At 34.9% G+C, this 57,671-nt stretch carries 47 protein-coding genes, 8 tRNA genes, 5 rRNA genes and 1 pseudogene (2 of these 61 running past the window's edge); 38 read left to right on the forward strand and 23 right to left on the reverse strand.

What is annotated here, in order from left to right; translation table 11 throughout:
* Positions 1-1,553, forward strand: partial view of a S8 family peptidase gene (locus K5I29_RS00615; RefSeq protein WP_264433958.1) — the 3' portion only. Its footprint begins 658 nt before the window's first position; 1,553 of the gene's 2,211 nt are visible here — the last part of the coding sequence; its start codon lies off the left edge, out of view; the stop codon is at positions 1,551-1,553.
* Positions 1,554-1,579: 26 nt separating this feature from the next.
* Here K5I29_RS00615 and K5I29_RS00620 read toward each other — a convergent pair whose 3' ends face one another.
* Positions 1,580-2,305 carry a YqjF family protein gene (locus tag K5I29_RS00620; protein ID WP_264433959.1) on the reverse strand — a complete coding sequence of 242 codons (726 nt, stop codon included), beginning with the start codon at positions 2,303-2,305 and terminating at the stop codon, positions 1,580-1,582.
* Positions 2,306-2,471: 166 nt separating this feature from the next.
* Between K5I29_RS00620 and K5I29_RS00625 the strand changes: the two genes are divergently transcribed.
* The 7 genes from K5I29_RS00625 to K5I29_RS00655 all read left to right on the forward strand — a co-directional run bounded on the left by K5I29_RS00625 (position 2,472) and on the right by K5I29_RS00655 (position 14,144).
* Positions 2,472-2,858, forward strand: coding sequence for a hypothetical protein (locus tag K5I29_RS00625; protein WP_264433960.1), 387 nt, complete (start codon positions 2,472-2,474; stop codon positions 2,856-2,858).
* Between the two features lie 161 nt (positions 2,859-3,019).
* Entirely contained in the window at positions 3,020-3,832 is an 813-nt protein-coding gene (locus tag K5I29_RS00630) for a hypothetical protein (protein ID WP_264433961.1), read from the forward strand.
* Positions 3,833-3,895: 63 nt separating this feature from the next.
* A complete protein-coding gene (locus tag K5I29_RS00635) occupies positions 3,896-4,843 on the forward strand; it encodes a TonB-dependent receptor plug domain-containing protein (protein WP_264433962.1) in 948 nt (315 codons plus the stop codon).
* Between the two features lie 52 nt (positions 4,844-4,895).
* Positions 4,896-5,888 carry a TonB-dependent receptor domain-containing protein gene (locus K5I29_RS00640; RefSeq protein ID WP_264433963.1) on the forward strand — a complete coding sequence of 331 codons (993 nt, stop codon included), beginning with the start codon at positions 4,896-4,898 and terminating at the stop codon, positions 5,886-5,888.
* A gap of 80 nt (positions 5,889-5,968) precedes the next feature.
* The gene (locus tag K5I29_RS00645; protein ID WP_264433964.1) at positions 5,969-10,990 is read left to right on the forward strand and encodes a translocation/assembly module TamB domain-containing protein; all 5,022 of its coding nucleotides are present in this window, start codon (positions 5,969-5,971) and stop codon (positions 10,988-10,990) included.
* Positions 10,991-11,016: 26 nt separating this feature from the next.
* Entirely contained in the window at positions 11,017-13,308 is a 2,292-nt protein-coding gene (gene tamL, locus K5I29_RS00650) for a translocation and assembly module lipoprotein TamL (protein WP_264433965.1), read from the forward strand.
* 11 nt (positions 13,309-13,319) lie between these two features.
* Positions 13,320-14,144, forward strand: a complete 825-nt coding sequence (locus tag K5I29_RS00655; RefSeq protein WP_264433966.1) for a hypothetical protein — start codon at positions 13,320-13,322, stop codon at positions 14,142-14,144.
* A gap of 36 nt (positions 14,145-14,180) precedes the next feature.
* Here the strand turns inward: K5I29_RS00655 and miaE are convergent.
* Positions 14,181-14,760: pseudogene (gene miaE / locus K5I29_RS00660) on the reverse strand (tRNA isopentenyl-2-thiomethyl-A-37 hydroxylase MiaE).
* Between the two features lie 71 nt (positions 14,761-14,831).
* Here miaE and K5I29_RS00665 point away from each other — a divergent pair.
* Positions 14,832-16,085 carry a glycosyltransferase family 4 protein gene (locus tag K5I29_RS00665; protein ID WP_264433967.1) on the forward strand — a complete coding sequence of 418 codons (1,254 nt, stop codon included), beginning with the start codon at positions 14,832-14,834 and terminating at the stop codon, positions 16,083-16,085.
* Positions 16,066-16,515, forward strand: coding sequence for a GNAT family N-acetyltransferase (locus K5I29_RS00670; protein ID WP_264433968.1), 450 nt, complete (start codon positions 16,066-16,068; stop codon positions 16,513-16,515). Before K5I29_RS00665 ends, K5I29_RS00670 begins: the two co-directional genes overlap by 20 nt.
* Positions 16,516-16,548: 33 nt before the next feature.
* On the opposite strand, the gene K5I29_RS00675 is transcribed toward K5I29_RS00670, so the two are convergent.
* The gene (locus K5I29_RS00675; protein ID WP_264433969.1) at positions 16,549-16,992 is read right to left on the reverse strand and encodes a DUF4268 domain-containing protein; all 444 of its coding nucleotides are present in this window, start codon (positions 16,990-16,992) and stop codon (positions 16,549-16,551) included.
* Positions 16,993-17,028: 36 nt separating this feature from the next.
* Between K5I29_RS00675 and K5I29_RS00680 the strand changes: the two genes are divergently transcribed.
* Positions 17,029-17,673, forward strand: coding sequence for an NUDIX hydrolase (locus K5I29_RS00680; RefSeq protein ID WP_264433970.1), 645 nt, complete (start codon positions 17,029-17,031; stop codon positions 17,671-17,673).
* A gap of 37 nt (positions 17,674-17,710) precedes the next feature.
* On the forward strand, positions 17,711-18,523 hold the full coding sequence (locus K5I29_RS00685) for a lysophospholipid acyltransferase family protein (RefSeq protein WP_264433971.1): 813 nt from the start codon (positions 17,711-17,713) through the stop codon (positions 18,521-18,523).
* A 33-nt stretch (positions 18,524-18,556) separates the two neighbouring features.
* On the opposite strand, the gene K5I29_RS00690 is transcribed toward K5I29_RS00685, so the two are convergent.
* A complete protein-coding gene (locus K5I29_RS00690) occupies positions 18,557-19,222 on the reverse strand; it encodes a GNAT family N-acetyltransferase (RefSeq protein ID WP_264433972.1) in 666 nt (221 codons plus the stop codon).
* Between the two features lie 319 nt (positions 19,223-19,541).
* Here K5I29_RS00690 and K5I29_RS00695 point away from each other — a divergent pair, with 319 nt between their 5' ends.
* Entirely contained in the window at positions 19,542-21,074 is a 1,533-nt protein-coding gene (locus tag K5I29_RS00695; RefSeq protein ID WP_264433973.1) for a SulP family inorganic anion transporter, read from the forward strand.
* Between the two features lie 30 nt (positions 21,075-21,104).
* Here K5I29_RS00695 and K5I29_RS00700 read toward each other — a convergent pair whose 3' ends face one another.
* Entirely contained in the window at positions 21,105-21,539 is a 435-nt protein-coding gene (locus K5I29_RS00700) for an acyl-CoA thioesterase (protein WP_264433974.1), read from the reverse strand.
* A 218-nt stretch (positions 21,540-21,757) separates the two neighbouring features.
* Here K5I29_RS00700 and K5I29_RS00705 point away from each other — a divergent pair, with 218 nt between their 5' ends.
* A complete protein-coding gene (locus tag K5I29_RS00705; RefSeq protein WP_264433975.1) occupies positions 21,758-23,947 on the forward strand; it encodes a glutamine synthetase III family protein in 2,190 nt (729 codons plus the stop codon).
* Between the two features lie 51 nt (positions 23,948-23,998).
* A complete protein-coding gene (locus K5I29_RS00710) occupies positions 23,999-24,805 on the forward strand; it encodes an OmpA family protein (protein ID WP_264433976.1) in 807 nt (268 codons plus the stop codon).
* Positions 24,806-24,899: 94 nt separating this feature from the next.
* On the opposite strand, the gene K5I29_RS00715 is transcribed toward K5I29_RS00710, so the two are convergent.
* Positions 24,900-25,874, reverse strand: a complete 975-nt coding sequence (locus tag K5I29_RS00715; protein WP_264433977.1) for an SDR family oxidoreductase — start codon at positions 25,872-25,874, stop codon at positions 24,900-24,902.
* A gap of 155 nt (positions 25,875-26,029) precedes the next feature.
* Positions 26,030-26,593: a Crp/Fnr family transcriptional regulator gene (locus K5I29_RS00720; protein WP_264433978.1), complete on the reverse strand. Its 564-nt coding sequence runs from the start codon at positions 26,591-26,593 to the stop codon at positions 26,030-26,032.
* Positions 26,594-27,147: 554 nt separating this feature from the next.
* Between K5I29_RS00720 and K5I29_RS00725 the strand changes: the two genes are divergently transcribed.
* The 6 genes from K5I29_RS00725 to K5I29_RS00750 all read left to right on the forward strand — a co-directional run bounded on the left by K5I29_RS00725 (position 27,148) and on the right by K5I29_RS00750 (position 32,827).
* Positions 27,148-28,663, forward strand: a 16S ribosomal RNA gene (locus K5I29_RS00725).
* A 79-nt stretch (positions 28,664-28,742) separates the two neighbouring features.
* Positions 28,743-28,816: transfer RNA gene (locus K5I29_RS00730), tRNA-Ile, on the forward strand.
* Positions 28,817-28,903: 87 nt separating this feature from the next.
* Positions 28,904-28,977: transfer RNA gene (locus tag K5I29_RS00735), tRNA-Ala, on the forward strand.
* A 126-nt stretch (positions 28,978-29,103) separates the two neighbouring features.
* Positions 29,104-31,985: ribosomal RNA gene (locus tag K5I29_RS00740) — 23S ribosomal RNA — on the forward strand.
* A 120-nt stretch (positions 31,986-32,105) separates the two neighbouring features.
* Positions 32,106-32,215 (forward strand): 5S ribosomal RNA (gene rrf / locus K5I29_RS00745).
* Together the 16S, 23S and 5S rRNA genes with 2 tRNA genes alongside form the textbook arrangement of a ribosomal RNA operon.
* A 138-nt stretch (positions 32,216-32,353) precedes the next feature.
* Positions 32,354-32,827: a hypothetical protein gene (locus K5I29_RS00750; RefSeq protein ID WP_264433979.1), complete on the forward strand. Its 474-nt coding sequence runs from the start codon at positions 32,354-32,356 to the stop codon at positions 32,825-32,827.
* A 139-nt stretch (positions 32,828-32,966) separates the two neighbouring features.
* On the opposite strand, the gene K5I29_RS00755 is transcribed toward K5I29_RS00750, so the two are convergent.
* Genes K5I29_RS00755 through K5I29_RS00765 form a run of 3 tightly spaced genes read right to left on the reverse strand, consistent with a single transcriptional unit; the run spans position 32,967 to position 36,479 of the window.
* The gene (locus tag K5I29_RS00755) at positions 32,967-34,901 is read right to left on the reverse strand and encodes an outer membrane protein assembly factor BamB family protein (protein ID WP_264433980.1); all 1,935 of its coding nucleotides are present in this window, start codon (positions 34,899-34,901) and stop codon (positions 32,967-32,969) included.
* A 60-nt stretch (positions 34,902-34,961) separates the two neighbouring features.
* Positions 34,962-36,116 (reverse strand): calcium:proton antiporter, encoded by a 1,155-nt coding sequence (locus tag K5I29_RS00760; protein ID WP_264433981.1) that lies wholly within the window; start codon positions 36,114-36,116, stop codon positions 34,962-34,964.
* A gap of 18 nt (positions 36,117-36,134) precedes the next feature.
* Positions 36,135-36,479, reverse strand: coding sequence for a hypothetical protein (locus K5I29_RS00765; protein WP_264433982.1), 345 nt, complete (start codon positions 36,477-36,479; stop codon positions 36,135-36,137).
* 358 nt (positions 36,480-36,837) lie between these two features.
* Between K5I29_RS00765 and K5I29_RS00770 the strand changes: the two genes are divergently transcribed.
* The 8 genes from K5I29_RS00770 (at position 36,838) to K5I29_RS00805 (ending at position 41,029) form a co-directional block, all read left to right on the forward strand.
* The gene (locus tag K5I29_RS00770; protein ID WP_264433983.1) at positions 36,838-37,188 is read left to right on the forward strand and encodes a KTSC domain-containing protein; all 351 of its coding nucleotides are present in this window, start codon (positions 36,838-36,840) and stop codon (positions 37,186-37,188) included.
* Between the two features lie 115 nt (positions 37,189-37,303).
* A complete protein-coding gene (locus tag K5I29_RS00775) occupies positions 37,304-38,077 on the forward strand; it encodes a 3'-5' exonuclease (protein ID WP_264433984.1) in 774 nt (257 codons plus the stop codon).
* A gap of 7 nt (positions 38,078-38,084) precedes the next feature.
* Positions 38,085-38,696 (forward strand): fumarylacetoacetate hydrolase family protein, encoded by a 612-nt coding sequence (locus K5I29_RS00780; protein WP_264433985.1) that lies wholly within the window; start codon positions 38,085-38,087, stop codon positions 38,694-38,696.
* Positions 38,697-39,041 carry an Hpt domain-containing protein gene (locus K5I29_RS00785; protein ID WP_264433986.1) on the forward strand — a complete coding sequence of 115 codons (345 nt, stop codon included), beginning with the start codon at positions 38,697-38,699 and terminating at the stop codon, positions 39,039-39,041. It abuts the gene before it with no gap.
* 43 nt (positions 39,042-39,084) lie between these two features.
* A complete protein-coding gene (locus K5I29_RS00790; RefSeq protein WP_264433987.1) occupies positions 39,085-40,338 on the forward strand; it encodes a CinA family nicotinamide mononucleotide deamidase-related protein in 1,254 nt (417 codons plus the stop codon).
* A 73-nt stretch (positions 40,339-40,411) separates the two neighbouring features.
* A complete protein-coding gene (gene rpmB / locus K5I29_RS00795; RefSeq protein WP_264433988.1) occupies positions 40,412-40,648 on the forward strand; it encodes a 50S ribosomal protein L28 in 237 nt (78 codons plus the stop codon).
* Between the two features lie 30 nt (positions 40,649-40,678).
* The gene (rpmG, locus tag K5I29_RS00800; protein ID WP_264433989.1) at positions 40,679-40,867 is read left to right on the forward strand and encodes a 50S ribosomal protein L33; all 189 of its coding nucleotides are present in this window, start codon (positions 40,679-40,681) and stop codon (positions 40,865-40,867) included.
* Between the two features lie 9 nt (positions 40,868-40,876).
* A complete protein-coding gene (locus K5I29_RS00805) occupies positions 40,877-41,029 on the forward strand; it encodes a DUF4295 domain-containing protein (protein ID WP_264433990.1) in 153 nt (50 codons plus the stop codon).
* A gap of 89 nt (positions 41,030-41,118) precedes the next feature.
* Here K5I29_RS00805 and uvrB read toward each other — a convergent pair whose 3' ends face one another.
* The 6 genes from uvrB to aroQ form a co-directional block, all read right to left on the reverse strand.
* The gene (uvrB, locus tag K5I29_RS00810) at positions 41,119-43,137 is read right to left on the reverse strand and encodes an excinuclease ABC subunit UvrB (RefSeq protein ID WP_264433991.1); all 2,019 of its coding nucleotides are present in this window, start codon (positions 43,135-43,137) and stop codon (positions 41,119-41,121) included.
* A 52-nt stretch (positions 43,138-43,189) separates the two neighbouring features.
* The gene (locus tag K5I29_RS00815; RefSeq protein ID WP_264433992.1) at positions 43,190-43,849 is read right to left on the reverse strand and encodes a thiamine diphosphokinase; all 660 of its coding nucleotides are present in this window, start codon (positions 43,847-43,849) and stop codon (positions 43,190-43,192) included.
* Between the two features lie 21 nt (positions 43,850-43,870).
* The gene (locus tag K5I29_RS00820) at positions 43,871-44,707 is read right to left on the reverse strand and encodes a DUF4249 domain-containing protein (RefSeq protein ID WP_264433993.1); all 837 of its coding nucleotides are present in this window, start codon (positions 44,705-44,707) and stop codon (positions 43,871-43,873) included.
* 3 nt (positions 44,708-44,710) lie between these two features.
* Positions 44,711-46,759 carry a TonB-dependent receptor plug domain-containing protein gene (locus K5I29_RS00825; RefSeq protein ID WP_394358574.1) on the reverse strand — a complete coding sequence of 683 codons (2,049 nt, stop codon included), beginning with the start codon at positions 46,757-46,759 and terminating at the stop codon, positions 44,711-44,713.
* A 29-nt stretch (positions 46,760-46,788) separates the two neighbouring features.
* The gene (locus K5I29_RS00830) at positions 46,789-47,082 is read right to left on the reverse strand and encodes a carboxypeptidase regulatory-like domain-containing protein (RefSeq protein WP_264433994.1); all 294 of its coding nucleotides are present in this window, start codon (positions 47,080-47,082) and stop codon (positions 46,789-46,791) included.
* Between the two features lie 148 nt (positions 47,083-47,230).
* A complete protein-coding gene (gene aroQ / locus K5I29_RS00835) occupies positions 47,231-47,647 on the reverse strand; it encodes a type II 3-dehydroquinate dehydratase (RefSeq protein ID WP_264433995.1) in 417 nt (138 codons plus the stop codon).
* Positions 47,648-47,832: 185 nt separating this feature from the next.
* Here aroQ and K5I29_RS00840 point away from each other — a divergent pair, with 185 nt between their 5' ends.
* Positions 47,833-48,465 carry a porin family protein gene (locus K5I29_RS00840; RefSeq protein ID WP_264433996.1) on the forward strand — a complete coding sequence of 211 codons (633 nt, stop codon included), beginning with the start codon at positions 47,833-47,835 and terminating at the stop codon, positions 48,463-48,465.
* A 70-nt stretch (positions 48,466-48,535) separates the two neighbouring features.
* Here K5I29_RS00840 and K5I29_RS00845 read toward each other — a convergent pair.
* The 7 genes from K5I29_RS00845 to K5I29_RS00875 all read right to left on the reverse strand — a co-directional run bounded on the left by K5I29_RS00845 (position 48,536) and on the right by K5I29_RS00875 (position 51,781).
* A tRNA-Tyr gene (locus K5I29_RS00845) sits at positions 48,536-48,617 on the reverse strand.
* A gap of 45 nt (positions 48,618-48,662) precedes the next feature.
* Positions 48,663-48,744, reverse strand: a tRNA-Tyr gene (locus K5I29_RS00850).
* A 43-nt stretch (positions 48,745-48,787) separates the two neighbouring features.
* A tRNA-Tyr gene (locus K5I29_RS00855) sits at positions 48,788-48,869 on the reverse strand.
* Between the two features lie 44 nt (positions 48,870-48,913).
* Positions 48,914-48,996: transfer RNA gene (locus tag K5I29_RS00860), tRNA-Tyr, on the reverse strand.
* 208 nt (positions 48,997-49,204) lie between these two features.
* On the reverse strand, positions 49,205-50,596 hold the full coding sequence (locus K5I29_RS00865; RefSeq protein ID WP_264433997.1) for an MBL fold metallo-hydrolase: 1,392 nt from the start codon (positions 50,594-50,596) through the stop codon (positions 49,205-49,207).
* 3 nt (positions 50,597-50,599) lie between these two features.
* On the reverse strand, positions 50,600-51,400 hold the full coding sequence (locus K5I29_RS00870) for a sulfite exporter TauE/SafE family protein (protein ID WP_264433998.1): 801 nt from the start codon (positions 51,398-51,400) through the stop codon (positions 50,600-50,602).
* A 3-nt stretch (positions 51,401-51,403) separates the two neighbouring features.
* On the reverse strand, positions 51,404-51,781 hold the full coding sequence (locus K5I29_RS00875) for a DUF423 domain-containing protein (protein ID WP_264433999.1): 378 nt from the start codon (positions 51,779-51,781) through the stop codon (positions 51,404-51,406).
* Between the two features lie 81 nt (positions 51,782-51,862).
* Between K5I29_RS00875 and K5I29_RS00880 the strand changes: the two genes are divergently transcribed.
* The 8 genes from K5I29_RS00880 to K5I29_RS00915 all read left to right on the forward strand — a co-directional run.
* A complete protein-coding gene (locus K5I29_RS00880) occupies positions 51,863-52,405 on the forward strand; it encodes a hypothetical protein (protein ID WP_264434000.1) in 543 nt (180 codons plus the stop codon).
* On the forward strand, positions 52,405-52,548 hold the full coding sequence (locus K5I29_RS00885; protein WP_264434001.1) for a hypothetical protein: 144 nt from the start codon (positions 52,405-52,407) through the stop codon (positions 52,546-52,548). Before K5I29_RS00880 ends, K5I29_RS00885 begins: the two co-directional genes overlap by 1 nt.
* A complete protein-coding gene (locus K5I29_RS00890; protein ID WP_264434002.1) occupies positions 52,541-52,768 on the forward strand; it encodes a hypothetical protein in 228 nt (75 codons plus the stop codon). Before K5I29_RS00885 ends, K5I29_RS00890 begins: the two co-directional genes overlap by 8 nt.
* 350 nt (positions 52,769-53,118) lie before the next feature.
* Positions 53,119-54,735, forward strand: a complete 1,617-nt coding sequence (locus K5I29_RS00895) for an AMP-binding protein (RefSeq protein WP_264434003.1) — start codon at positions 53,119-53,121, stop codon at positions 54,733-54,735.
* 634 nt (positions 54,736-55,369) lie between these two features.
* Positions 55,370-56,885, forward strand: a 16S ribosomal RNA gene (locus K5I29_RS00900).
* 79 nt (positions 56,886-56,964) lie between these two features.
* A tRNA-Ile gene (locus K5I29_RS00905) sits at positions 56,965-57,038 on the forward strand.
* An 87-nt stretch (positions 57,039-57,125) separates the two neighbouring features.
* A tRNA-Ala gene (locus K5I29_RS00910) sits at positions 57,126-57,199 on the forward strand.
* A gap of 125 nt (positions 57,200-57,324) precedes the next feature.
* Positions 57,325-57,671: ribosomal RNA gene (locus K5I29_RS00915) — 23S ribosomal RNA — on the forward strand; it runs 2,536 nt beyond the window's last position.

Consider the following 57,671-nt stretch of genomic DNA (forward strand, 5'->3'; position numbering starts at 1 on the left):
ATTTTGGTTGGGCCATTTCTAGTATAAATAATACCAATAAAACGGTAACCTTGGTTTATCCGGTTAACACCAGCATCTTTTTAAATGATGAAGAAACCTTTGCAGGTATTTATTTAGACGATGATGCCAATTATGATATGCTGGTTTACAACAACCCCAAAACTATTTTGGTTAAATCGGCAGGAAATTACGATGGCATTGGGCCGGCCAATTACGATGCATCTTGGAAAGTAACTTTATTGCATTACGACGGGTCAAAATATGTGCCTTTAACCAACGCCGATATTATTCCTAAAAATAATTCTTTTAACGGCGCTTACAGCATTACTACCGGTTCGTTAGGTAAAAATATTTTAACGGTAGGATCAATTGATTTGCCTTCGGCAGAATCCGATTATCGTTTGCAAGTTAATAACATTATAAAATCAAGTTTTAGTAGCGTTGGTCCCAGAAAAGACGGAGCTATTAAACCCGATTTAGTTGCGGTTGGTGCTGGCGTAGCATATCCTGGAACAGAAAAATCAAGTTATATGGCCGGTAGCGGAACCTCGTTTGCAGCGCCTAAAGTTACCGGTGTAATTGGTGCATTAACCCAATTGCAACGTTTGCTTACCGAAAATGCAAATTTTTTGTTTGATGCCGATCAGGCAAAAACATTATTGTTGCATACCACGCAAGAAGCAGGGTTGTTTCCTGGGCCAGATAACAAATACGGTTGGGGTGCTTTAGATGCAAAAAATGCTGTGCAAACGCTTTTAGCAGTGCATAACAAGGAAGCTTTTTTTATTAAAGAAGAAAAAATAAACGGAACCGATTTTGAAAAAATAGTTTCGGCTCGTGCTAACGATACGCTAAAAGTTACCTTATCTTGGATTGATTTGCCTTTTACCGACTTTCCAACTTCTAACCGTGCCACGTTAAACGATCGTTCTACGCGTTTGATTCACGATTTAGATGTTCGATTAATTGATACCGAAACCGAAACGGTTTACTACCCATGGAAATTGGATATGAATAACGTAACCGGTCCAGCTATAAAAGGCGATAATGCAGTTGATAACATTGAACAAATTGTTTTATATGCACCAGAAGCCAATCGTAATTACAAAGTTGTGGTAACCAACAAAGGCAGTTTAATTAGCCCACAAAGTTTTTCGCTTTTAATTACCGGTGCTAATGAAGAATTGGTTATTGAACCTGAAGAGCCCGAAGAGCCAACAGAACCTACGGATCCGGAGGAACCTGAAGAGCCAACAACGCCAGAAGAACCAACAGAACCAGAAACTCCTACTGATCCTGAAGTTCCGGAAGAACCAGCAGAAGAAAAACCAAAGCATTTCAGAATTTTTCCAACAGTAACTTCTGATGTAATTTATTTGAAAGGCCCAGATGAGGTACATGAGGTACATATTTTTGACCTTCACGGAAAGCGCGTAACAACCGCATCAAAAAAAGATGCTATAAATGTTTCGCATCTTACCAACGGCTTGTATGTTGTAAAAATTAAAACTGCCAATGGGCAAGTAATCAATAAAAAAATAATTAAAAAATAAAAAAAGCAGGTTAAAACCTGCTTTTTTTATTCTACTGCTACCGGGCTCCAACTTACCATTTGTATACCAGGAACATAATGACAAGCAATTAACGTATACGATTCAATTTTTAAATTTCTAATTTGGTAATGAATGTTTAGTTTTTCAACATGTACATGGTGCAATGCTAAAGGTTCGTGATGAATTTCAAAAACCCGTAACGCATTGTTTTTGTATAAAAACAATGCATATCGTTCGGTTAGCCACGTATCAAAATCCTTTTTTATGTCAATTTGATTCTCGGTTGAAAAGGTAACGTCTAAAAAATAACCTTTATGGTTGTTAATGTTGTTGTATGCAGTTGCACTACGCGTAATATCTGACTTTTCATAAGGCAATCCAGAAAGTACTTTGGCTACAAAGGCCGAAATTTTTTTAGCTACTTCTAAGTTTATAAAATAAACCCCGCGTTTTCCGTTTTTAATAACATACGTTCGGGTTTGAATTTCATAAAAATCTGAAATAAAACCAACCGAAGGCAATCCGGCGGGCCTTAAATTCTTCATTTTAAAAGCTACCAACGATATGTAATATTTACCACTGTAGCTATCTAAAGATAAATGATCGGGAACTAAAAAGCGTAAATCGGCATGATCTACTTCAAAATGTAAAAACAGCACATCTTCCCATTCTTGGTAATATTGCCAATTTGTAGTTGGTTTTTCCCAGGGGCGGTGAGAAACTTCGGTTAAAAATTCATCTCCTTTTTTCATAATTACTGTTTATATATAAATTTAAACGTAAAAAAACACGGATTTTATATATTAAACATGATTTTTTTAGTTTTTGGTAATAAGATGATGAAATACGTCGGTCTGTTTTAGTAAAACACTGAATAATTCTTTACCTTTGTAAGCAAAGTAAAAAACTTATTTGCTCTTGAAATTTGTAAACAAAATAGCAATTCCTTTTTTTGTGTTTTTAATGATGGGTGTTATCGTTAAAAACTCGGCTTTGTGTTTGTTGTACGAATATCAGAAGGATTTGTTTGTTGAGATTTTTTGTGAAAACATTACAAAACCCGATATGCATTGTGACGGAAAATGTATGTTAGCAAAAATGCAAGCAGAACAAAACGAGCAAGAAGCAACTCATGTTTTAAAACAATTGCAAACCGAAATGGTGTTTAATATTAACGAACCTTTTTTTGTTGTAATACCGCATAAAAATACTTGGGTGCAAGTAATCCCAGCACCACAATATTATACTTCATTATATTCGTATTTATTTACACCAACTTTTATTAATCCGCCCGAGGCAGTTTAGTATTTAATTTTAGGCTATTCATGTAAATAATGAATAACCTTTTTACACATTTACTAAACCTTGCAAACCGAAACTTTTTAGTTTGGGGTGCTTTTATATACCTTAATAAGATTAATATCATGAAATTATTTTCTTTCATAAAAAACACGTGCCTACTTGTTATGGCAGCTTTTACTTTATTTGCTTGTTCAAGCGATGATAATGCAAATTCAAATTCAACCGATGATTTTTTAAACCAAATGAAGTTGGTTCAAACCATTACCAACGAGGCGCACAGCATTAAAATTTACACAAAATCAGGCGTAATTTTAACGGGGTACAATAATATTTATCTTCAAATTCAAAATGCTGACGGTACGTTTGTGGAAGATGCACAAATTAATTGGATGCCAATGATGTACATGACCGCACATGCGCATTCAAGCCCAAAATCTGCTGTTGTAAAAGCAGAAGGGTCTAAAAATACATACGGCGGATTTATTGTTTTTCAAATGGCTTCTCACGCATCTGAATATTGGGAACTTACCCTAAATTATACCATTAATGGACAAGCTTTCTCGGCAACCGATGTAATTCAGGTAAACCAAGCACCAAACAGAAATGTGCAAAGTTTTAAAGGTACCGACGGTGTAAATTATGTTGTTGCCATGGTTGAACCAACCGAACCTAAAGTTGCTGTAAACAACATGAGTGCGGTTTTATACAAAATGGATATGCACGATTATAGCCTGGTAACTAATTATACCATTGCTATTGATCCACGTATGCCAGGCATGGGTAACCACTCTTCACCAAACAATCAAAACTTAACGCCTGGTTTTGGCTCTTTTTATTACGGAAAGTTAAGTTTAACTATGACCGGATATTGGACCATTAACCTACAAGTACTAAACGAATTACAAGAAGTTATTAAAGGAGAAGCAATTACGCCAACCAACACTGCTAGTAGTATTTATTTTGATTTAGAATTTTAACAACTAAAAGCTTGTTTTACTGCAAGTAAAACAAGCTTATTGTTTCATGTAAAAAAGATAAAAATGAAAATAAATTATATAATACTTAGCACTTTTGTTTCGTTTTCGGCTTGGGCACAACAAAATCCGATTGTTTCCGATTCAATCACCAATCAGGAATTAAAGGAAGTGGTTATTTCAACCACCAATAAATTTAATAGTGCCATAAGTAAACCTTTAGGTTCTGTAGATGAATATTTACAGCAAGCTAATACCGTAACCATGGTGCGCCGTGGCGGATATGCATCTGAGCCATTTATAAACGGGATGGCAACAGACAGATCGGTAATTACTATTGACGGCATGCGTATTTATGCAGCCTGTACTGATAAAATGGATCCGGTAACCTCGTATGTAGAAACTTCTAATTTACAAAAAGCAACATTTGCTTCAGGGCAAGCAGCATCTTCAACGGGTGCAACCGTTGCTGGCGGAATTAATTTGGTTCGAGCAAAAGGAACTTTTGGTCCTAAAGCTTTAAACGGCTCTGCTTTTGCTGGTTTTGAAACCAACAACAAGCAACGCATTTTTGGAGGTAGTTTGCATTATAGTGCCCCTAAATTTTATATTGATGTAGATGCAACTTACAGAAAAGCGGCTAATTATAAAGCAGGAGAAAATGAAGAAGTTTTATATTCTCAATTTCAAAAAGTAAATACAGCAACAACTTTTGGGTATAAACTAACCGATCACAAACAGTTAGAAGCTTCGTTTATTTATGACCATGCATCAAACGTGGGTTATCCTGCGTTACCAATGGATGTATTGTACGCAAAAGCTTATATCGGCTCATTAGCATATAAACAGCATCATATTAGTGATGTTTTTCAGCATTGGGAAACTAAAATTTATTACAACAATGTTACCCATGTTATGGACGATTCTAAACGTCCGGATGTGCCTATTAGAATGGATATGCCGGGATGGAGCCGAACAACCGGAGGTTATTCAACCTTAACCGGTAGCGGGTAATCATGATTTTAAGCTAAATGTTAACGCGCATCACAATTATTCGTTGGCCGAAATGACAATGTTTTCAAACATTCCTTCTCAAAAAGATATGTTTATGTTAACATGGCCGGGCGTAACAACCAATTATGTGGATGTGAATGTAGAAGATAAATATTACTTATCAGACAATTGGTCGGTTAAAGCTTTAGCTGGTTTAGGTTTTCATAACAATCAATTAAAAAACGAATTGGGTTTTGAAAGTTTGCAAATTTTTTATCCGGACCTTACAAAAAATAAAAACCGATTGCTAAAACGTTTTTCAGGTACGGTTCAGTATCAACCCGAAAATTGGATGGCTAGCGTAACTTTAGGTTATGGCGAAAGGGCCCCAAGTATTTCAGAAGGTTACGGGTTTTATTTATTTAATAGCTTTGATCGTTTTGATTATATCGGAAATCCGAACTTAAAAAACGAAAAATCAACCTCAATTGCTGTAAATGTTGGTTACACTGCTGGCAAATGGGCTGCAAAGCTAACTGCTTCAGCTTTTTATTTAAACGATTACATTATCGGAAAACCAGATCCCAACCTGAGTACCATGACAATAAATGCTGCTGGAGTAAAAATATACGATCAGTTAACTTATGCAACAATTTATAACTTGGCTTTAGATTTTAATTATAATTTTTTCCGATATTTAGCTTTTAAAAATAAATTTGTTTACGCACGAGGTACGGGGCAAGGCAATATTAATTTACCAACCATGCAACCGTTTACTTATCAATCGGCCTTTGTGTTTTCAAACAACGGTTATGGTGCTATGGTTGAGGTAAAAGGTGCAACTAAACAAACTAAAATAAATACTGATTTTGGAGAAATGCCTTTACCAAGTTATGCTATTTTAAACGCAAGCGTAAGTAAAGATTTTTACTTTGCTAATAAGCAATTGGTAGTAAAGGTTGGTGCAGAAAATATACTAGATAAAAAATACACCACGTTCTCCGATTGGAATCGCATACCGCAAATGGGGCGAAATGTATTTATTAACACAATTATAAATTTTTAGAAAACTCGTTTTTTTACGAGTTTTCTTGTAATAAATTCTTACATTCTTAGTTATAAGAACAGGCTCATAAATTAAATAAAATGCGAATTAAAAAGGTACTTAAGTGGTTGTTTTGGACTATTTTTTCAATAGTTTGTTTATTGCTGCTCTCAACTTTTTTAATTCAAATTCCTTCGGTACAAAACAAGCTTAAAAACATCGGGGTTAATTACCTGCAAAACAAAATACAAACCGAAGTTGCTTTAGATCGATTTTATATTAACTTCCCGAATGAAATTGAGGTTGATGGCTTGTTTTTACGCGATCAGCAGCAAGATACGCTGGTTTATGCCAATTCTTTACGCGTATCTATAAACCTATTCGATTTACTGAACAGCAAAGCTAATATTACCTTAATAAAAGCGGATGATTTGATAAGCAACATAGCCAAAGATAGCCTTGGCGTTTTTAATTTTAATTATATAGTTGATGCATTTGCCAGCCCAAAACCTGCTGAGGTAGATAAAGAGCCGTCTAACTTTGTAATTGAATTAGGTAAAATTGAGCTGAATCGCATTCAATTTTCTTATCAAGATGCAGTTGAAGGTATGGATATCGCTGTATCCTTAAACGAATTAGATACCCGATTTAAAGATTTTGATTTAGATAAATTAATTTTTGAAACGCCAAAAATTAAAATAGATGGCTTGCAAGTAAACGCTGCGTTTCAAGAAAAAAAGCAAGCAATTGTATCGGATACAACCACAACAGAACCTGCTGTTTTACCTCAGTTAAAGCTAAAACATTTGGCTTTATCTAATTTTGATATTACATATTTAGACAACAATGCCAACATTGATGCTGCAGTTGTTTTTAAAACTTTAGATGCTAAAATTAGTACAATTGATTTACAAAACTTAGCTTTTGAGGTAGATCAGATTGATTTTGAACAAGCTAATGTTGACGTAACTTTATTAAAAGCTCCAAAACAAGTTGTGGCTGAATCGGCAACATCTAAATCCGAAACGGCAGCTTCCCCAAAATTTGTATTAAACAAAATTAATATTGAACAATTGGCGCTTAATTTTAGCAACCTAAACGAAGCTAAAGCCAAACATGGCGTCGATTTTAATTATCTTTCTTTTTCTCAAATTGATTTGCAAGCTTCGGCTATTAATTACCAAACAGATGCAATTACTGCAAATATAGAATCCGGATATTTAAACGAAAGCGCTGGCTTGTTAATTCAGCAGCTACATGCAAATTTAGCATATGGCGAAAGCGGAATTCAGGTAGAAAATTTTAAACTTAAAACACCAAAATCTAATCTTGTTAATCAAACGCAACTACGTTATAATAATCTTACAGAACTAACTAATAATTTAGGAAACGTACAAGTTGATGCTGAGTTTACCAAATCTAAACTTGCGGTTAGCGATTTATTATTGTTAGCGCCCATGTTAGCAGAGCAAGATGTTTTTAAAAACAATAAAAACGCAACGCTGTATTTAGACACCAAAGTTAGCGGCTCGGTAAATAACTTAAACATTGCTCGATTTAATTTTTCAGGAATAGGAGCAACGTCTGCAACAGCCAGCGGACAAATTAAAAATGCTTTAGATCCAGATAAGCTTTATGTAAACTTAAAAGTGAAAGAGGTAAAAACTACTCGAAAAGATATTTTAAGTTTTGTGCCTAAAAATACCATTCCAGAAAATATTAGTTTACCCGAACAAATTGCTTTAAAAGGAAATGTTGTAGGCAGCTTGCAAAATATTGCTGCACAATTGGCGCTGCAATCTAGTTACGGATTAGCTGATTTTGATGTGAAACTAAATCAGGCAGTTAAAGGCAAAGAAGTTTATGAAGTTCATGGTAAAATAGAAAGCTTTGAAGTAGGAAAATTAATTAAAAACGATTCTATCGGTAAATTGTCGTTAACTATAAACGCGCAAGGTTCAAGTTTTGAGCCTAAAACGGCAACAGCAACTTTTAATACTACAATTTTAGATTTTGAGTTTAATGATTACAAATACGAAAACGTTTTACTAAACGGTCAAATAAACCAAGGCAATTATACAGCCGATTTGTGTTTTATAGATCCGTTTGCTGAGGTTCAGTTATGGGCATCGGGGCAATTAACAGATTCCTACCCAACATTAAATTTAGAAGGCGATATTGCGAAATTAAATTTACAGCAACTTAAGCTAACACAAGATGCGGTTGGAATAGAAACTAAGTTTCATGGTAATTTTACCGATTTAAATCCGGCCAATTTAAACGGTAAATTACGTGTTACCGAATTTAATATTATTACGCCAACGGTTACTACGCCAATTGATACCATTAAGGTAGATATTATTTCTAGTCCAACAACCAATAATTTTTATTTACAATCTCAAGTTGTAGATGCATCTGTAATCGGAAAATACAACATAAGTACTTTGCCGGGCATGTTTATGCAAACGGTTTCTAATTACTTTAATATTTCGGCACCCGAAACCGAATATATTCCTACAGATAACACCTTTTTTAACGCAAAAGCTCAAATAAAAAACAACAAAATTTTATTTAGCTTGTTGCCTGATTTAGAAAGTTTTGAAACCGCAACTTTAACCGCTTGGTACAAAGCCAATGCCAGCGCTTTTACTATAAACTTTAAGTTACCTAGTTTAATTTACGGGAAAAATACCGTAAATAATATTGCTTTAGATGCTTACACGCAGGGCGAGCAATTGCAATATAATTTTTCTATAGAAAATTTACGTACCCAGGCGTATCGCATACGTAATATTTCGTTATCTGGCGAAGCCGAAAACGACAAGCTTTCTTATTTGTTTTTAATTAAAGACAAAACGTTAGCTGAGCAATATAAAATAGAAGGAAATATTACAACGGTTGACGAACTTTTTGCATTTAAACTTAATCCGGCTGGTTTGTTATTAAATTACGAACCTTGGAACATTGCAAAAGATAATGTTATTGAATGGTCGCCAAATGGAATTTTAGCACAAAACTTTGAACTTTCTAACCGCAGCAGCAGTTTAACCATTCAATCCACAGAAAATGAAGTAAACGCCCCGTTAAAACTTACTTTTAATGATTTTAAGATTGAAGATATTACGCACATCATTAAACAAGATTCTTTAGCTGCTAAAGGAACAATTAACGGATACGTAACGTTTGATAATTTACAAGAAGATATTGATTTTACTAGTGATTTATCTGTAACCGATTTTCAGTTTAACACAGCAAAAATTGGCGATATTTCGGCATCAGTTTCTCGTGCAGAAAATAAAGAAGATTATATAACCAGCATAAAACTTACAGGTAATGGTAACAACGTTGTGGTTACTGGTGGTTACAATACGGTAAAAAAATCATATGCTTTACAAGCTATTATTCACGCCATGCAAATGGAAACGGTGCAAGGTTTTGCGGCCGATCAAATATCTAAAACAGCCGGATTTGTTTCTGGCGCTATGTTTATTAAAGGCGCCGATGACGATTTATCTGTTTTAGGACAAATGAAGTTTAACGATGTTGGATTAACCATAAACATGTTAAATGCGCCATTTAAAAACATCAATAAATCAATTGTATTTAATCGTCAAGGAATTGTTTTAGATAATTTTCAGATTACCGATATTGATAATAATACGCTGAATTTAGATGGTAAAATTTTAACCACCAATTATCAGGATTTTAAATTTGATTTGAATTTAGAATCTAAAAACTTTGTGGTAATGAATTCTACCGAAAAAGATAACGATTTGTTTTACGGTAAAATGGGCATCGATTTAGATATGTCAATAAAAGGCACTTCTTTATTGCCACAAATTAACGGTAGCATCAACATCAATAAAGATACCGATTTTACCTTTGTTTTACCAGCAAGCGATCCGTCGTTAGCAGAACGTGAAGGTATTGTAGAATTTGTTGACAACAATGCGTTTGTATTTAATCAAACCCTAGAAACTGATGAGCAATTGGGGCAAACCGATATAAAAGGTATTAATTTAAATGCAGCTATTTCGGTAAATAAAGAAGCAACTTTAAATGTAATTGTAGATAAGCAGCACGGCGATAAATTGGTTTTAAACGGCTCAGCGCAATTAGCTGGCGGAATAGATCCGTCTGGAGGAATTTCGTTAACCGGTACGTATGAAATTGAAAGCGGATCGTACGATATGACATTTAACTTTATTAAACGTAAATTTGATATTAAAAAAGGTTCGTATATTATTTGGACCGGGCAACCAACATCTGCCATTGCAAATATTACTGCTATTTACCGCACCAATGTTGCACCGATTGATTTGTTAACTTCGCAATTACAAGGCATGTCAGAATCAGAACAAAATTTGTACAAGCAACGTATTCCGGTAGAAACTTTGTTAGAATTAAGCGGCGAATTGTTAAAACCAAAATTAGCTTTCAACATTCAGCTGCCCGAAAATAATTACAACGTATCAACCGAAGTTTACAATGCGGTTGATGATAAGCTAAAGCAATTACGTACAGACGAATCAGAATTAAACAAACAGGTTATTGCCTTGCTAATTTTTAACCGTTTTATTGGTACCAGCTCGTTAAGTTCGGCAGCCGGATCATCAGTTTCTAGCATTGCACGTCAAAGCGTTAGTAATTTAGTTTCTGAAGAATTAAATTCGATCGCTTCGCATTTAATTACCGGGGTAGATTTAAATTTTGATTTAGATACTACCGAAGATTATTCAAGCGGTAAAAAAGCCAATCGTACCGATTTAAACGTACAAGTTTCTAAACGTTTGTTTGACGATCGTTTAAAAATTACCGTAGGTAGTAACTTTGGTTTAGAAGGCGAGGAGCGTGCAAACGAACAAACAACCAACATTGCCGGCGATATTTCTGCCGAATATATGCTAACCGCAGACGGCCGTTATATGATTCGCGTGTATCGTAAAAATACGTATCAAGTTGCTTTTCAAGGTCAGGTAGTAGAAACTGGGGTAACCTTTATTATTACCATGAATTACAATACATATAAAGAATATGTGCGTAAAAATCGCGAAGCGCGAGAACAACGTAAATTACAAAAAGAACAACAACGCAAGTTGAAAGAAGATACCAAAACCATTTAAAATCAATCCGTTTTAGTCCCAATTAAATGAAAAGCACTGTTTTTTCCATAAAATATTTTTTACTCCTTGTATTAATCGCAATTTATACAACAAGTTGTTCTGGGATTAAAGCAGTTCCTGAAGGTGAATATTTGTACGTGGGGCCTAAAATTGCTGTTTTACCCGATTCTATTTATTCTAAATCCGAACGAAAAGCTTTTGATGCAGAAATTAATGCGTTGCTTTTTCCTAAACCTAATAAATCATTTTGGGGCATGCGTCCCGGGTTGTTTTTTCACAATTTAAAAAATCCAGAAAAAAAATCGGGCTTAGGCCATTGGCTAAGCAAAAAATTTGGCGAAGAACCTATTTTACTTTCTAATGTAGATGTTAATTACAACCGCGATTTAATTGTTAACCGATTAGAAAACAAAGGTTATTTTAACGTGCGTGCCGAGGCAGAAGCTAATACAAAAGTTAAAACTGCAACTGTTGATTACGAGGTAACACCAAATGCTCAGTTTTTAATTCGCGATGTAAGTTATGCTAGCGATTCGTCGCGCATTTGGCAAGATATTTTAAAAACTGAAAAACACAGTTTATTAAAACCCAATCAGCCGTATAATTTAGATGTTATTAAGCAAGAACGTGTTCGTATTGATACATATTTGCGCAACCACGGTTATTTTTATTTTATAGATGATTATTTACTTATTCAGGCAGATAGCTCGGTAGGAAAACATCAGGTAGATTTAAGATTAGTTTTAAAACCTACTACGCCAAAAATTGCAAAATATCCGTATAGCATTAACGATATTTTTGTTTACGTAGGAAATAACGATGCCAACTATTTTTTAAATTATAAAAAAGATACGGTTCCGAATTATAAAAACATTGTAATTACAGATCTCGATTCGTTATTTAAGCCTAAAATTTTTGACAATACCATACATTTTAAAACCGGAGGATTATACAACCGCCGCGATCAATCTATTTCCTTAAATAGATTGGTTAACTTAGGTATTTTTAAGTTTGTTAAAAACCAATTTGTCATTGCCGATTCGCTAAATCATAAGCTGAATGTAATGTACATGTTGTCGCCTTCAGAAATGAAATCGTTACGTTTTGAAACTACCGGAAAAACCAACTCGGCTAGTTATACCGGGTTTGAGGTTTCTACCAATTGGCAACATAAAAACTTATTTAAAGGCGGTGAACGTTTTAAGTTTTCTGTTTTTGGCGGAATGGATTTTCAGTTAGGAGGTAATAATCAAGGATATGATATTTACCGTTTAGGTTCTGAGCTCAGCATCAATTGGCCGCGCTTAATTGCGCCTTTCGGAATAAATTATACCGGTGATTACGTGCCAAGAACCCAAGCAACCATTGGATACGAATTTCAGAAAAGGATGCAGTTGTATGCTTTAAATACATTTAAAACGTCGTTTGGTTACAATTGGAAATACCGAACATTCTCAGAACATAATTTGGATGTAATTGAAATTTTTTACGTTTCTCCAACATCGGTAACCGAGCTTTTTCAAAACCAAGCCCAAACCAATTCTTACGATGCTCGTATTTTAAATAAACAGCTCACATTTGGACCAACGTACAGCTATACATTTACCAATACCATGTTAAACAAAAAAAACACATGGTATTATAAAGGTTCGGCAGATTTATCGGCTAACATTGTAGGTTTACTTACTGGCGCCAATGTAAAAAAAGGGAAAGAAAAAGAAATTTTAGGCGTACCTTTTAGCCAATATGCCAAAGTAGAAAACGATATTCGTTTTTACCATAAAGTTTCGCCAAGAGCCACATTGGCTACGCGCTTTTTAGCCGGCGTTGCTTATCCGTACGGAAATTCTAAAGAAGTACCGTATTTGAAACAATTTTTTATTGGAGGTTCTAACTCCATTCGTGCTTTCAGACCGCGTTCTATTGGTCCCGGAAGTTACGATCCTAAAACTGCACCAAGTTCTTTTTTAATGGATCAATCGGGTGATATTAAGTTAGAAGCTAATATTGAATACCGTCCAAAACTTTTTAGCGTTTTTGAAGGAGCAATTTTTGTTGATGCCGGAAATGTATGGTTAATTAATAAAAATGAAGCGCGCCCCGGCGGAGAATTTACTAAAGATTTTTATAAAGATATTGCTATTGGAGCCGGTGTTGGCTTACGTGTAGATATTGAATTACTTATTTTTAGATTAGATTTGGCTTTCCCGGTTCGTTATCCGTACGGTGAAGATCGTTGGGCAAAAATAGATTTATTAAATAGCAGATGGCGAAAAGATAATTTACTTTTAAACTTTGCTATTGGTTATCCGTTTTAAATTATTGATGTATGATAAAACACATTTTATTTTTTGCGCTATGTTTAGGAGGTGTAATAAGCTATTCGCAAACAGCTAACGACGAATTAATTCAACAATTATATAAAAGCGATCAAGCGGTAAGAAAGGAGCTTCATGAAATAATAAATTCTGAAGATCAAACAAATTTGTATAAAAAACTTGACGAAATGAATAAGATTGATGCTGTTAATCAAAAAATTGCATTTCCGTTACTTGATAAATATTTAGAAAATGAAATTGAATTATCTAACGAATCTATAAAAGGGCTTTATTATATTTTACAACATTCCGAATTTCATGAAAAATACAAACCTTTTGTTGAAATAGCTTTTCAAAAAAAAGCTATTATGCCAAACGAATACGCGCAATTTATAGACAGATTATTGGTTCGCAAAAAACAAACTCAGTTATACGGGCTTCAGTCAAAATATTGGCCTGAAAATCAAGATATGTTTCTTTTTCCATTAGATAAAAATTATGCAGCCAACAGAAAGAAGATTGGATTAGAAATGGCAGATTATTCTAATTATAAAGATGAATATGTACCAGTTTTATTGAAAAAAAACGAATTCGCAGTTTTTGGCCATGTAAAAAATAAAAATGCAAATCCAATAGAAAATGTTGAGGTTTTTTATAACAATAAAAAAATAGCAATTTCTAACAAAAAAGGATTTGTTGCAGCTAAAATTAAGCCTGAAACTAATAAGCAAATACAGCTGATTTATAAAAAAGACGGAAAGTTATTGTTTGAAGAAACGTTTGATATAAAAGATAATAATTGGCAACTTTTAACGCCAGGTTATATAATAAAATAATAAAAAAATCCACTTCATATAGAAGTGGATTTTTTGTTAACCATGTACGGTTTCTTTTTTACCATATTTTGCAATAATGGTAGCTTCGTAAGTTAACCATTCTTGCCAACGTGCATCTACATCAACACGTTCCGAATATTTTTTTGCCAACTTTAAAAAAGTGGTATAATGGTTGGCTTCGCTTACCATTAATTCGTGGTAAAAAGCGGCCAATTCTTTATCTTCAATATTTTGAGAAAGTACTCTAAAACGTTCGCAACTTCTCGCTTCAATCATCGCTGCAAAAAGCAAACGTTCAATTAAAGCATCGTTTCGGCTTCCGTCTTTTTTAGCAAACTTCATCAATTCACCAACATAATCATCTTTACGCTCACGTCCTAAAGTTAACGCGTTCCTGAATAATTTTAAAAACCATTCCAAAATGCTCCATTTCTTCCTGAGCAATAGCAACCATTTCGGCAACCAAATCGGGTTTTTCAGAATTGTTTACAATAATGTACATGGCATTAGATGCTGCTTTATGTTCACACCAAGCGTGGTCTGTTAAAATCTCTTCAATGTTAGATTCTACAATGTTTACCCATCTTGGGTCGGTTGGTAATTTTAATCCTAGCATAATAAACATAAATTAGTGCAACAAAATTACGTTGTTTTTTGATTAAAAAAAAATTAAGCTAATTTTGGGGCATGAATCCAACGCTATTAATTCTTTCATCGGTTTGGGTAGAACCAAATTCGTCTGCAGCTGGCATGCGCATGTTGCAACTTATTAATTTGTTTCAAAACCAAAAATACACCATTCATTATGCATCAACCGCTGCAAATAGCTTGTTTGGTTTCAATTTGCAAACTTTAAATGTAATTACACATACCGTAGAATTAAACCATGCTAATTTTGATGCTTTTGTAAAACAACTAAATCCTGATGTGGTTATTTTTGACCGATTTATGGTTGAAGAGCAATTTGGTTGGCGCGTGTTACAGCAATGCCCCAATGCGCTACGAATTTTAGATACTGAAGATTTGCATTGTTTGCGCCAAGCAAGGCAATTGGCATACAAGCAAAATCGTGATTTTACTGAGACTGATTTGTTTTCAGAACATGCAAAACGAGAAATTGCTAGCATTTTACGTTGTGATTTGGCGTTAATTATTTCAACCTTCGAAATGCAGTTGCTACAAAATCAATTTCAAATTCCCGAAAACCATTTGTTTTACTTACCTTTTTTAACCGATTTAAATGATTGGAATTCTGCTGTTAATAAAACATTTAATCAGCGTGCCGATTTAGTTTGCATCGGTAATTTTTTACACGAGCCCAATTGGGCAACCGTTCAGATAATAAAAGAAAACATTTGGCCTATTTTACGTAAACAATTGCCAGAAGTAAATATGCGCATTTATGGTGCTTATCCGTCGCAAAAAGTTATGCAATTGCACAAACCTGCCGAACGTTTTTTTATTGAAGGCCGTGCCGATAATGCTTCTGAGGTAATAGGTTCTGCTAAAGTTATGGTTGCACCTATTCCGTTTGGCGCCGGCATAAAAGGGAAATTGTACGAAGCTATGTTATACGGAACGCCATCGGTTACAACACCAATTGGAGCCGAAGCCATGTACGATAATTTGCCTTGGAACGGGCAGATTGCAGATAATGAAATCGATTTTTGCAACGCAGTTGTACATTTGTACCAAAATGAAAACCAGTGGAAACAAGCCCAACAAAACGGCTATGATTTAATTAAAAGTAAATACGATAAAGATTTATTTGCCGATTTGTTTTCGGTAAAAATAGAATCATTAAAAAATAACCTAACTTTGCATCGCAATACGAATTTTATGGGGCAAATTTTAAATTACCATTTGTACAGAAGTACAGAATTTATGTCCCGTTGGATCGAAGAAAAAAATAAAAAACAAAATGAAAATAGCTCAAGTTAATAGCGAAACGGTAGATTGGGATTTGTTAATTTTGGCTGATCCGTCGGAAGAAGTTATTGCATCGTACATTGATAATTGTATTATTTTTCAGTTGTACGAAGAAACTTTTCCGGTTGCTGTTGTTGCTCTTTTAAAGTTAAACGATACTGAAATAGAAATTAAAAATATTGCCGTTGACGAAGAATATCAGAATCAAGGATTAGGAACCGATTTAATTCATTTCTGTGCCAAGCAAGCCAAACAAAATGGCTACAAAAAATTATGGATAGGAACCGGAAATTCATCATTATCTCAATTGCTTTTGTATCAAAAATTAGGTTTTAGAATGAGCTATATTAAAGAAAACTTTTTTGTAGAACATTATGACGAAAAAATTGTAGAAAACAAAATACCGTGTTTAGATATGGTTATGTTATACAAAAACTTATAAATAAAAAAGCTTACCTAAATGGTAAGCTTTTTTTTATGTGTTAATTTCTAGGTCAGAAATATAATCTTGGTATTCGTAAAAAAAGTATTCAAACGCAGCCATTTTTTCATTAAAAAAGTCATAAATAGCTGGCCATGTTGCTCGGTTGTTAATGCAAACTCCTGTTTTTTCAACCCAAATTTTACTAATTAGTTTGCCGTTGTCTAAATAAAAATTACGTTCAAAAATAGCATCCGGCACATGTTCTTCTAACAAAATGGTTTTTAACGATTCTATTTTTTCATAATAAATTTTTCGCTTTTCATCATCTTTACATTCGATATCTAAAGTTACTTGCGCTTTTTTGTTGTCGGCGTAAAATTTAAATGTAAAATCTTTAATCTTCGTGTCGTACAACAACCATTTTCTTGGATATTCTTCCGCAAAGGTTGTCCAAAATTCTTTTTTTATTTTTAGTGCTTCTTCTTTACTAAACATTTCAGTATCTTTATTACTATAGATTTATTTCGAAAAATGAAATTTGATACATTTTTACAATCGCTTACAAAATTACAAAATATTGAGTTACCATTTTTAGTATCGCACGAAAAGATGGCTCCTTTTGAACGCATCAACCAATTACGCAGCTTAGACTTTTCGAGTTTAGATTATCGCGAAGCTGCTGTTTTAATATTGTTTTACCAAAAAAATAACGAAACGTATTTTGTGCTAACCGAGCGAAATGAATATGCGGGCGTGCATTCTAAACAAATTAGCTTGCCTGGCGGTAAAAAAGAAAAATTTGATTTAGATTTAAAACATACCGCAGTGCGAGAAACTGAGGAGGAGATTGGAATAAATATTTCGGTACAGCAAGTTGCCAGTGCTTTATCACCGGTTTATGTGCCACCAAGTAATTTTATGATTTATCCGTTTATTGGATTTGCCAACCAATCGTTTACCTTTAATCCAGATCCTCGAGAAGTAAAAAATATAATTGAAGTTAAGGTGGCCGATTTGTTTCATCCCGATGTAGTTCAGTTTCAAAACATGACAACATCGTATTCTAATTCAACTTCGGTTCCTTATTTTAAAATTAATGATTATGTAGTTTGGGGAGCAACTGCTATGATTTTAAGCGAATTAATAGATGTGCTAGATGTTTTATTAAAACAATAGAAATATGTACCTTTGTTGTCTGACAAAAAAATAAAAAATGGGATTATTTAAGCGAAACATATTTGGGCACATCTTATTTTTAAAACGCTGGTTAATTTATGCTTTTGGTTTGCTAACGCATAAACGCTATAAAGGATTTAATCAATTAAATATTGAAGGCTCAGATATTTTAAGAAATTTGCCCCAAAACAATGTACTTTTTATATCCAACCATCAAACGTATTTTGCTGATGTTGTTGCCATGTTTCATGTATTTAACGCCAGCTTAAAAGGACGCGAAAATAATATTAACAATGTTGCAGGTTATTTATTTAACCCCAAGTTAAATTTGTATTACGTTGCAGCTAAAGAAACCATGCAAAAAGGCCTTTTACCTCGTATAATGGCTTATGCAGGAGCAATTTCTGTTGAAAGAACTTGGCGTGCCAATGGTGCCGATATTAGCGGTGCCGATAAAAAAGCTGTAAATTTAGATGATACAGCCAATATTGGCGAAGCTTTAAAAGACGGATGGGTAATAACGTTTCCGCAAGGAACAACCAAATCGTTTAAGCCCGTACGTAAAGGTACTGCGCACATTATAAAAAATTATAAACCAATTGTTGTACCGGTTGTGATTGACGGATTTAGACGTTCTTTTGATAAAAAAGGTTTACGTTTAAAGAAAAAAGGCATTTTACAATCTATGGTAATCAAGGCACCATTACGTATTGATTACGATAACGAATCGATTGATGAAATTGTTAGAAAAATTGAATTTGCTATTGAACAGCATCCTTCGTTTTTAAAAGTTATTTCTGAAGATCAGCTTAAAGAAATGGAAAAGCTAAATAAAGAAAGAAAATATTAATTAAAAAGCTCAACTTTTAAAGTTGAGCTTTTTTTATATTGCTAAAGCTGGCGTGCTGTAAAGTTTGTTTTGTAACATGGTTTTTACATTAAAATGCCATTCGTGTTTTAAAATACTTAATACCATGCTATCACGGCGTAAACCATTTGGTGCAATGGCGTTGCTGCGTATAACGCCCTCAATGGTACAACCAATGCTTTTTAAGGCATTAATGCTGCGCTCATTTTCAGTATAGCAACGAAATTCTAAGCGCTCCATATGCATGGTTTCAAAACAAAAATCAAGCAACAAATATTTACAATGCTTGTTAATGCCAGTACCTTGGTGGTGCTTACCATACCAGGTATAACCCATTTGCATTTTTTGTAACCCTAAATTAATGTCACAAAAGCGGGTAGCGCCTGCAAATTTATTTTGCATTTTATCATAAACAATAAACGCATATTCTTGTTGTTTAATTCGAGCTTCAATAGCAGCGCTAATATATTTTTTTAAATTATCTGGCGTATTGGCTTTCACCATGGTATATTCCCAAATTTCTGGTTCATTTTCAGTAAAATATAATAAGTCATGAAAATGGTTTTCCTGAAGCGGAATTAACTTTACGAAGTCATTTTCTAAAATATAGTCAACATTAATATCAAAGTTTGTCATCAACTTAAATAGCTGTAAATCAGTTAGTAATAAATTATAAGGCATGCAAAAATAGTAAAATAATTGATTGATTTACATTTCTTAAAAAAAATAATATTTTAAATTTTTTAATTGATTGATTATCAATGTTGTTTTTGTTTTAAATAATGAAATTTTAACTTTTATGGGTTTAAAATATAATATTTTATTTTGATTCACGTTTTAATAGTGTTGAGTTAGAATTTATATGTTAGTAAGCCAGTTTACTGGTAATTTTTTGTTTGTTTAGTAAGAGAAAAATGCAGGCCAAGGCCTGCATTTTATTTTTCAACTTAATTGATATGGCCCTTTACGGGCTATTTTTATTTACATTTGCAAAAAAAACATGTTACAAAAGTTAAAGCACGGTTGGGGCAATATAAATTATAAAGTAGAAATTTTAGCCGGTTTAACCGTAGCAATGACCATGATACCGGAATCGTTATCGTTTGCTATTTTAGCTAATTTAAATCCGTTAAATGGTTTATATGCTGCTTTTATTATGGGATTAGTTACCGCATTGTTTGGCGGACGTCCAGCTATGATTTCTGGCGGAGCAGGAGCAACGGTAATTGTTTTAATTGCTTTGGTGCAAACACATGGTGTTGAATATTTGTTTGTAACTGTAATTTTAGCCGGAATTTTTCAGTTACTGGTTGGAGTTTTTAAATTGGGAAAATTTATTCGTTTAGTTCCAGAATCGGTAATGTATGGTTTTGTAAACGGTTTAGCGGTTGTAATTTTTTTATCGCAACTAAAACAATTTAAAACAATACAGGCTGGACAAGAGGTCTGGATGCAAGGCCCTGAATTATATAAAATGCTTGCTTTAACAGGTTTAACTGTTGTAATTGTTTTTCTATTTCCAAAAATAACAAAAAAAATTCCTGCATCATTGGTTGGTATTGTTGTGGTTTTTGCCTTAGTTGCCGCATTAGGAATAGAAACCCGTACGGTGAAAGATATTGCAACCATAGCTGGTACATTACCTCCGTTTCATATTCCAATGGTTCCTTTTTCGTTAGAAACCTTGCAGGTTATTTTTCCATACGCCTTAGTAATGGCTGGCGTTGGTTTGATAGAAACCTTATTAACCTTAACAGTGGTTGATGAAATGACTGAAACCCGTGGAGATAGTAATCAAGAATGTTTAGCACAAGGTTCAGCAAATATTTTAAATGGATTTTTTACCGGAATGGGTGGTTGTGCCATGATTGCGCAAACTTTTGTTAATATTGATGCGGGCTCACGTACGCGTTTGGCTGGCGTAATAGGTGCTTTTGCCATTTTACTTATTATTTTAGTAGGCGCTCCGTTTATAGAAATGGTTCCTATGGCAGCTTTAACCGGAGTAATGATGGTGGTTGCTTTTTTAACCTTTAAATGGAGTAGTTTTAAGTTTATTCATAAAATGCCAAAATCAGATACAATTGTTATGTTGGTTGTTATGGCAATTACCATTTTTATGCACAATTTGGCTTTGGCCGTTTTAGCTGGAGTTATTATTTCGGCCTTAGTTTTTGCTTGGGAAAGTGCGGTACGTATTCGTGCACGTAAATATGTAGCTAATGACGGAATAAAATATTACGAAATTTATGGACCTTTATTTTTTGCGTCGGTTTCTCATTTTATAGAAAAGTTTGATGTGGATGCCGATCCTGAAAATGTAGTTGTAAGTTTTAAAGAAAGTAGAATAGCAGATGTTTCGGGTATTGAAGCTTTAAATAAGTTAGCCGAAAAATATAGAGCAAAAGATAAAAAAATTGTTTTAACACATTTATCTGCCGATTGTATTCAATTACTTAAAAATGCCGACGTTTTAGTTAAGGTTGATATCAATACAGATCCTACGTATAAAATACCATATAACGTACAGTAAAAAAAAGAGAAAGCTTTAGCTTTCTCTTTTTTATATTTCTACATAAGTTGTAGCTTTCGGTATTTGTAAAACCTTTGCTTGTATATCCTGAGGTAAAACAGTTAGAGCGCGTTCTTTTAAATTCATAAAAGCACCATCTACATTTACAATAGCGCTTAAAGTACCGTCTACTTTAAATAATTTATGTTCGATACTAAATCTTGACTTTTGTGTATCATATTTTGTTAAGGCAACTTCAATATAAACAAACTCATCCATTCTTACTTCGCGTTTAAAAAGCGTTTCTTCTCGAAATAATACCGGACCAATTCCAAGTTTTAGGCATTCTTTCATAGAAAGACCAATGTGAATCATTAAGTTGCTACGTGCTTGGGTGCACATATCAGAATAAGCTGAATGCCTAACATGTCTGTTAGCATCAATCATAGACCAAAGTACTTGTCCTTTATAAAAAATAGTTTCCATTATAAGTATTAGTTTTATGCAATATATAAACTATCTGTAAAATTTGCTAATTGTTGTTTTTGTAAATCAACCCTTGTTTTATTGGGGGTTGTGCTTTTGTTGATTGTAGATAATGATAATTTAACATATAAAAAATAGGGGTGTTTTGTAAATAGTTTGTGTTTTTTTATAAATTTGTAGCGAAAAACAAACCAATATTAATTATAATAATAGGTAGTATGGCATCATTTCGATTTGAAGCATTAAAAATTGCAGGAACCAGACCAATGGTAAACGTTTCTGAATTAGACCGTAAGTCGGCAATTTTCGGTAGCAATGTTTTTAATGATAAATCTATGCGACAATTTTTAACTCCAGATGCTTACAAAGCGGTTAAAAACGCAATGGATTTGGGGGTGAAAATAGATCGTAAATTAGCAGACAGCGTTGCAATGGGTATGAAAGAGTGGGCGCTTTCTAAAGGCGTTACGCATTATACGCATTGGTTTCAACCGCTAACAGGTACAACGGCAGAAAAGCATGATGCTTTTTTTGAAACTTCTCCAGACGGGGCAGATCCGATTGAGCGTTTAGCAGGTACGCAATTGGTTCAGCAAGAATCAGATGCATCATCTTTTCCTAATGGTGGTATTCGTAATACGTTCGAAGCGCGTGGTTACACAGCTTGGGATCCAACTTCGCCAGCATTTATTTACGGTACAACTTTATGTATTCCTACCGTTTTTGTTTCGTACACCGGCGAAGCTTTAGATAATAAAACACCTTTGTTACGTGCGCTTTCTGCAATAGATGCTGCCGCTACTGAAGTTTGTAAATATTTTGATAAAAACGTAAAAAAAGTTGTTGCAACCTTAGGTTGGGAACAAGAATATTTTTTAATAGATTCGGCTTTAGCAGCTTCTCGTCCTGATATTTTACAAACCGGACGTACCTTGTTAGGGCACACAGCAGCTAAAGGACAGCAATTAGAAGATCATTATTTTGGATCGATTCCTTCTCGTGTTTTAAACTACATGCGCGATTTAGAAAACGAATGTATGTTGTTAGGAATTCCTGTTAAAACGCGTCATAATGAAGTTGCTCCAAATCAATTTGAATTGGCGCCAATTTTTGAAGAAGCAAATTTAGCGGTTGACCACAACTCCTTATTAATGGATGTAATGCAAAAAGTTGCAGAACGTCATTATTTTAAAGTGCTATTTCACGAAAAACCTTTTAAAGGCGTTAACGGGTCGGGTAAGCACAACAATTGGTCACTTTCTACCGATACTGGCGTAAATTTACTTTCACCAAGTAAAACACCAATGAGCAATTTGCAGTTTTTAACTTTCTTCATTAATACCATTAAAGCGGTTTCAATTTATGAAGAATTGTTGCGTGCATCTATCGCATCAGCATCAAACGATCATCGTTTAGGAGCTAACGAAGCGCCACCGGCAATTGTTTCTATTTTTATCGGCCAACAACTAACCAAGGTTTTAGAAGAACTTGAAGGAGTTTCTACCGGAAAATTATCTCCAGAAGAAAAAACAGAATTAAAACTAAACGTTGTAGGTAAAATTCCAGACGTGTTGTTAGATAATACCGATCGTAACCGCACATCATCATTTGCTTTTACAGGCAATAAGTTCGAATTCCGTGCTGTAGGTTCTACCGCAAACTGCGCTAATGCCATGACGGTAATTAATACCATTGTTGCTAAGCAATTGGTTGATTTTAAAAAGGAAGTGGACGATTTAATTGAAAACGGCGGATTAAAGAAAGACGAAGCTATTTTTAACGTGTTACGCGAATATATAAAAGACACCAAAAATATTTTATTTGAAGGTGATGGATATAGCAAAGAATGGGAAGAAGAAGCGGTTCGTCGCGGACTTTCTAACCACAAATCTACTCCAGCAGCTTTAAAAGCAAGAATTTCTGAAAAAGCTTTCTCTGTGTTCCAAGAAATGAACGTTATGGATCATACCGAGGTTGAAGCGCGTTACGAAATTGAATTGGAAGAATACATTAAAAAAATTCAAATCGAAGGCCGTGTGTTGGGCGATATTGTTCGTAATCACGTAGTACCAACAGCTATTCGTTATCAAAATGTTATTGTAGAAAACGTAAAAGGGTTAAAAGAAATTTTTGGAGCCGATTACGAACAATATGCCGAAGAACAGCTTTTAATTCTTAAAAAAATATCCAAACATATAAACGGTATTCATGCCAAGGTTTATGAAATGATGGATGCGCGTAAACAGGCCAATTCGTTAACTAATGTGCAAGAAATTGCCGATGCGTATTGCGACAACGTAAAACCATATTTCGATCAAATTCGTTATCATTCAGATAAATTAGAATTAATTGTTGATAATGAAATGTGGACCTTAACAAAATATCGTGAATTATTATTTTCTCGCTAATTACCAATGAAAAAGGACTGAATATCAGTCCTTTTTTTTTATTTTTATAACATGAAAAAGCTATTTGTTTTATGTTGTGTAGTTTGTCTGCAAATAGTAACTGCGCAAAATAAGTTTACGGTTTATTTTGATACAGATAAGTACGAATTAAGCGAACCGCAGGTCGATTCGCTAGCTAATTGGATCAAGCAAAACCGCAGTTCCAAAATTATTTCCATGCACGGGTTTACCGATCAAGTCGGAACTGTTATATATAATGATACGTTATCGCAAAAGCGCGTGCAAAATATGTATCATTTACTCAAACCTTATCTTCAAATACGCGATGATTTTGAGTTGCAAAGCTTTGGTAAAAATCACGATTTAGAAAAAGACCAAGCAAAAAATCGCCGTGTTGATATTTTTTATTTAAAAGAAGATGAGCTTGCGCTCGAAAATCAAATTCTTGGCATTCAACGGCAACCTATTTCTCCCCATGCAACCTTGGCCGAAAAAGTTAATAATGCTTGGGTAGGAGATAAAATAGAACTGCCAAACATTTATTTCCGAATAGATACGTTTGCTATGTTGCCACAATCTAAACCTATAATGGATGAGTTGGCTAATATTTTGCTGCAAAATCCTAATTTAGTAATCGAGGTTCAAGGACATATATGTTGCCAGCCCAGAGATACGCGTGATTTGTCAACCCAACGCGCCAAACAAATTAAGCGCGTTTTAATGCGTTATGGTGTTAAGGAACATCAAGTGCGATTTAAAGGTTTGGGTAGTACGCAACCTCGATTTACAATTCCTGAACAATCCGAAGCCGAACGTGCAGCTAATCGCCGTGTGGAAATTGAAATTATTAAAAATTAATTGTATATTTTTTATAATGTATCAATATCAAAAACGTCAATAAACTTTTAGCTTTATTTACGTTTTTGATATTTGACATAGGTAAGTTGAAAAATTAAGGAATGACCTTGTCTAATTTTAATTTTTCAAACAAACTTATAAACGATTTTTTTGTGTTGTAAAATTCTTTAAAACCAAGAGAACGGCTATTTGTAATATCTGTAATTACTTCAATCGGGCGGCCTAAATCTAAATCCGTATGCCATGCAGAGCTAACTTTATTTAAATCTGCTCCTACTAAATTAAACTTTTGTGCCATTTCTGTCCATAATGCCTCTTTTCCTTCTAAAGTTTTTTCTAGTGGTCTTATCTGGTTTTGGAATCCTTCATATTCTATTCTAAACCATTCTGCAATTTGTTTCCATAACCAGCTCCATCTAAAAACATCACCATTTAGAATGTTAAAGGCTTTGTTGTTAGTTAAAGGTGTTTGTGTAGCCCAAATAATTTGTTTAGCTAAAATTTTTGCATCTGTAACATCTGATGAACCTTCCCATTGTGCCTTAGATCCTGGGAAAATGAAAGGTAAGTTATGTTCTTTGCAGATTGAAGCGTAAACCGCTGAGGTTGTTCCCATGTTCATTAAATTGCCAACGGCATTACCAATTACGGTGTGTGGTCGGTGAACGTTCCAGGTAAAACCATCTTTTTCAGCAGCAGCAAATAATTCATCTTCTTGCGCGTAATAAAAGTTAGGGAAACTTAATCGCGGCTGATCTTCGCGTAATGGTGTTTCTGGTAACTTACCTTCAGAAACATAACTTTCAAACGGGCCTAAGTAATGTTTTAACCCCGTAACCAATGTCACGTGTTTAACTGATCTTTTCTTTCTAACAGTATCTAATAAGTTAGCAACTAGCGAACTGTTTAATAAAATATTTTCCTCTTCAGAGCTGCCTTTCATCCATGTGGTAAAAAAAACATGCGTCGGATGAATGTGTTCCAAAGCTTTTTCTAAAGTAGCTTTATCTAATAAATTAGCTTTTACTGGTTTTACTCCAAAAATGTCTTTCTTAGCGCTTCTAGACAATCCAAAAACTTCCCATCTTTGGTTTATTTATTCTGTACATAAGTTGTTTCCGGTCATACCACTCGATCCAACAACTAAAGCTATATTTTCCATAAATAATTATTTGTTGCAAATTTATTGTGCTAATTGTGGTGTAAAAATGATCCAGATCAATTTTAATCATTTATTTTTTTCTTTATTCTACTAATGGTCTCAGGGGTTATGCCTAGGTATGATGCTATTAAGTTCTGAGGTAAACGTTTAATTAAATTAGGGTAAGATTCTAAAAAATGAATGTATTTTTCTTCAGCAGTATGTGTATTAGCGCTAATTAGCCTTGTATCTTTAGTAGTTAAGCTATTTTGATAGAGAATACGAAAGTACTTTTCCATTGCTGGAATTGCTTCAAGCATCTTCTCATAATTCTCCCTAGTAAGCTGTAATAAAGTAGAATCCTCGATAGCATCAATGTTTAACTTAGCTTCACCTCCACAAATAAAGCTATTAAAGTTCGAAATCCACCAACCTTCCCAGGCAAACAAGCTAATATGTTCATTGCCTTTTTCATTCATTGTGTACGATCTTAATAAACCGGTTGCAACAAATGAAATTGAATCAGATATACCGCCTTCTTGTAATACGAGTTGCTTTTTTTTCAAACTTTTTAAATTGAAAAAAGTAACAAGTGTTTTTTCTTCATTTTCTGTTAAAACAATTTTTTTATGTATATGCGAAAGCAAAACATCATATGCTTGTTCTATTTTTTTTGATCATATAAAGATAAATATTACTTTCTATGATACTTTTATTTGTACGTTTTTCTCGTCTTTTTTTCATTTTGCTGATTATGTAACAATTGCTCTTATTTATTTCCTCCCGAATAACAAAAAAATCATTCGCTAACCCTTCACAAAATGAACGTTTTAAAAAATAGTTTTTAAAAAGATGCATTTTTATTTGTTTGCGATAAAAAAAAGGTACTATCTTTGCCATCGCAAACAAGGATATATGCCTTGTTTTTTTATCTCAAGTTCATAAACCTATTGTAATCTTCAAAACGCTTTTAAAATCGGCTAAAACCGGTTAAAAAAGAAAAAAAATATTTTTCTAAAAAAGTTTTGTAAGATTAAAAATAAGTTTTACTTTTGCACTCGCAACTGTGAAAAACACGGGATGCGTTAAAAAAGAAGTAACGATTACGTTCATTGATATATTGAATTGACAGCAAAAAAGTAAGAGAGTAATCTCGTATTAAAGAAAAAAAGACCTAGCAATCGTACAATAATAAAAATATACGATGAAGAGTTTGATCCTGGCTCAGGATGAACGCTAGCGGCAGGCCTAACACATGCAAGTCGAGGGGTAGAAGCAGCTTGCTGCTTTGAGACCGGCGCACGGGTGCGTAACGCGTATGCAACCTACCTTATACTAAGGAATAGCCCAGAGAAATTTGGATTAACGCCTTATGGTGTTTTAGATTGGCATCAATTTACGACTAAAGATTACGGTATAAGATGGGCATGCGTCCCATTAGTTAGTTGGTAAGGTAACGGCTTACCAAGACGATGATGGGTAGGGGTCCTGAGAGGGAGATCCCCCACACTGGTACTGAGACACGGACCAGACTCCTACGGGAGGCAGCAGTGAGGAATATTGGTCAATGGAGGCAACTCTGAACCAGCCATGCCGCGTGCAGGAATAAGGTCCTATGGATTGTAAACTGCTTTTGTATAGGAAGAAACCATCCCTTGCGAGGGGTCTTGACGGTACTATACGAATAAGGATCGGCTAACTCCGTGCCAGCAGCCGCGGTAATACGGAGGATTCGAGCGTTATCCGGAATCATTGGGTTTAAAGGGTCCGTAGGCGGCCTAGTAAGTCAGTGGTGAAAGTTTGCAGCTTAACTGTAAAATTGCCATTGAAACTGCTGGGCTTGAATTTTTGTGAAGTAACTAGAATATGTAGTGTAGCGGTGAAATGCATAGATATTACATGGAATACCAATTGCGAAGGCAGGTTACTAACAAAGTATTGACGCTGATGGACGAAAGCGTGGGTAGCGAACAGGATTAGATACCCTGGTAGTCCACGCCGTAAACGATGGATACTAGTTGTTCGGTTTTCGGACTGAGTGACTAAGCGAAAGTGATAAGTATCCCACCTGGGGAGTACGAACGCAAGTTTGAAACTCAAAGGAATTGACGGGGGCCCGCACAAGCGGTGGAGCATGTGGTTTAATTCGATGATACGCGAGGAACCTTACCAGGGCTTAAATGTAGATTGACGTATTTGGAAACAGATATTTCTTCGGACAATTTACAAGGTGCTGCATGGTTGTCGTCAGCTCGTGCCGTGAGGTGTCAGGTTAAGTCCTATAACGAGCGCAACCCCTGTCGTTAGTTGCCATCGAGTGATGTCGGGAACTCTAACGAGACTGCCAGTGTAAACTGCGAGGAAGGTGGGGATGACGTCAAATCATCACGGCCCTTACGTCCTGGGCCACACACGTGCTACAATGGCCGGTACAGTGAGCAGCCACTACGCGAGTAGGAGCGAATCTACAAAACCGGTCACAGTTCGGATCGGAGTCTGCAACTCGACTCCGTGAAGCTGGAATCGCTAGTAATCGGATATCAGCCATGATCCGGTGAATACGTTCCCGGGCCTTGTACACACCGCCCGTCAAGCCATGGAAGCTGGGGGTACCTGAAGTCGGTGACCGCAAGGAGCTGCCTAGGGTAAAACTAGTGACTGGGGCTAAGTCGTAACAAGGTAGCCGTACCGGAAGGTGCGGCTGGAACACCTCCTTTCTAGAGAAGTATTGATAGGTTCAACTTTATATTGAAATTACTCTCGCTGTTAGTTCAAAAATTTATAAGTAAAATACAGAGTCTCGTAGCTCAGCTGGTTAGAGTACTACACTGATAATGTAGGGGTCCCCAGTTCGAGTCTGGGCGGGACTACTATTTTGTTTATAGATAAAAAAAGGAAATTCTAGGGTTGGGTGTTGAGATACTATCAACAAGGATTCAACATTCACATAGAAGAATGGGGGATTAGCTCAGCTGGCTAGAGCGCCTGCCTTGCACGCAGGAGGCCATCGGTTCGACTCCGATATTCTCCACGATTTTAGATAAATATCTAAATAACCGTTCATTGACATATTGCAATAGAAAATACAAACAAAAAGTAGAAAGAAAAAAAAATAATTTTTTTACAGTAGAACGCAAGTTCTGTGTAGAAAACTCATACATAAGCAAATTAAGGGCGTATGGGGGATGCCTAGGCTCTCAGAGGCGATGAAGGACGTGATAAGCTGCGAAAAGCTACGGGGATTGGCACACACGAATAGATCCGTAGATATCCGAATGGGGCAACCTGTCTAGTTGAAGACTAGTCACATCGAAAGATGAGCAAACCCGCTGAACTGAAACATCTAAGTAGGCGGAGGAGAAGAAAACAAGAGTGATTCCGTAAGTAGTGGCGAGCGAACGCGGAACAGCCCAAACCAATATTGTTACGGCAATATTGGGGTTGTAGGACCACGATATTTTATGCAAAGCGAATTAGAATAACCTGGAAAGGTTAACCGAAGAGGGTGATAGTCTCGTATAAGTAAGCGATGTAATAGATAGTGGTATCCTGAGTAGGTCGGGGCACGTGAAACCCTGATTGAATTTGCCGGGACCATCCGGTAAGGCTAAATACTCCTGAGAGACCGATAGTGAACCAGTACCGTGAGGGAAAGGTGAAAAGAACCGTGAATAACGGAGTGAAATAGATCCTGAAACCATACGCTTACAAGCGGTCGGAGCCCTTTTATGGGGTGACGGCGTGCCTTTTGCATAATGAGCCTACGAGTTACCGTTGCTGGCAAGGATAAGCACTTTAGGTGTGGATCCGTAGCGAAAGCGAGTCTTAATAGGGCGCTTTAGTCAGTAGTGGTAGACGCGAAACCGTGTGATCTACCCATGGACAGGTTGAAGTTTAGGTAACACTAAATGGAGGACCGAACCCGTTGACGTTGAAAAGTCTTGGGATGATCTGTGGGTAGGGGTGAAAGGCCAATCAAACTCGGAAATAGCTCGTACTCCCCGAAATGCATTTAGGTGCAGCGCTGTTTTAGTTTATTAGAGGTAGAGCTACTGATTGGATGCGGGGGCTTCACCGCCTACCAATTCCTGACAAACTCCGAATGCTAATAAATGTTTTACAGCAGTGAGGGCATGGGTGCTAAGGTCCATGTCCGAGAGGGAAAGAACCCAGACCATCAGCTAAGGTCCCCAAATGTATACTAAGTTGAAAAAACGCGGTTTGTTTGCTTAGACAGCTAGGATGTTGGCTTGGAAGCAGCCATTCATTTAAAGAGTGCGTAACAGCTCACTAGTCGAGCGAACGAGCATGGATAATAATCGGGCATAAGTATACTACCGAAGCTATGGATTTGCGCTAAGCGCAAGTGGTAGGGGAGCATTCTAAACTGGGTTGAAGGTGTACTGTGAGGTATGCTGGACTGTTTAGAAAAGCAAATGTAGGCATAAGTAACGATAAGGAGGGCGAGAAACCCTCCCGCCGTAAGACTAAGGTTTCCTGAGCTATGCTAATCAGCTTAGGGTTAGTCGGGACCTAAGGCACACCCGAAGGGGGACGTCGATGGCCAACGGGTTAATATTCCCGTACTTCTAATAATTGTGATGGGGTGACGGAGTGATGAAAGCACCGCGGACTGACGGAATAGTTCGTTAAAGTACGTAACTATAGGACTTGTAGTAAAATGCGCAGGTCTTGGTGAAATACGATAGTACACAAAATCTTCGGATGGCGTGATAGTGTGCCTAAGGGCTTCCAAGAAAAACCTCTAAACATAGATTATTAGAACCCGTACCGTAAACCGACACAGGTAGTCGAGGAGAGTATCCTCAGGCGCTCGAGAGATTCATGGCTAAGGAATTAGGCAAAATAGACCTGTAACTTCGGGAGAAAGGTCGCCAGCAGCAATGCTGGCCGCAGTGAAAAGGTCCAGGCGACTGTTTATCAAAAACACAAGGCTTTGCAAAATCGTAAGATGACGTATAAGGTCTGACACCTGCCCGGTGCTGGAAGGTTAAGAGGAGATGTTATTCGCAAGAAGAAGCATTGAATTGAAGCCCCAGTAAACGGCGGCCGTAACTATAACGGTCCTAAGGTAGCGAAATTCCTTGTCGGGTAAGTTCCGACCTGCACGAATGGTGTAACGATCTGGACACTGTCTCAGCCATGAGCTCGGTGAAATTGTAGTAACGGTGAAGATGCCGTTTACCCGCAGTGGGACGAAAAGACCCTGTGCACCTTTACTATAGCTTAGTATTGTTCTTGGATAAGTGATGTGTAGGATAGGTGGGAGACTATGAAGTGGCGTCGCTAGGCGTTGTGGAGTCATTGTTGAAATACCACCCTTTGCTTATCTGAGGTCTAACTCTGCGTTGCAGAGGACATTGCTTGGTGGGTAGTTTGACTGGGGTGGTCGCCTCCAAAAGAGTAACGGAGGCTTCTAAAGGTTCCCTCAGTACGCTTGGTAACCGTGCGTAGAGTGCAATGGCATAAGGGAGCTTGACTGAGAGACATACAGGTCGATCAGGTACGAAAGTAGAGCATAGTGATCCGGTGGTTCCGCATGGAAGGGCCATCGCTCAAAGGATAAAAGGTACGCCGGGGATAACAGGCTGATCTCCCCCAAGAGCTCATATCGACGGGGGGGTTTGGCACCTCGATGTCGGCTCGTCACATCCTGGGGCTGGAGAAGGTCCCAAGGGTTGGGCTGTTCGCCCATTAAAGTGGCACGCGAGCTGGGTTCAGAACGTCGTGAGACAGTTCGGTCTCTATCTACTGTGGGCGTTAGAAATTTGCGTGGATCTGATTCTAGTACGAGAGGACCGAATTGGACTAACCTCTGGTGTATCAGTTGTGCCGCCAGGTGCATCGCTGAGTAGCTACGTTGGGCAGGGATAAGCGCTGAAAGCATATAAGCGCGAAACCCACCACAAGATTAGATTTCTTTAAAGGGTCGTTGTAGATGACAACGTTGATAGGCTATAGATGTAAAGGCAGTAATGTCATAGTCGAGTAGTACTAATAACCCGTAAGCTTATGTATTTGTCTCCTGCTGAAATTAAGTAGGCAGGAGGACTTCTTTCTAATAAAAGTAGAAGAGTTTGTATAGAACAACTATTGTAATAGGGTCAACCATATATTGCTAGATATAGCAAACCGATTTAAGGTGGTTATTGCAACGAGGCTCACCTCTTCCCATCCCGAACAGAGAAGTTAAGCTCGTTAGCGCAGATGGTACTGCATTTATGTGGGAGAGTATGTCGCTGCCTTTTTTATAAGTCCGAATCAGAAATGGTTCGGACTTTTTTGTTTTATAAATTTTGTTTACTAAAAATAAATAGGTATTTACTAATTTATTGTTTTTGGATTCTAAATTTAGTTGATTTTTGTTTTAATATTTAATTAAAATTATGACAATTTCAGCTATTAACCTTTCTTTATCAGAGAGCGATTTACTTAACATTTTAAATTTTGTTTTTAACAAAAATGGAGTATCCGAATCTTTTAGTGTTAAAAATATTTCGATTAATGATAATATTAAATTTCAATGTTCTTATAAACGTTGGACTACAATTAATTTTGATTTTAAAGTTAAAATTAATTGCATACAAGACAATATATTACATTGTGAAGTTTTTGATATTTCAACTAAACTTCTAGCTATTCCTTCTTTGTTTAGTAATTTTGGTTTGAATAAATATTTAGCTAAATTAAATCAAGAAGGAATCAAATTTAATAATGATAAAATTGAAATAGATTTTGAAGTTTTGTTAGCTGATTTTGTTAGAAAAACTGCTTATGATTGTAAATTAAAAGTTTCTAATGTTTATTTTTCTAAAAACTTAATTCATTTTGAACTTAACCAGATAGCATTTAGTGCTTAAATACATTAATTTTTTGCGTTAGGGATAGGAGCGATATCCTTTTATGTAAAGCAATGGAATAAAAGATAAAGCGGATAGCCCGACCCGAGCTATCCGCTTATTTTATCTTGTTACTTGCTATTTAAGCGAGGGTAACGCGCTATTTATAAATTTTTAAATCATTACCAGATGCATAATAAATGTTATCTGTAAAGTTATCTATTTCATACATTGGTTTGTTTGAATCTAAATCTATTTTAGCAACTTCGGTTCCATCATTTTTTCTAACTTTTACTAATTCAGGCCCGCTTTCTCCTCGAGCTAATATAAAGGCGTAGTTATTAGTTTGTTTTAAGCCATTGTAACGTTTGTCTACATTTGCAATAACATTTTTGCTAATTATATCGGCAGTATTACCTGCTTCATTTGCCGCTTTTGTCATACGTTTTTTAGCATCATCGCTAAACATATCTACTTCTTGTACAATGTTACCTTTTTCATCGCGGAAAACGAATTTAGCTTCTGATAAAGATCGATTCATGCTACTTTTACTACCAAAATATGCATTACCAATTATTCCTCCAGTTTTTAATAATCTGCGGCCTGCTTCTCCTGGTTCTTTGTAAGTTTTATGATACAGCGTGTTTCCTTCATTATCTAGTCCGATTACGTCGTTTTGACCAACAATACAAACGCCCCAATCAAAAGATTCTAACGTTTCTATGGTTTTATCATTTTTTACATCAATTTTTCCTTTTGGTTTTGGGCTATCTTCGTTATTGGTATTAAAGGTATAAATGCGTTTGTTGTTGTAAACTAAAAATTTATCATCTTTAACATCATACGCTAAAGGACGTTTTTTGTCGAATTCTATGTTTTTACGCCATATTTTTTTACCGGTGTTATAATCTACCATATTTCCGTACGTATCGGTTAAGTAAAAAACACGATTGTTACCAACATTGTCTAAATAATAAACTTCGTCTTCAGAATTATCAGCAATTTCAATAAATTTTTTCCATTTGTTAGCTCCATTTTTATCAATCAGATTCATTTCTGTATCTGCAATGTATAAATAATCTTGACCTAACGGAATAACTTGTTTTATTTGTTTTCCTTTTGCATCTTTTTTCCAAACTTTATTTCCTTTTTCGTAATCATAAAAATTAAATCCGCCGTGGTGAGCAATTAGTATTTTATCACCATGATCTTCTAAGTATGAAATGTATTTGGTTGTAATATCATCTTTCCATAATTTATTTCCATTTGTAGCATCTAATATGTTTAATTTCTTTTTAGAAGATAAAATTCCGCCTGTATTTAATACCGTAATTACGCGATCACCTTTTCTGTTTACGTAAAAATTATTAATTGGATAATCGGTTTTCCATAAAATTTTTCCGGTTTCATCATTAATGGCAAATAATAAGTTTTTAATACCTGCGTAAATGATGCCGTTGTTTATTTCTACTTTATTTTCAGATAACGAAATGCTGTTTTTTACAAAGCTTTTTAATAGGTTTCCTAATTCTTTACCAAAACCATCTGCTGTCCCTACGTTACTAACCCATTTAATTTTATTGTTATCTAAATCGTAATTAATAAAGTCAATGTTTTTATCTTTTTGTCCTAAGATTAAAAATTCGTTTTTTGATGGAATGAATGACGTGGTATAAATAACATAACCTTCGGTAGCTGAGTTAAACACAACTTGCCCGGTAAGGCTATTTATAATGATGCTGTTTTTGTCGAAAGTAATTTGTGCGTAAGGCGAATTTTGAATGAATTCTATTTCTGAATTGCTATCTAAAGCACCTAAAAAATCGTTGTTTTGTACAGCTGCATACGCACTTGCCATTTTATCTAATGTAGTTGTGCTGTTTACGTTTTTGGTATCTAACTCCCAAATTTTTTGTTTGCTGTTTGGGTCTAAACTAGTTAATCCATTTTTTGTTTTTACAAATACATTACCTGTTAACGGTTCTACGCGTACTTCTTGAATGTTATCTGTAAAGCTTACAACTTCTTGTGCGTTAACATTAAAAGATAACAACCAAAGGGCTGCAAATCCTAAATTCAAAATTGTTTTTTTCATTCTTTTTTGGTTTATAACATAAAAAAATCCTGAGGTTAAAACTCAGGATTTGTATTTATATTATGGAACCACAGTTAAAAATAGATAAGCGGCAAAAATAACGAGGAGAACTACACCTTTTTGAATATTTGTTTTTCCGCTGTTTAAGGATAACGAAACAACAAATAAAGATAATATTAATAACACCGTAGATTTTGCATCAATTCCTAAAGTAACTTTCATGTCAGAAAAATAACAAACAATGGCTACCGCCGGAATGGTTAAACCAATTGAGGCTAAAGCAGAACCTAAAGCTAAGTTTAATGATGTTTGAATTCTATCCATTCTTGCAGCACGATACGCAGCTAATCCTTCAGGCAATAAAATTACTAAAGCAATTATAATTCCAACTAGCGATTTCGGTGCGCCCATGGTGTAAACAATTTCTTCAATAGTTGGCGAAAGTTTTTTAGAAAGTAAAACCACAACAACCAAAGCCATAAATAATAAGACCAAACTGATTAATGTAGTTTTTAAATTTGGTATTTCGCCATGAATCTCAATTTCAGCTCTTTCAATTTCACTAAGCTTTTGTTTTTTTACTTGTGATTCTATTTCTTGTTGACTTAAAAAGAATTCACGGTGTCTAATAGTTTGTACCATAATAAATCCGCCGTACAATACTAAAGATATAATAGCAACAAATATAAGTTGGCTGTTTGAATAAACACCTTCTACGTCAGAAGTGGTGTAGTTAGGTAAAACTAAAGTTAAAACTGCAATAGCAACTAATGTTGTTAAAGCGGTAGAAACTCCTTTTTTAATAAAAGATTGTTCGCGATAACGGTAACTGCCTACCAATAAACAGATGCCTATAATCCCCGTAATAATAACCATAATGGCAGCAAAAACGGTATCTCGAGCTAGGGTAGAAGGTTCATCGTTGCTTTCTGATAGCATTAAAGAAACAATTAATGAAACCTCAATTACGGTAATGGCTAAGGCTAAAATAATGGTGCCAAAAGGTTCGCCAACTTTATGGGCAATTACCTCGGCATGATGTACGGCTGCTAAAACACAAATAATTAAAGCTACCCCGAAGAAAATAGAAAGAAAGGTTGAGATATTCTCTGCATCACTGTTAACTCCTAAAGTCATAATCCCAAAAACTGGGGCAATGATGGTCCAAAGTGGTAATGAAATTTTAAATTTTTTTGCAAAAATATTGTTATACATATAGCGGTTTCTAATAAATTACGTAGATTTTTTTAAGTTTAGAATGCGATCAAAAAATACCAAACAATCCTGATCAAAAGTTGGTTCTTTTAATAGGTTGAGTGATTTTATCAGCATTTCGTCAAATTGTTCCTGACCAAAGTTGTCTTTAAAGCTCTGAAAACAAAAGTTTCCAATAATGCCATAAACATGGTTTATTTCACTATCGTTAACTTCTTGTGTCATTTTATAACGTTGTCTAAGTACGCTGGCACCAACATACGCGCATATTTCTATAACGTCTTGTATATTTAAGCCATTATATTGGCTTTTAGCTTGCATTAGGGTATCTAAATCTTTTAGAATTAGATCTTGAATGTCCATTTGGCTCATTTTTGTATCAATTTTTACAAAAATACAATTATTTTCCTTCTTTTTGGTATTTTTTATGTTGTTTTACTTAAAAAAAGTACACAATGTTTAAATAATATTATGTTAAATTGAAATGTAAATTACTTGTTTTCAGATGTTTATTTTTGTATGAGTACGTTTTATTTATTAGGTTCAATAAAAAATATTTTTTTTTAGATTTAAAACAAGATATTAGAAACACTGTTTTTTGTAATGAATTATGAATAAATATTGTAATGTTTTGTAATATTTTTACTAAATATTATACTAAAATTGTTATAAAATTGTTAATATTAATAACTGAAATTTTAGAAAAATATAAAATGAGCTTATGAAAAAAATACTATTTATTTTTGTGCTTGCTTTCTGTATTCTTTCTTGTGGTAAAAAAGGATGTGAAAGTTTACAATCCAAATACGAATCACAACCCGAAGCGGTAAAAGAGATTCGTACAGCAGATTTTGCTCTTAAAGACGTGTTAACCACAGCAAATAGTTCTTCAATTAAAAGAATTGAATATTATAGCTGTGATGGAAATCAAGGATATTTAATTGTTTACAACCTTTCGGGCGATGTAAAACTGCATCGCGATGTACCCGTTTCTATTTGGGAAGGATTAAAATCGTCCGAATTTATGCGTAACTATTATAACGATAACATTAAAGACGAATATCCTTACTAAAAACAAATAAGCAACCAATCTACTTCAGATTGGTTTTTTATTGCCTTAAAAACCATTGATAATCATTAGTTTTTTTTAACTTGCCTACTTATATTTGTAATATTCAAATAAAAATATGGAAGTTAAATTAAATAAACCTATCTGCTTTTTTGATTTAGAAACCACCGGAATTGAAGTGGCGAAAGACAGAATTGTAGAAATATCAATATTAAAAGTTTTTCCAAACGGAAATAAAGAATGTAAAACTTGGCTGGTTAATCCAGAACGTAGCATTCCTGCCCGAGCATCCGAAATTCACGGTATTACTGACGAAAAAGTGGCAAACGAGCCAACCTTTAAACAATTGGCACCTCAAATATATGCCATGATTAAAGATTCAGATTTGGCAGGATTTAATTCCGACCGATTTGATATCCCGTTATTGGTTGAAGAATTGTTGCGTGCTGATATTGATTTTGATATGAAAAACTGCGTAACGGTTGATGTGCAAACTATTTTTCATAAAAAAGAAGAACGAACCTTATCTGCAGCCTATAAATTTTATTGCGATAAAAATTTAGACAATGCCCATTCTGCAGCAGCAGATACCGAAGCAACGTACGAAATTTTTAAAGCGCAATTACAACGTTACGACGATTTACCCAAAGATATTAAAGCTCTTTCAGAATATACAACTCGTAAAAAAGCTGTTGATTTTGCAGGTTTTATTGTGTTGAATGAAGATGGACAAGAAATTTTTTCGTTTGGTAAGCACAAAGGTAAATTGGTTGATGAAGTTTTAGAAACCGAACCGGGCTATTTTGGGTGGATTCAAAATGCTGATTTTCCATTATATACCAAAAAAGTTTTAACCGGAATTAAATTACGTAAACTAAGTACAAAGTTATAAACGCAACATGAAAATTATTTGTATTGGCCGCAATTATGTAGATCATATTGAGGAGTTAAAAAACGAACGTCCAACCGATCCGGTGGTGTTTTTAAAACCAGATACGGCAATTTTACCTAAACAGTTTCCTTTTTACATCCCAGAATTCTCAACCGATGTACATTATGAGGTAGAATTGGTGCTTAAAGTTAGTAAAGTAGGTAAATATATTGACCAAAAATTTGCTCGTAATTATTATAACGAAGTTGGTTTAGGAATTGATTTTACTGCGCGTGATTTGCAAGCGCAACTTAAAGCCAAAGGTTTACCTTGGGAAAAAGCCAAAGGATTTGACGGATCTGCTGTTTTAGGTAATTTTATGCCAATTTCAGATTACGATGCCCTACAAAATTTAGATTTTGAATTGCATAAAAACGAGCAAGTGGTGCAAAAAGGCAACGCAAACCATATGATTTGGAATTTTGACGAAATTGTAGCCTACGTATCGCAATTCTTTACATTAAAAACCGGTGATTTAATTTTTACAGGAACTCCAGCTGGTGTTGGTCCTGTAGCCGCTGGCGATGTATTAGAAGGATTTATAAAAAATGAAAAACAATTCAGATTAAACATCAAATAAATGCCTTTAAACTATAATTTATCTAAAGTTTACGAACTTTCTGACAATGATAATGAATTTGCAGTAACCATTGTAAGTTTATTTTTAGACGAAGTTCCAGCCGAGGTGAAAATGATAAAAGCCGGAATCGAGAATAAAGATTACCAACAAGTTTATCAAGCCGCACATAAAATAAAGCCAACTTTAGATTTGTTGTGCATGTACCTGGCTTATGAAGCCAATTTAAAAATCATGAATTGGACCAAAGCCGAAGGGCAAAAAAAAGAAATTATAGAAGTTTACAAAGAGCTAAAACAATTTGTAGATGATACAGCAAAAGAAATAAAAAAAGATTTTAATTTATAATACCAACAGCTTTATTTAGTTATAAAGCTGTTATTTTTTATATATGAAAGCAGCCGTTGTAACCATAGGAGATGAAATTTTAATTGGTCAAATTGTTGATACCAATAGCGCATTTATTGCCAAACAATTAGATGAATTGGGTTTTCAAGTTGTAGAAGTTCTTTCTATAGCCGATCAAGAACAAGCTATTGTAAATATGTTACAAAGCTACCAAAATAAAGTAGATTTAGTAGTAATTACCGGTGGATTAGGGCCAACCAAAGATGATATAACCAAAAAAACAATATGTAAATTTTTTAATGATGATTTGGTGCTTAATCAAGAGGTTTTAACGCATGTAACCCGTTTGTTAGAAGATTTTTATAACCGTCCGGTTTCCGAAATTAACAAGCAACAAGCCTTGGTTCCAAGTCGAGCAAAAATACTTTTTAATAAAGTTGGTACTGCACCCGGAATGATTTTGCAGAATAATAAAACTTTTTTTGTATCTTTGCCGGGCGTTCCATTTGAGATGAAGTATATCGTTGAAAATGAACTAAAACCTTGGGTCATTACAAATTTTGATGCATTCTATAATGTTCATCAAACTATAATAACGCAAGGTGTTGGAGAAAGCTTGCTGGCCGAGCGTATAGCAAACTGGGAAAATAATTTACCACCTGCTATAAAATTAGCCTATTTACCAAGTCCAGGAATGGTTAAACTGCGTTTATCTAGTTCCGGAAATGATAAACAAGCAATTGAACAATCAATTTCCAATCAAGTAAGTATGCTAGCCTTGATTATTGGAGATTGTATAATAAGTTATGATGAACAGCTTCCACTACCACATCAAATTTATTTATTGCTCAAATCCAAAAAACAAACTATTGCCGTAGCAGAAAGTTGTACGGGAGGTAAATTGGCAACTTGTTTTACAGAAATTCCAGGAATTTCTAGCGTTTTTAAAGGGGGTGTAATAACTTATGCAACCGATTCAAAAGTAAACTTGTTGGGTGTTTCTCAGGATACGATTTTAGAGCAGTCAGTAGTAAGCGCTCAAGTTGCCGAACAAATGGCAACGCAAGCAAAAAATAAGTTTCAAACCGATTACGCTATTGCTAGCACGGGTAATGCAGGGCCTTTAAAAGGCGATTCGGATGCAGAGGTAGGAACTGTCCACATCGGAATTGCAACACCACACGGGACATTTAGCGAAAAATTTATGTTTGGACAACCAAGAGAAAAAGTAGTGAAATCAGCTGTTAACAAGGCGTTAGAATTAGTTTACAAAGAATTAATTAAAAAAAACAATTAATATTTTTGTGAAATAAAAATAATTTTGCTTTATTTGCACCCTGATTTTGAATAACGTATTAAAGATAATAATAATGTCAAGAGTTTGTGAATTAACAGGTAAAAGAGCAATGGTTGGTAACAACGTTTCTCACGCAATGAACAAAACAAAAAGAAAGTTCAGCGTTAACTTATTCAAGAAACGTTTTTATATTGCTGAAGAAGATAGATGGGTAACTTTAAAAGTTTCTGCTTCTGCTTTAAAAACTATTAATAAAAAAGGTATTGTAGCTGCATTAAAAGATGCAAAAGCTAACGGAATTGTTAAATAATTTCTGTAACCTATAATAATATAAATTACAATGGCAAAGAAAAGTAAAGGTAATAGAATCCAAGTGATTTTAGAATGTACTGAACATAAAGCATCAGGTGTTGCTGGAACTTCAAGATACATCACTACTAAAAATAAAAAGAATACTCCAGATAGATTAGAGATTAAAAAATTTAATCCTATTTTAAAAAGAGTAACTGTTCATAAAGAAATTAAATAATTGTAAGTCATGGCAAAGAAATCCGTAGCAACGTTACAGACTAATTCTAAAAGATTAACGAAAGCAATTAAAATGGTAAAATCACCTAAAACTGGTGCTTATACTTTCGTTGAAGCTGTTATGGCTCCAGAATTAGTAGATCAATTCCTAAAAAATAAATAATTTTAGCGATATATACTAAAAAACCAACTTATATAAGTTGGTTTTTTTTTGTTTAAAAGAAATGCGTTGCTTAATAACAACGCATTTTATTATTTATTACGATTTATTTTTTCTTGAATAATTTTTATTTCATCTCGTAGTTTGGCGGCTTGCATAAAATCTAAATCTTTAGCTGCTTTTTCCATTGCTTTCTTTTTCTGCTTGATAACTTTTTCTAAGTCAGAATTTTCTAAATATTCGGCATCTGGTTCTGCCGCAGTTCGAATTAATTCTGTTTCTTGATATAAACGATCAATATCTTTACTGGCATTAGATTTTCCTAAGGTATTGTCTTGAATAACCTTATTTAAAGCTTGTGGTACCTTTCCGTGTGCTTCGTTATATTTAATTTGCTTTTCACGGCGGTAATTGGTTTCGTCAATTGTTTTTTGCATGCTATCGGTAATTTTATCAGCATACATTATGGCCATTCCATTTACGTTACGCGCAGCACGACCTACGGTTTGGGTAAGCGAACGAGCGCTACGTAAAAAGCCTTCTTTATCGGCATCTAAAATTGCAACTAAAGAAACTTCGGGTAAATCTAATCCTTCGCGCAGTAAGTTAACTCCAATAAGTACATCAAAAATACCTTTACGTAAGTCTTGCATTATTTCTACGCGTTCTAACGTATCAATATCCGAATGGACGTAACGACAGCGAATCCCAACTTTGTCAAAAAACTTTGCCAATTCTTCGGCCATGCGTTTGGTTAATGTGGTTACTAAAACGCGTTCATCTTTTTCTGCACGTACCTGAATTTCATCAATTAAATCATCAATTTGATTTTGTGATGGGCGGACTTCAATAATAGGATCTAATAGTCCGGTTGGGCGAATAACTTGTTCTACATAAACGCCCTCGGTTTGTTTTAACTCATAATCTGCCGGTGTTGCAGAAACATAAATAACTTGATTTTGTAATGATTCAAATTCTTCAAACTTTAATGGGCGGTTGTCCATTGCCGCTGGTAATCGGAATCCGTATTCAACTAAGTTTTCTTTTCGAGATCGGTCACCGCCGTACATAGCATGAACTTGAGAAACGGTTACGTGCGATTCGTCAATCACCATCAAATAATCTTCCGGAAAATAATCTAACAAACAGAATGGGCGCGTACCTGGTAAACGACGATCTAAATAGCGCGAATAATTTTCGATGCCCGAGCAATATCCCAATTCTCGAATCATTTCTAAATCAAAATTGGTACGTTCTTCTAAACGTTTTGCTTCTAAATGTTTACCAATAGATTTAAAATAATCTACTTGCTTAACCATATCTTGCTGAATTTCCCAAATTGCGGTTTGCAGCACATCGGGCGAGGTAACAAACATATTTGCTGGGTAAATATTTAGACGATCGTATTTTTCTATTACTTTATTCGTAACGCGATCAATGGCTTCAATTTCTTCAATTTCATCTCCAAAAAAATGAATACGAAACGGATCATCTGCATAAGCTGGAAAAATTTCTACAGTATCTCCTTTAATTCTAAAAGTTCCAGGAGTAAATTCGGCTTGCGTGCGCGAATATAAACTTTGAACCAATTTATGTAGCAATTGCGTACGAGCAATAACTTGATCTTTATGAATAGAAATTACATTTTTCTGAAATTCTATGGGGTTACCAATCCCGTATAAACAAGAAACTGATGCAATTACTACAACATCACGGCGCCCAGATAATAGGGCAGATGTGGTGCTTAATCGCATTTTTTCTAACTCTTCATTAATAGATAAATCTTTTTCTATATAAACTCCGGTAACCGGAATGTAAGCTTCGGGTTGGTAATAATCGTAGTACGAAACAAAATATTGCACCGAATTATTGGGTAAAAAGCTTTTAAATTCGGTATATAATTGGGCTGCTAATGTTTTATTGTGTGCTAAAATTAGCGTTGGTTTGTTAACTTGTTCAATAACATTAGCAATGGTAAAAGTTTTTCCTGAACCCGTAACGCCTAATAAGGTTTGATATTTTTCGTCATTTAATATCCCTTCGCTAAGTTTTTGAATAGCTTGCGGTTGGTCACCCGTAGGTTTATAGTCCGAAACAACTTGAAATTTCATGTTTTTATTTTTTACAAAATTACAAAAATATACGCGCAATCGGAATGTGAAATTAATCCTTACATTCCATAATAATCAGCTTGCCCTTGGTAATGGTAATTTCTACAAAATCGGTTTGAATAACAGCATTGCTGCTTCCGGTTCTAACGCCCAATTCTAAATCTTCGTTTTCTAAATTGTACGCCAAGTTTTTAGTGGTAATGCCTTCAACCTTACCAATAGGAAGTAAAGAAACAATGGTTTGTTGTGCCAGCATTTTTTTAAAGGATTTGTATTGATCGATGCAATAAATTTTAGAATATTCATCAAGCAATTCAATAGCAACCGCATCATTATATTTCGCTAATGAAGAAATGTTGTTAAATGTATGATCCATTCTTTTACCTGTTAAACCTAAACCTGTAATTTGGGTTATGTTTTTAGAAAGTAAAAATTCAATGCCTTTCTCAAAATCTGTTTTTTCCTGATCTGGAGTATGAATAATTTCTAGATTGTTGTATTTTTTTTGCCAAATTTCGGCATCAAAGGCACGATCAAAATCGCCCAATAATCCATCTGGATTTTTTTTGGTTTCAAATAAATGATAATTGGTAATAGCGCTGTCTAAAACCAAGCAATAATCAAAATTTAATAAATTTATTTTTTTGTTGAATAAAATGCCTAAATCACCGTTGCCAATAATTACGGCATTTTTTAATTCATTTTGTTTCATATAGGTTTGTACGTTTGTTGCTTATTCTACCGTAATTACTTTGTGAATGGTATTTTGTAAACTAAAAAATCCGAGCGGATAATTTTCAGAATCGGTTTGGTTGATAATGTTTCCGCGAATTTCGCCCATGGGTGGAGCAAATGGATTACCTGCGTTTTGCGAAGTTGATAATATTTTTTCCATGTATAAATAATAAGCTTTAGAAACTTCAGAAAAATAAATATCAAAACTTTCTCCGGGTTTAATTTTTTCTTCGGTATCTGAGTCGGAATCCGAATCGATAATGATAAAGTTCATTAAATTCCCGTTGCTAAAAATATCATTTTGCAAACCAAATTTTATTTTATTGTCAAGCGCATCAATAAGCTGGTAATAATTTTCCTGATCTGGATTGTCCTGAAACCATATTTTAAATTCATAACTTTCGCCAAATAAACCGCCATTATCTTTCTGATCTACTCGCACAATTTCTGGCGTATTAAAAAAGTTTGCTTCGCTTACGTACGTTTGCCCTTCTGTTATAACAAATAATTGATAACGGGTATTTAATTGCATGGTAAAAGCCAAATTGCTGTATGAACCGTTTTGTTGTAAATCAACAAATTCATACGCATTACCTAATTCATCTTCAATCCAAATTTTTCCATCTAAAACCGGATCGTAATCTGCTGCGTAAAAACCAACGGTTTTACTTAGTTTAATTACCTGTGGTTTATTTGGGTTGGCTGCATCGTAATATAAATTGGCATCTATAACCAATTTTGCAGGTGCTGTATCTAAATCAACTTCAACAACTTCTTCGCAGCTGGTAAACAGAAATCCGAAACATAGGATAAGTAAAGAAATATATTTTTTCATGATTTAAAACTTAAAGTTATAAGTAACGCTTGGAATTACTCCAAAAATAGATAATTTAACCGCCTCGGTTTTGCCTCTAAAATCTTCATTTTCTCTAAATGAAATGGATGCTGCATTTTTACGATTGTAAATGTTGTAAATACCAAAGGTCCATTCGCTTTGGAAATTTTTGTTATCGCTTTTTGGTTTGTACGTAGCTGCAATATCTAAATGATGGTAAACCGGTAAGCTGTTTTGGTTGCGTTTGCCGTATCTGGGCACAACAATGCCCTGAAATTCGTATTTACCAACGGGGTAGGTTACCGGCCTACCGCTTTGTAGTACAAAATTTGCATTAAAGCTCCATTTTTCATTGTATTGGTAATTTGCTACAACCGATAAATCGTGTAAACGATCGTGCGGGGTTCTGTACCATTCACCATTGTTTATTCCGGGTTCTAAATTAGTTCGGCCTTTGGTTTGCTGTTCTGACTTAGCCAGTGTGTACGAAATCCATCCGGTAAAACGTCCTAGGTTTTTACGAAATAAAACTTCTAATCCGTACGATCGGGTATGCCCATTTAATAAAACGCGTTCAATATTTCGGTTTCCTATTAAGTTAGCGCCATCAATATAATCCAATCTGTTTTTACCTGTTTTGTAATAGGTTTCAATTTCTAAGGAATAAGCATTATCTTTTAAATTGGTAAAATAACCTAATGCATACTGATCTATTAATTGTGGTTTTATAAAATTACCGCTCGGTGCCCAAATATCTAACGGCGTTGCAGCCGTTGTGTTAGAAATTAAATGAATGTATTGCACCATGCGGTTGTAACTTGCTTTTACCGATTGGTTGTCATTAATTATATAACTTAAGGCTGCACGAGGTTCTAAATTATTAAATTGATCGATTACTTGATTGGAATTGTATTTTATTGCTCCAATGGGATTTGCTTCTCCGTAAGTATTTGTTGACGGATCGTAAACAACTGCTTGGTTGTTTTCGTATTGCTCTACAACTTCAGGACCTATTCTAAAAAAAGAACTCCAACGTAATCCATAATTAACCTTAAATTTTTTAAATACAGAATGTTCTAATTCGGCATAAAAGGCATTTTCTAACGCTCTTTTATCAGGAATTTTATAATAATTAATTTGCGAATCGGGTTGGTCGGGTGTTATTACGCCGGGATTAAAGTTGTAATACGTGGTGTTTATTCCGTATTTTAAAGAAACATCGTCCGACAAATAATTTTCTAGATCCCATTTGTAGGCATAATTTGTAATGCCCGATTTCCAATTGAAACCTACCAGGTTGATGTTTAAATTGTAAACATAATCTGAATATATTAAAGCCATTTTAGATTTCATATCGTCAGAAAAGTTAGAATTCCAATTTAAATTTAATATGGTATTGCCATAATCATTTTTAAACGAATCACTGAACTGAAAAACATCGCGACCAAAATAGGTTGTAAAAGACAGGTTATTGTTTTTATTTATCTTATGATTCAACTTACCGTTTAAATCATAAAAATATACTGAATTGTCGTTGTCGGATAGCTTTAAAAATAAGTGGGCATAGGAAACACGACCGGCAACTAAAAATGAGGTTTTGTCTTTTTTAATTGGACCTTCTAACAACAAACGGCTAGATAATAAACCAATGCCACCGTTACCATGAAATTTTTTATCACTTCCGCTACGCTGATTAATATCTAAAACGGACGAGCCGCGCCCACCAAATCGAGCAGGAATTCCTCCTTTATATAATTTAATATCTCGAATAGCATCGGTATTAAAAGCCGAAAAGAAACCGTATAAATGAGAAGAATTGAATAACGGTGCCTGATCTACTAAAATTAAGTTCTGATCCGATCCGCCACCGCGAACGTTAAAACCAGAAGTTCCTTCGCCCGAATTGGTAACACCAGGTAATTGTAGCAGTGCATTAATTAAATCGGGTTCACCTAAAACAACCGGAATTTGTTTTATTTCGGCTGCGGTAAGCTTATTAACCGACATTTCTGGCCTTTCAATATTGGTTTTTGTAGCCGTTGCATCAATCACAACTTCATCAAGTTCAGAAATTACAGGATTTAAAAAAGGTTTTTAATCTCATTAGTAACAAGTTCTATAGAGATTGGAGTAAATTCATATTCTGGATGATAAATTTCTAAGGTATAATTACCTTTTTTAGCATCTAATTTATAGTTTCCAAATTTATCTGTGTCTGTTGCGTAGGATATTAATCCCTCGATTGTCAGGTAAATACCTACATTATTAATTGGCTTTCCAGTTTCAGCATCTGTTACTTTGCCTTGCAATGTAACTTTTTGCGCATAAAGTAATGGACCAATTGTTACTAACAACAGTACAAGTACGTGTTTCATTTTATTTTTTGTTTGTTACTATAAACTCTTTTTTTGCATTTAAAGTACAACGTTATAAAAACATTTGTGGTTATAGCTAGTTTTTTAATAGATGCGAATAAAAAAAGCCTAATAAATTATTTAGGCTTTAAATAGTTTTATTCTTGTATTATTCTATAAAGGCATGAACAGCTAATTCATACGATTTTAACCCAAAACCTACAATTACGCCTTTGCAAGCTGCAGAAAGGTAAGAATGATGTCTAAAAGATTCGCGACCAAACGTATTTGAAATGTGCACTTCAATTACTGGAGTAGTAATTGCTTTTATCGCATCGCCTAAAGCTATAGATGTGTGCGTGTAGCCACCAGCATTTAAAATAATTCCGTCGTAAGTAAAACCAACTTCATGTATTTTATTAATTAATTCTCCTTCAATATTACTTTGGTAATAATTAAAATTTACGCTAGGAAATTTTTTTTCAATCTCTGCAAAAAAATCAGTGAACGTAAAAGCACCGTAAATTTCTGGTTCGCGTTTACCCAATAAATTTAGGTTTGGGCCATTTAAAATTAATATTCTCATACTACAATTGTTTCTAACACGAATTTACAATATTAATTGATGTGATAAATAAAAAAATAATGTAAGATATTGATTACAAAAAAATCTTATTTTTTGCTAAAATGTATTAAAAAGTACTTTTTTTTTCAAAATGATGCAATTTCCCATTTTAACAAGCGTTAGTTAGGTATAAAAAAATTAATATCATGAAAAAACAAATTTTAGCATTAGCAGCTGTAGCATCTTTTGGTTTTGCAGCTCAAGCACAAGAAGTAGCACCTTCATATGGTTTCTCAGAAGGAAATATTTTAATTGAAGGAAATGTATCTTTCAATTCTTCAAAAGACAAAGCAAATGATTTTAAAACAAACAGTTTTTCTTTCACACCTCAAGTAGGTTATTTTTTAAATGATAAATTTGCTGCAGGGGTTTATTTTGATCTTCTAACTGCAAAAAATCCATATAATTCTTTAACAGAAAGATATGATGCTGGAAAGCAAAATGATTTTAATGTAGGAATTTTTGGACGTTATTATTTTTTAGAGGCTGGTAAGCGTTTTAAATTCTACGGACAAGCAAAAGTAGGATATGCTCATCAACAATTTAAACCAGAAGCAGGTGGTAAATCAAAGTCAAATGGCGTTAATGCTGGATTAGATTTAGGAGTAAACTACTTTGTTACTCAAAAAATTGCTGTAAATTTTGGTTTTGCGAATTTACTTGAGTTTAATTCAACTAAACCAGACGGTGGACAAGCACAAAATAACTTTAGCTTAAACTTAAACAAGTTTAATAATCCGTTTGATACACCAACATTTGGTTTAACATTTGTATTTTAATTAATTTTAATAGAAATATTTATCAAATAAAAAAAGCCTTGAACAATGTTCAAGGCTTTTTTTGTTGTTGTGGGGAGAGCAGGATTCGAACCTGCGAAGACATAGTCAGCAGATTTACAGTCTGCCCTCGTTGGCCGCTTGAGTATCTCCCCGGCACGAACGTAATAAATACGTTTTTCTTTCAATAAATAATTTTGTGGGGAGAGCAGGATTCGAACCTGCGAAGGTGAAAACCAGCAGATTTACAGTCTGCCCTCGTTGGCCGCTTGAGTATCTCCCGCGCGAACGTATAAATACGTTTTTCTTTCAATAAATAATTTCGTGGGGAGAGCAGGATTCGAACCTGCGAAGACATAGTCAGCAGATTTACAGTCTGCCCTCGTTGGCCGCTTGAGTATCTCCCCGCACGAACGTAATAAATACGTTTTTATTTCAATAAATAATTTTGTGGGGAGAGCAGGATTCGAACCTGCGAAGGTGAAAACCAGCAGATTTACAGTCTGCCCTCGTTGGCCGCTTGAGTATCTCCCCAACTCGTACAAACAAAGTTGTTATTTGTTAATACGGGTGCAAATATAGAATTGTTTTTTCTAGTTTACAAGCTGTTTTTAAATAAAAAAAAGTATATTTTTTAAGTGTTTGATATGTAGTTATATAAAAAACAAACAATTTAATAACGAGGTTTTAAATTTTAAAAATAGCGGCGAAAAATAATATTTTCCGCCGCTATTTTCTTTATCTAATTTAAACTTTTATTGAGTTTTAAGGATGTGTTTTTTATCCCGCTAATTCCATTTTCAATATTTATAAAGTTATGAATTCCATTTTTCTTTAAAAATGAGGCTGCAATTATAGATCGATACCCGCCAGCGCAATGTAAATAAAAAGGAATAGATGGAATTATGCTTGAGGATTCTTGTAAAATATCTAAAGGAATATTTAAGGCTCCAGCTATATGCTCCTCACTAAACTCTGTAGGTTTACGTACATCTACAATTGGTGCATTTGATGTGTTTTTTTCAAAATTTTCTGGAGAAATAGATGTAATGCTTTCAATTTGTTCTCCTGCCTTTACCCAAGCTTCAATTCCTCCTTCTAAATAACCTAAGCTATTATCAAAACCGATGCGAGATAATCGAGTTAAAGTTTCTATTTCTTTGTTTTCAGGAATCACTAAAACTAATTTTTGATTGGTGTTTTTTAATAAAGCACCAACCCATGGAGCAAACGCTCCGTGTAAACCAATAAAAATAGATCCGGGAATATGAGCTTCGCTAAAATCGGTTTCGTGACGAACATCTAAAATAAGTACATCTTCATCTTTGCAATATTCCTTAAATAAATTCACGTTTAATGGTACATAACTTTTGCTTAATACAGTATCTAAATTTGTATAACCGTTACTATTTAATAAAACATTTTGAGGAAAGTAAGCTGGCGGAGTAGTTAAACCTTGTAAAACTTCGGTTATAAATTCAGCTTCCGTCATGTTAGCACGTAAAGCATAATTAGTTTTTTTCTGATTACCTAACGTATCAGTAGTTTCTTTACTCATATTTTTACCACAAGCTGATCCAGCCCCGTGATTGGGATAAACAATAAGATTATCTGCCAATGGCATTATTTTATTACGAAGGGAATGGTATAAATGAGAAGCTAAAACTTCTTGAGTTAATTCGGGGATTAAGTTTTGAGCCAAATCTGGACGACCAACATCACCAATAAAAAGCGTATCTCCGGTTATTAATCCGTGCGTATTGTTGTTTTCATCAATTAATAAATAACACGTACTTTCTAATGTATGCCCCGGAGTATGAATGACTTTAATTTGATATTTGCCAACGTTAAAAACTTGTCCATCGGTTGCTACAATGGCATCAAAATTTGGTTTTGCTGTTGGTCCATAAACAATTTTGGCTCCTGTTTTTTGGGCTAAATCTAAATGACCTGAAACAAAGTCGGCATGAAAATGGGTTTCAAAAACATATTTTATATGCGCCTGATCTTTGTTGGCTCTGTTAATGTAATCTTGTACTTCACGTAACGGGTCAAAAACGGCTGCTTCTCCGTTGCTCTCAATATAATACGCGGCATGTGCTAAACAGCCCGTATAAATTTGTTCAATTTTCATCTTTTACACTTTTAGTAAGTTAATCATTTCTTTTATGAATATGATTATAGAAAGTGTTAGTACGAAATACCCAAACATGCGTTTTAATTGCCCGTCTTTTAAAAATCGACTTAAAAAAATACCAAGGTTAATACCAATAATGCTTAGTAAAGTAAATTTTAACAGAAAAAACCAATCAATGCTTACGTTTTGTACATCGCCTAAAAATCCGATAATCGAATTCATTGAAATAATAAATAACGAGGTTGCAACCGCATTTCTCATTGAAATCTGAGTAAAGTAAATTAAGGCAGGGGTTATTAAAAATCCACCGCCAGCACCTACTAAACCTGTTGCACAACCAATTACAAAGTTAATAGGTATTAAGAACCAAAAAGATGATTTTTGTCGTGGTGTATCTGTTGTTTTTTTCTTAACCTTTATCATGGATAAGGCTGCCAAAAACATAATGGTAGCAAAAAATAAGATTAAAAATAAATCTTTCGTGATTACAAATTTGCCAGATTTATATATAATTTCTGGAATTACAGGTACAATATATTTGCGAGTTAAATAAACCGCAGTAAAAGAAGGTATGGCATATATAAAGCCAAGCTTTATATTAATCAAGTTTTTGGTGTAGTTAATAAAACTTCCAAAAGTTGAGGTTGTCCCTACAATAAATAAGGAATATGCAGACGCAATTACTGGGTTAATACCTAAAATATAGATTAATAATGGCACGGTAATAATAGAACCACCGCCTCCGGTAAGTCCTAAAATAACACCAATAAAAATAGCACCTATATATCCAAGTATTTCCATAAATTAATTAAAGCTAGCTAGTAATAATAAAAGCCACCCTAAAAGTAAGCATAATCCTCCTAATGGCGTTATGGGACCTAAAATTTTTATCTTTTTTCCAAAAGTTGCGCTTAAACACAAACCGTAAATACTGAATGAAAATAAAAATACTCCAATAATAAGCAATGCTGAAGCGTAATTTGAATACGTGTTGCTATAATCTAAAAGTTGGCTTAATAAAACAAGTGCTAAAGCGTGGTACATTTGGTAACGTACACCGGTTTCAAAACTAACTAACAATTCGGGCGTCATGAATTTTTTTAATAAATGCGCACCAAAAGCACCAAAACAAATAGCTAAGGCACCAAAAATAATTCCAAAATTTAAAGTTATAACTTCCATTAAAAATATCTTTTTGTAAATGTAATATAAACTAAAGGCTTAAAGCAAGAATTCGATATTTTAAAATTGTATTTTTGTAGCATGATTCGAAAAAAATATACGAAAGAAAATTTTTTTAAACATACCTATTGCATTTTTGATGAACGCGATTTTGCCGAGATCGAAAATGTAAAACATAATTATTCTAGCCATTCTGGTTCTAAATATATTTTTGTAACCCATGGTGTTTATCGCATTTCTAACCATTGGGGTAGGGTGGCCAATTGCCGCTGGCGTTTAAATACATTAGATAAAAAATCACAACAAGTAAAACTTGGTTTTGCGTTGTGGAGTAGTTTTTATCCTAATAACGAAGATCAAAATATTTTTTTTATTTGTTTCGATGCCGTTAACCAAACCTATACGTTTAAACATTTTTTTGAGGCCAATCCGGCCGATAAACATATTTTTAGAACAGCGGCGCAAACTGCAAAAGTTTTAAAAGATATTAAAGAAGTGCTAGAAACCAAACAATGGGCTAAACATTTAAAACACGATAATTACGAGGCGCTAAAAAAACAAGTGCTTAACGATTTAATTACAACCAATTTAAGTTTTATAGAAATTAAACGACAATATTTATAATGGGACGCAGAAACGAAACCAATCGATTGGCTCATAAAAAAAAGGTTGATCAAAAAAAAACGCGTGAACAAGAAGCGCAACAAGCTCGTAAAGAAAAACTAAAACAAATTATAGCACAACATAATACAAATACCGATGCATAAAAATTTTGACATTTTAAAAGAAGAAGTTCAGGCTGTTATTGATCACATTGGCAAACGCGAAACCATTCAAGCAACAGCAAAACATATTGAAGCGCATGAAATATTAGATGAGTTAATAGATTTTGTAACCGAAGATGCCGAACTTATTCAGGTAAGTTATTACCAAGTTTTATTAAATCAACTTCATCAAAAAATTCAAGAACTAAAAGCAAAACCGTAATTTTTAATGCGGTTTTTTTTTGTGCCAAAAAATTATTGCTTTTTTAAAAATTTCATATCTTCTATTTTTTTAAGTTTTTATTAACTGATTTTTTGTTCATTGTGTTATTTTGTGAATAATTTGTTAATCAATTCAAATGTAAATTCTGTAATTTTTAACCTTTATATAAATTGATAATGATTAATTTAAAAAATTAACAACATTTTTGTGCTCTTATATTAATAAATAGCAGGTAATACTGTTAATACTATAAAAATGACCGTTTTGAATAAAAAATAGTTTAACTAAAGTTTTATTTCCCGCTGGTTTTAAAGATAACTTTGTAAGTGTTCTTTTTAAAAATTTTGAAAATGAGTACCATTCCATCTTATGTATTCGGAAATTCTGATATCCCATTACTGGGCGAAACCATTGGTTACAATCTAAAAAATACAGTAAAAAAATATCCAAATCAAACCGCACTTATTGTAGTGCATCAAAATATTCAATTTACTTACCAACAATTCTGGGATTATACCACGCAAATTGCTAAAGGTTTGGTGGCAGCCGGAATTCAGAAAGGAGATCGAGTTGGAATTTGGGCACCAAATTGCTACGAATGGGTAGTTATTCAATATGCAACTGCACGAATCGGAGCTATTTTAGTAAACCTAAACCCGGCATATCGCAGCCAAGATTTGCTGTATGTTTTAAATCAAAGTAAAATGAAACTTATTGTCTCTGCTTTAAAATTTAAAACTAGTAATTACAAGCAAATGCTTACTAAAGTAAAGCGCAAGGCTGAATATTTAGAGCAAACGGTATTTTTAGATCAAGATTGGGAAAATCTTAAAAAGCAAGGCGAATCTATTTCAGAACAAGAATTAGAACAAATTGAAGCAACTATTCAGTTTGACGAACCAATCAACATTCAATATACATCTGGAACTACTGGTTTTCCTAAAGGCGTAACTTTATCGCACCATAACGTGTTAAATAATGGTTATTTTATTGGCGAACGTTTGCGTTATACCAATCAAGATATTGTTTGTATTCCGGTGCCATTTTTTCACTGTTTCGGAATGGTAATTGGTAATATGGCTTGTACTACACACGGATCAACCATGGTAATTCCAGGCGATAATTTTAATCCAGCGGATGCGCTGCAAGCTGTACAAACTTACAAATGTACCTCTTTATATGGCGTGCCAACTATGTTTATTGCTGAGCTGCAATTACCTAATTTTGCTGATTACGATTTAACATCGTTACGTACCGGAGTAATGGCAGGATCGCCATGTCCGATTGAAGTAATGAAGCAGGTACAATCTAAAATGTATATGAAAGAAGTTTCTATATGTTATGGTATGACCGAAACATCACCCGTTTCAACTCAAACCAAAATTGGTGCTCCGCTCGATAAGCAAGTGCAAACCGTCGGTACGATTCAAGATCATTTAGAAATTAAAATTATAGATCCGGTAACCAAACAAATTGTTCCTCGTGGCGTTCCAGGAGAATTGTGTGTACGCGGTTATTCTGTAATGCTTAAATATTGGGATAACCCCGAAGCAACTGCCGCTGTTATTGATGATGCACGTTGGATGCATACTGGCGATATTGGTGTGATTGATGAAGATGGATATGTTTCTATTACCGGTAGAATTAAAGATATTATTATTCGTGGTGGCGAAAATGTTTCACCGCGCGAAATAGAAGAATTTTTATACACCCATAAAAGTGTTGAAGATGTTCAAGTAATCGGAGTTCCCGATCCAAAATACGGCGAAGCAATTATGGCTTGGATTAAACCCATTGCCGGTTGCAAAGTAACCGAAGACGATTTTATAAACTTCTGTAAAGACCAAATAGCACATTACAAAGTACCTAAGTACTGGAAGTTTGTAGACGGATTCCCGATGACCATTTCAGGCAAAGTGCGTAAAGTAGAAATGCGTGAAATAGCTGTTAAGGAACTCGGATTGTAGTTTTTATTTGTTTTAATTAAAGTCAGGTTTACCTGGCTTTTTTTATTTATGGCGTGTCCCTCGTATCCTCGGGTCGGGCTTTACGCTTTATCTTTTCGGGGCAATTTCAAAAAGCATCGCTTTTTATTACCATAAGCTAGCTCCAAAACACAAAATGTTACCCATTTTTCGCCCCTCAAAGGATACCGCTTCAATCCCTAGCGCGCGCTGCCAACCAAAAAAGTATTTTTTTTGAGGGCTAACCCTTCACAAAATGAACGTTTTAAAAAATAGTTTTTAAAAAGATGCATTTTTATTTGTTTGCGATAAAAAAAAGGTACTATCTTTGCCATCGCAAACAAGGATATATGCCTTGTTTTTTTATCTCAAGTTCATAAACCTATTGTAATCTTCAAAACGCTTTTAAAATCGGCTAAAACCGGTTAAAAAAGAAAAAAAAATATTTTTCTAAAAAAGTTTTGTAAGATTAAAAATAAGTTTTACTTTTGCACTCGCAACTGTGAAAAACACGGGATGCGTTAAAAAAGAAGTAACGATTACGTTCATTGATATATTGAATTGACAGCAAAAAAGTAAGAGAGTAATCTCGTATTAAAGAAAAAAAGACCTAGCAATCGTACAATAATAAAAATATACGATGAAGAGTTTGATCCTGGCTCAGGATGAACGCTAGCGGCAGGCCTAACACATGCAAGTCGAGGGGTAGAAGCAGCTTGCTGCTTTGAGACCGGCGCACGGGTGCGTAACGCGTATGCAACCTACCTTATACTAAGGAATAGCCCAGAGAAATTTGGATTAACGCCTTATGGTGTTTTAGATTGGCATCAATTTACGACTAAAGATTACGGTATAAGATGGGCATGCGTCCCATTAGTTAGTTGGTAAGGTAACGGCTTACCAAGACGATGATGGGTAGGGGTCCTGAGAGGGAGATCCCCCACACTGGTACTGAGACACGGACCAGACTCCTACGGGAGGCAGCAGTGAGGAATATTGGTCAATGGAGGCAACTCTGAACCAGCCATGCCGCGTGCAGGAATAAGGTCCTATGGATTGTAAACTGCTTTTGTATAGGAAGAAACCATCCCTTGCGAGGGGTCTTGACGGTACTATACGAATAAGGATCGGCTAACTCCGTGCCAGCAGCCGCGGTAATACGGAGGATTCGAGCGTTATCCGGAATCATTGGGTTTAAAGGGTCCGTAGGCGGCCTAGTAAGTCAGTGGTGAAAGTTTGCAGCTTAACTGTAAAATTGCCATTGAAACTGCTGGGCTTGAATTTTTGTGAAGTAACTAGAATATGTAGTGTAGCGGTGAAATGCATAGATATTACATGGAATACCAATTGCGAAGGCAGGTTACTAACAAAGTATTGACGCTGATGGACGAAAGCGTGGGTAGCGAACAGGATTAGATACCCTGGTAGTCCACGCCGTAAACGATGGATACTAGTTGTTCGGTTTTCGGACTGAGTGACTAAGCGAAAGTGATAAGTATCCCACCTGGGGAGTACGAACGCAAGTTTGAAACTCAAAGGAATTGACGGGGGCCCGCACAAGCGGTGGAGCATGTGGTTTAATTCGATGATACGCGAGGAACCTTACCAGGGCTTAAATGTAGATTGACGTATTTGGAAACAGATATTTCTTCGGACAATTTACAAGGTGCTGCATGGTTGTCGTCAGCTCGTGCCGTGAGGTGTCAGGTTAAGTCCTATAACGAGCGCAACCCCTGTCGTTAGTTGCCATCGAGTGATGTCGGGAACTCTAACGAGACTGCCAGTGTAAACTGCGAGGAAGGTGGGGATGACGTCAAATCATCACGGCCCTTACGTCCTGGGCCACACACGTGCTACAATGGCCGGTACAGTGAGCAGCCACTACGCGAGTAGGAGCGAATCTACAAAACCGGTCACAGTTCGGATCGGAGTCTGCAACTCGACTCCGTGAAGCTGGAATCGCTAGTAATCGGATATCAGCCATGATCCGGTGAATACGTTCCCGGGCCTTGTACACACCGCCCGTCAAGCCATGGAAGCTGGGGGTACCTGAAGTCGGTGACCGCAAGGAGCTGCCTAGGGTAAAACTAGTGACTGGGGCTAAGTCGTAACAAGGTAGCCGTACCGGAAGGTGCGGCTGGAACACCTCCTTTCTAGAGAAGTATTGATAGGTTCAACTTTATATTGAAATTACTCTCGCTGTTAGTTCAAAAATTTATAAGTAAAATACAGAGTCTCGTAGCTCAGCTGGTTAGAGTACTACACTGATAATGTAGGGGTCCCCAGTTCGAGTCTGGGCGGGACTACTATTTTGTTTATAGATAAAAAAAGGAAATTCTAGGGTTGGGTGTTGAGATACTATCAACAAGGATTCAACATTCACATAGAAGAATGGGGGATTAGCTCAGCTGGCTAGAGCGCCTGCCTTGCACGCAGGAGGCCATCGGTTCGACTCCGATATTCTCCACGATTTTAGATAAATATCTAAATAACCGTTCATTGACATATTGCAATAGAAAATACAAACAAAAAGTAGAAAGAAAAAAAATAATTTTTTTACAGTAGAACGCAAGTTCTGTGTAGAAAACTCATACATAAGCAAATTAAGGGCGTATGGGGGATGCCTAGGCTCTCAGAGGCGATGAAGGACGTGATAAGCTGCGAAAAGCTACGGGGATTGGCACACACGAATAGATCCGTAGATATCCGAATGGGGCAACCTGTCTAGTTGAAGACTAGTCACATCGAAAGATGAGCAAACCCGCTGAACTGAAACATCTAAGTAGGCGGAGGAGAAGAAAACAAGAGTGATTCCGTAAGTAGTGGCGAGCGAACGCGGAACAGCCCAAACCAATATTGTTACGGCAATATTGGGGTTGTAGGACCACGATATTTTATGCAAAGCGAATTAGAATAACCTGGAAAGGTTAACCGAAGAG

It is taken from the genome of Flavobacterium agricola, assembly GCF_025919725.1.
Lineage (GTDB): Bacteria > Bacteroidota > Bacteroidia > Flavobacteriales > Flavobacteriaceae > Flavobacterium > Flavobacterium agricola.

Bases quoted from the DNA above. Each gene is read 5' to 3' on its own strand.
- rpmB (WP_264433988.1), top strand. From the start codon at position 40,412: ATGTCAAGAGTTTGTGAATTAACAGGTAAAAGAGCAATGGTTGGTAAC.
- K5I29_RS00895 (WP_264434003.1), top strand. From the start codon at position 53,119: ATGAGTACCATTCCATCTTATGTATTCGGAAATTCTGATATCCCATTA.
- K5I29_RS00805 (WP_264433990.1), top strand. From the start codon at position 40,877: ATGGCAAAGAAATCCGTAGCAACGTTACAGACTAATTCTAAAAGATTA.
- K5I29_RS00705 (WP_264433975.1), top strand. From the start codon at position 21,758: ATGGCATCATTTCGATTTGAAGCATTAAAAATTGCAGGAACCAGACCA.
- K5I29_RS00890 (WP_264434002.1), top strand. From the start codon at position 52,541: ATGCATAAAAATTTTGACATTTTAAAAGAAGAAGTTCAGGCTGTTATT.
- K5I29_RS00675 (WP_264433969.1), bottom strand. From the start codon at position 16,992: ATGTTTAGTAAAGAAGAAGCACTAAAAATAAAAAAAGAATTTTGGACA.
- tamL (WP_264433965.1), top strand. From the start codon at position 11,017: ATGAAAAGCACTGTTTTTTCCATAAAATATTTTTTACTCCTTGTATTA.
- K5I29_RS00760 (WP_264433981.1), bottom strand. From the start codon at position 36,116: ATGTATAACAATATTTTTGCAAAAAAATTTAAAATTTCATTACCACTT.
- K5I29_RS00770 (WP_264433983.1), top strand. From the start codon at position 36,838: ATGAAAAAAATACTATTTATTTTTGTGCTTGCTTTCTGTATTCTTTCT.
- K5I29_RS00700 (WP_264433974.1), bottom strand. From the start codon at position 21,539: ATGGAAACTATTTTTTATAAAGGACAAGTACTTTGGTCTATGATTGAT.
- K5I29_RS00755 (WP_264433980.1), bottom strand. From the start codon at position 34,901: ATGAAAAAAACAATTTTGAATTTAGGATTTGCAGCCCTTTGGTTGTTA.
- uvrB (WP_264433991.1), bottom strand. From the start codon at position 43,137: ATGAAATTTCAAGTTGTTTCGGACTATAAACCTACGGGTGACCAACCG.
- K5I29_RS00750 (WP_264433979.1), top strand. From the start codon at position 32,354: ATGACAATTTCAGCTATTAACCTTTCTTTATCAGAGAGCGATTTACTT.
- K5I29_RS00655 (WP_264433966.1), top strand. From the start codon at position 13,320: ATGATAAAACACATTTTATTTTTTGCGCTATGTTTAGGAGGTGTAATA.
- K5I29_RS00685 (WP_264433971.1), top strand. From the start codon at position 17,711: ATGGGATTATTTAAGCGAAACATATTTGGGCACATCTTATTTTTAAAA.
- K5I29_RS00820 (WP_264433993.1), bottom strand. From the start codon at position 44,707: ATGAAAAAATATATTTCTTTACTTATCCTATGTTTCGGATTTCTGTTT.
- K5I29_RS00620 (WP_264433959.1), bottom strand. From the start codon at position 2,305: ATGAAAAAAGGAGATGAATTTTTAACCGAAGTTTCTCACCGCCCCTGG.
- K5I29_RS00775 (WP_264433984.1), top strand. From the start codon at position 37,304: ATGGAAGTTAAATTAAATAAACCTATCTGCTTTTTTGATTTAGAAACC.
- K5I29_RS00645 (WP_264433964.1), top strand. From the start codon at position 5,969: ATGCGAATTAAAAAGGTACTTAAGTGGTTGTTTTGGACTATTTTTTCA.
- K5I29_RS00680 (WP_264433970.1), top strand. From the start codon at position 17,029: ATGAAATTTGATACATTTTTACAATCGCTTACAAAATTACAAAATATT.
- K5I29_RS00865 (WP_264433997.1), bottom strand. From the start codon at position 50,596: ATGAAAATTGAACAAATTTATACGGGCTGTTTAGCACATGCCGCGTAT.
- K5I29_RS00885 (WP_264434001.1), top strand. From the start codon at position 52,405: ATGGGACGCAGAAACGAAACCAATCGATTGGCTCATAAAAAAAAGGTT.
- K5I29_RS00830 (WP_264433994.1), bottom strand. From the start codon at position 47,082: ATGAAACACGTACTTGTACTGTTGTTAGTAACAATTGGTCCATTACTT.
- K5I29_RS00630 (WP_264433961.1), top strand. From the start codon at position 3,020: ATGGCAGCTTTTACTTTATTTGCTTGTTCAAGCGATGATAATGCAAAT.
- K5I29_RS00785 (WP_264433986.1), top strand. From the start codon at position 38,697: ATGCCTTTAAACTATAATTTATCTAAAGTTTACGAACTTTCTGACAAT.
- K5I29_RS00695 (WP_264433973.1), top strand. From the start codon at position 19,542: ATGTTACAAAAGTTAAAGCACGGTTGGGGCAATATAAATTATAAAGTA.
- K5I29_RS00710 (WP_264433976.1), top strand. From the start codon at position 23,999: ATGAAAAAGCTATTTGTTTTATGTTGTGTAGTTTGTCTGCAAATAGTA.
- rpmG (WP_264433989.1), top strand. From the start codon at position 40,679: ATGGCAAAGAAAAGTAAAGGTAATAGAATCCAAGTGATTTTAGAATGT.
- K5I29_RS00840 (WP_264433996.1), top strand. From the start codon at position 47,833: ATGAAAAAACAAATTTTAGCATTAGCAGCTGTAGCATCTTTTGGTTTT.
- K5I29_RS00690 (WP_264433972.1), bottom strand. From the start codon at position 19,222: ATGCCTTATAATTTATTACTAACTGATTTACAGCTATTTAAGTTGATG.
- aroQ (WP_264433995.1), bottom strand. From the start codon at position 47,647: ATGAGAATATTAATTTTAAATGGCCCAAACCTAAATTTATTGGGTAAA.
- K5I29_RS00670 (WP_264433968.1), top strand. From the start codon at position 16,066: ATGAAAATAGCTCAAGTTAATAGCGAAACGGTAGATTGGGATTTGTTA.
- K5I29_RS00870 (WP_264433998.1), bottom strand. From the start codon at position 51,400: ATGGAAATACTTGGATATATAGGTGCTATTTTTATTGGTGTTATTTTA.
- K5I29_RS00875 (WP_264433999.1), bottom strand. From the start codon at position 51,781: ATGGAAGTTATAACTTTAAATTTTGGAATTATTTTTGGTGCCTTAGCT.
- K5I29_RS00665 (WP_264433967.1), top strand. From the start codon at position 14,832: ATGAATCCAACGCTATTAATTCTTTCATCGGTTTGGGTAGAACCAAAT.
- K5I29_RS00635 (WP_264433962.1), top strand. From the start codon at position 3,896: ATGAAAATAAATTATATAATACTTAGCACTTTTGTTTCGTTTTCGGCT.
- K5I29_RS00640 (WP_264433963.1), top strand. From the start codon at position 4,896: ATGACAATGTTTTCAAACATTCCTTCTCAAAAAGATATGTTTATGTTA.
- K5I29_RS00780 (WP_264433985.1), top strand. From the start codon at position 38,085: ATGAAAATTATTTGTATTGGCCGCAATTATGTAGATCATATTGAGGAG.
- K5I29_RS00765 (WP_264433982.1), bottom strand. From the start codon at position 36,479: ATGGACATTCAAGATCTAATTCTAAAAGATTTAGATACCCTAATGCAA.
- K5I29_RS00790 (WP_264433987.1), top strand. From the start codon at position 39,085: ATGAAAGCAGCCGTTGTAACCATAGGAGATGAAATTTTAATTGGTCAA.
- K5I29_RS00880 (WP_264434000.1), top strand. From the start codon at position 51,863: ATGATTCGAAAAAAATATACGAAAGAAAATTTTTTTAAACATACCTAT.
- K5I29_RS00815 (WP_264433992.1), bottom strand. From the start codon at position 43,849: ATGAAACAAAATGAATTAAAAAATGCCGTAATTATTGGCAACGGTGAT.